The 57,671-nt window shown below is 41.2% G+C and carries 49 protein-coding genes and 2 tRNA genes (2 of these 51 cut by a window edge); 24 read left to right on the forward strand and 27 right to left on the reverse strand.

Translation table 11 applies throughout. The features are described 5' to 3' along the window. The 3 genes from MURRU_RS02255 to MURRU_RS02265 all read left to right on the forward strand — a co-directional run. Positions 1-356 carry the 3' portion of a DUF2267 domain-containing protein gene (locus MURRU_RS02255; RefSeq protein WP_014031796.1) on the forward strand. 100 nt of this gene lie to the left of the window's left edge, so the window shows 356 of its 456 coding nt (coding positions 101-456); the start codon falls outside the window, past its left edge; the stop codon is at positions 354-356. A gap of 188 nt (positions 357-544) precedes the next feature. Further along, positions 545-1,348 (forward strand): helix-turn-helix domain-containing protein, encoded by an 804-nt coding sequence (locus MURRU_RS02260; RefSeq protein WP_041801233.1) that lies wholly within the window; start codon positions 545-547, stop codon positions 1,346-1,348. A 90-nt stretch (positions 1,349-1,438) separates the two neighbouring features. Beyond that, positions 1,439-1,984, forward strand: coding sequence for a cupin domain-containing protein (locus tag MURRU_RS02265; RefSeq protein WP_014031798.1), 546 nt, complete (start codon positions 1,439-1,441; stop codon positions 1,982-1,984). Positions 1,985-2,422: 438 nt separating this feature from the next. On the opposite strand, the gene MURRU_RS02270 is transcribed toward MURRU_RS02265, so the two are convergent. The 11 genes from MURRU_RS02270 to MURRU_RS02320 form a co-directional block, all read right to left on the reverse strand. Beyond that, the gene (locus tag MURRU_RS02270; protein ID WP_014031799.1) at positions 2,423-2,866 is read right to left on the reverse strand and encodes a hypothetical protein; all 444 of its coding nucleotides are present in this window, start codon (positions 2,864-2,866) and stop codon (positions 2,423-2,425) included. Positions 2,867-2,905: 39 nt separating this feature from the next. Then, on the reverse strand, positions 2,906-4,681 hold the full coding sequence (locus MURRU_RS02275) for an Ig-like domain-containing protein (protein WP_014031800.1): 1,776 nt from the start codon (positions 4,679-4,681) through the stop codon (positions 2,906-2,908). 11 nt (positions 4,682-4,692) lie between these two features. Continuing rightward, complete coding sequence (locus tag MURRU_RS02280; protein WP_014031801.1) at positions 4,693-6,009, reverse strand: DUF4249 domain-containing protein; 1,317 nt, start codon at positions 6,007-6,009, stop codon at positions 4,693-4,695. Beyond that, positions 6,006-7,313, reverse strand: coding sequence for a DUF4249 domain-containing protein (locus tag MURRU_RS02285; RefSeq protein ID WP_014031802.1), 1,308 nt, complete (start codon positions 7,311-7,313; stop codon positions 6,006-6,008). The genes MURRU_RS02280 and MURRU_RS02285 overlap by 4 nt, the downstream gene beginning before the upstream one ends. Beyond that, positions 7,313-10,090 carry a TonB-dependent receptor gene (locus MURRU_RS02290; RefSeq protein WP_041801737.1) on the reverse strand — a complete coding sequence of 926 codons (2,778 nt, stop codon included), beginning with the start codon at positions 10,088-10,090 and terminating at the stop codon, positions 7,313-7,315. Before MURRU_RS02290 ends, MURRU_RS02285 begins: the two co-directional genes overlap by 1 nt. Before the next feature lie 322 nt (positions 10,091-10,412). Next, entirely contained in the window at positions 10,413-11,015 is a 603-nt protein-coding gene (locus MURRU_RS02295) for a hypothetical protein (RefSeq protein ID WP_014031804.1), read from the reverse strand. A 164-nt stretch (positions 11,016-11,179) separates the two neighbouring features. Further along, positions 11,180-11,455 carry an ATP-dependent Clp protease adaptor ClpS gene (locus MURRU_RS02300; protein WP_014031805.1) on the reverse strand — a complete coding sequence of 92 codons (276 nt, stop codon included), beginning with the start codon at positions 11,453-11,455 and terminating at the stop codon, positions 11,180-11,182. A 23-nt stretch (positions 11,456-11,478) separates the two neighbouring features. Then, complete coding sequence (prmA, locus tag MURRU_RS02305) at positions 11,479-12,312, reverse strand: 50S ribosomal protein L11 methyltransferase (RefSeq protein WP_014031806.1); 834 nt, start codon at positions 12,310-12,312, stop codon at positions 11,479-11,481. Between the two features lie 3 nt (positions 12,313-12,315). Continuing rightward, a complete protein-coding gene (tpiA, locus tag MURRU_RS02310) occupies positions 12,316-13,065 on the reverse strand; it encodes a triose-phosphate isomerase (protein WP_014031807.1) in 750 nt (249 codons plus the stop codon). A 185-nt stretch (positions 13,066-13,250) separates the two neighbouring features. Then, positions 13,251-14,390 (reverse strand): BT_3928 family protein, encoded by a 1,140-nt coding sequence (locus MURRU_RS02315; protein WP_014031808.1) that lies wholly within the window; start codon positions 14,388-14,390, stop codon positions 13,251-13,253. Between the two features lie 169 nt (positions 14,391-14,559). Then, a complete protein-coding gene (locus tag MURRU_RS02320) occupies positions 14,560-15,105 on the reverse strand; it encodes a DUF1599 domain-containing protein (RefSeq protein ID WP_014031809.1) in 546 nt (181 codons plus the stop codon). A gap of 95 nt (positions 15,106-15,200) precedes the next feature. On the opposite strand from MURRU_RS02320, the gene folP reads away from it, so the two are divergent. The 5 genes from folP to MURRU_RS02345 all read left to right on the forward strand — a co-directional run bounded on the left by folP (position 15,201) and on the right by MURRU_RS02345 (position 19,954). Next, positions 15,201-16,034, forward strand: a complete 834-nt coding sequence (folP, locus tag MURRU_RS02325) for a dihydropteroate synthase (protein ID WP_014031810.1) — start codon at positions 15,201-15,203, stop codon at positions 16,032-16,034. 44 nt (positions 16,035-16,078) lie between these two features. Next, positions 16,079-16,867 carry a diadenylate cyclase CdaA gene (gene cdaA, locus MURRU_RS02330; protein WP_014031811.1) on the forward strand — a complete coding sequence of 263 codons (789 nt, stop codon included), beginning with the start codon at positions 16,079-16,081 and terminating at the stop codon, positions 16,865-16,867. 404 nt (positions 16,868-17,271) lie between these two features. After that, positions 17,272-19,092, forward strand: a complete 1,821-nt coding sequence (locus MURRU_RS02335; RefSeq protein ID WP_148261466.1) for a hypothetical protein — start codon at positions 17,272-17,274, stop codon at positions 19,090-19,092. Between the two features lie 7 nt (positions 19,093-19,099). Continuing rightward, positions 19,100-19,531 (forward strand): hypothetical protein, encoded by a 432-nt coding sequence (locus MURRU_RS02340; protein ID WP_014031813.1) that lies wholly within the window; start codon positions 19,100-19,102, stop codon positions 19,529-19,531. 21 nt (positions 19,532-19,552) lie between these two features. Then, a complete protein-coding gene (locus MURRU_RS02345; protein WP_245545053.1) occupies positions 19,553-19,954 on the forward strand; it encodes a hypothetical protein in 402 nt (133 codons plus the stop codon). A 21-nt stretch (positions 19,955-19,975) separates the two neighbouring features. Here the strand turns inward: MURRU_RS02345 and MURRU_RS02350 are convergent, their stop codons facing one another. Both MURRU_RS02350 and truA read right to left on the reverse strand, forming a co-directional pair. Beyond that, entirely contained in the window at positions 19,976-21,748 is a 1,773-nt protein-coding gene (locus MURRU_RS02350; RefSeq protein WP_014031815.1) for an ABC transporter ATP-binding protein, read from the reverse strand. Next, positions 21,732-22,487, reverse strand: a complete 756-nt coding sequence (gene truA / locus MURRU_RS02355; RefSeq protein ID WP_041801239.1) for a tRNA pseudouridine(38-40) synthase TruA — start codon at positions 22,485-22,487, stop codon at positions 21,732-21,734. The genes MURRU_RS02350 and truA overlap by 17 nt, the downstream gene beginning before the upstream one ends. An 88-nt stretch (positions 22,488-22,575) precedes the next feature. Here truA and MURRU_RS02360 point away from each other — a divergent pair, with 88 nt between their 5' ends. Beyond that, the gene (locus MURRU_RS02360; protein WP_014031817.1) at positions 22,576-23,070 is read left to right on the forward strand and encodes a metallophosphoesterase family protein; all 495 of its coding nucleotides are present in this window, start codon (positions 22,576-22,578) and stop codon (positions 23,068-23,070) included. A 66-nt stretch (positions 23,071-23,136) separates the two neighbouring features. Here MURRU_RS02360 and MURRU_RS02365 read toward each other — a convergent pair whose 3' ends face one another. Then, on the reverse strand, positions 23,137-23,547 hold the full coding sequence (locus MURRU_RS02365) for a DUF4293 domain-containing protein (protein WP_014031818.1): 411 nt from the start codon (positions 23,545-23,547) through the stop codon (positions 23,137-23,139). 191 nt (positions 23,548-23,738) lie between these two features. Here MURRU_RS02365 and rho point away from each other — a divergent pair, with 191 nt between their 5' ends. From rho to MURRU_RS02385, 3 genes are all read left to right on the forward strand, one after another. Next, entirely contained in the window at positions 23,739-25,358 is a 1,620-nt protein-coding gene (gene rho, locus MURRU_RS02370) for a transcription termination factor Rho (protein ID WP_014031819.1), read from the forward strand. A gap of 130 nt (positions 25,359-25,488) precedes the next feature. Further along, the gene (locus MURRU_RS17275) at positions 25,489-26,130 is read left to right on the forward strand and encodes a hypothetical protein (protein WP_014031820.1); all 642 of its coding nucleotides are present in this window, start codon (positions 25,489-25,491) and stop codon (positions 26,128-26,130) included. Positions 26,131-26,919: 789 nt separating this feature from the next. Further along, positions 26,920-27,606: a hypothetical protein gene (locus tag MURRU_RS02385; RefSeq protein ID WP_014031822.1), complete on the forward strand. Its 687-nt coding sequence runs from the start codon at positions 26,920-26,922 to the stop codon at positions 27,604-27,606. A 62-nt stretch (positions 27,607-27,668) separates the two neighbouring features. Here the strand turns inward: MURRU_RS02385 and rpsT are convergent, their stop codons facing one another. The 4 genes from rpsT to proS all read right to left on the reverse strand — a co-directional run bounded on the left by rpsT (position 27,669) and on the right by proS (position 29,729). Continuing rightward, positions 27,669-27,920, reverse strand: coding sequence for a 30S ribosomal protein S20 (rpsT, locus tag MURRU_RS02390; protein WP_014031823.1), 252 nt, complete (start codon positions 27,918-27,920; stop codon positions 27,669-27,671). A 35-nt stretch (positions 27,921-27,955) separates the two neighbouring features. Then, positions 27,956-28,027, reverse strand: a tRNA-Glu gene (locus MURRU_RS02395). A gap of 74 nt (positions 28,028-28,101) precedes the next feature. After that, positions 28,102-28,173, reverse strand: a tRNA-Glu gene (locus tag MURRU_RS02400). Positions 28,174-28,253: 80 nt separating this feature from the next. Continuing rightward, entirely contained in the window at positions 28,254-29,729 is a 1,476-nt protein-coding gene (proS, locus tag MURRU_RS02405; protein ID WP_014031824.1) for a proline--tRNA ligase, read from the reverse strand. A gap of 94 nt (positions 29,730-29,823) precedes the next feature. Between proS and MURRU_RS17560 the strand changes: the two genes are divergently transcribed. Then, entirely contained in the window at positions 29,824-31,116 is a 1,293-nt protein-coding gene (locus tag MURRU_RS17560) for a hypothetical protein (RefSeq protein ID WP_014031825.1), read from the forward strand. Between the two features lie 36 nt (positions 31,117-31,152). Then, positions 31,153-32,655 (forward strand): OmpP1/FadL family transporter, encoded by a 1,503-nt coding sequence (locus MURRU_RS02420; protein WP_014031826.1) that lies wholly within the window; start codon positions 31,153-31,155, stop codon positions 32,653-32,655. A 51-nt stretch (positions 32,656-32,706) separates the two neighbouring features. Here MURRU_RS02420 and MURRU_RS02425 read toward each other — a convergent pair whose 3' ends face one another. Then, positions 32,707-34,146 (reverse strand): T9SS type B sorting domain-containing protein, encoded by a 1,440-nt coding sequence (locus MURRU_RS02425; RefSeq protein WP_014031827.1) that lies wholly within the window; start codon positions 34,144-34,146, stop codon positions 32,707-32,709. 114 nt (positions 34,147-34,260) lie between these two features. Beyond that, complete coding sequence (locus MURRU_RS02430; protein ID WP_014031828.1) at positions 34,261-36,063, reverse strand: T9SS type B sorting domain-containing protein; 1,803 nt, start codon at positions 36,061-36,063, stop codon at positions 34,261-34,263. 133 nt (positions 36,064-36,196) lie between these two features. On the opposite strand from MURRU_RS02430, the gene folE reads away from it, so the two are divergent. The 8 genes from folE to MURRU_RS02470 all read left to right on the forward strand — a co-directional run bounded on the left by folE (position 36,197) and on the right by MURRU_RS02470 (position 43,950). Beyond that, on the forward strand, positions 36,197-36,877 hold the full coding sequence (gene folE, locus MURRU_RS02435; protein WP_014031829.1) for a GTP cyclohydrolase I FolE: 681 nt from the start codon (positions 36,197-36,199) through the stop codon (positions 36,875-36,877). A 15-nt stretch (positions 36,878-36,892) separates the two neighbouring features. After that, positions 36,893-38,374: a cysteine--tRNA ligase gene (gene cysS, locus MURRU_RS02440; RefSeq protein WP_014031830.1), complete on the forward strand. Its 1,482-nt coding sequence runs from the start codon at positions 36,893-36,895 to the stop codon at positions 38,372-38,374. 53 nt (positions 38,375-38,427) lie between these two features. Next, positions 38,428-38,649: a membrane protein insertion efficiency factor YidD gene (gene yidD, locus MURRU_RS02445; RefSeq protein ID WP_014031831.1), complete on the forward strand. Its 222-nt coding sequence runs from the start codon at positions 38,428-38,430 to the stop codon at positions 38,647-38,649. A 67-nt stretch (positions 38,650-38,716) separates the two neighbouring features. Next, positions 38,717-39,679, forward strand: coding sequence for a prolipoprotein diacylglyceryl transferase (lgt, locus tag MURRU_RS02450; protein ID WP_014031832.1), 963 nt, complete (start codon positions 38,717-38,719; stop codon positions 39,677-39,679). Position 39,680: 1 nt separating this feature from the next. After that, complete coding sequence (locus MURRU_RS02455; protein ID WP_014031833.1) at positions 39,681-40,169, forward strand: DUF192 domain-containing protein; 489 nt, start codon at positions 39,681-39,683, stop codon at positions 40,167-40,169. Continuing rightward, positions 40,170-40,703 (forward strand): GNAT family N-acetyltransferase, encoded by a 534-nt coding sequence (locus tag MURRU_RS02460; RefSeq protein WP_014031834.1) that lies wholly within the window; start codon positions 40,170-40,172, stop codon positions 40,701-40,703. A gap of 31 nt (positions 40,704-40,734) precedes the next feature. After that, positions 40,735-41,985 carry an ATP-binding cassette domain-containing protein gene (locus MURRU_RS02465; protein ID WP_014031835.1) on the forward strand — a complete coding sequence of 417 codons (1,251 nt, stop codon included), beginning with the start codon at positions 40,735-40,737 and terminating at the stop codon, positions 41,983-41,985. A 501-nt stretch (positions 41,986-42,486) separates the two neighbouring features. Next, positions 42,487-43,950: a glycosyltransferase gene (locus MURRU_RS02470; protein ID WP_014031836.1), complete on the forward strand. Its 1,464-nt coding sequence runs from the start codon at positions 42,487-42,489 to the stop codon at positions 43,948-43,950. Between the two features lie 67 nt (positions 43,951-44,017). Here MURRU_RS02470 and secDF read toward each other — a convergent pair whose 3' ends face one another. Then, positions 44,018-46,984: a protein translocase subunit SecDF gene (gene secDF / locus MURRU_RS02475; protein WP_014031837.1), complete on the reverse strand. Its 2,967-nt coding sequence runs from the start codon at positions 46,982-46,984 to the stop codon at positions 44,018-44,020. A gap of 224 nt (positions 46,985-47,208) precedes the next feature. Then, the gene (locus tag MURRU_RS02480; RefSeq protein ID WP_014031838.1) at positions 47,209-48,135 is read right to left on the reverse strand and encodes a malate dehydrogenase; all 927 of its coding nucleotides are present in this window, start codon (positions 48,133-48,135) and stop codon (positions 47,209-47,211) included. A 246-nt stretch (positions 48,136-48,381) separates the two neighbouring features. Between MURRU_RS02480 and MURRU_RS02485 the strand changes: the two genes are divergently transcribed. Continuing rightward, positions 48,382-48,753 carry a hypothetical protein gene (locus tag MURRU_RS02485; protein ID WP_014031839.1) on the forward strand — a complete coding sequence of 124 codons (372 nt, stop codon included), beginning with the start codon at positions 48,382-48,384 and terminating at the stop codon, positions 48,751-48,753. 77 nt (positions 48,754-48,830) lie between these two features. Here MURRU_RS02485 and MURRU_RS02490 read toward each other — a convergent pair whose 3' ends face one another. From MURRU_RS02490 to asnB, 3 genes are all read right to left on the reverse strand, one after another. Then, positions 48,831-49,841 carry a DUF6588 family protein gene (locus tag MURRU_RS02490; RefSeq protein WP_014031840.1) on the reverse strand — a complete coding sequence of 337 codons (1,011 nt, stop codon included), beginning with the start codon at positions 49,839-49,841 and terminating at the stop codon, positions 48,831-48,833. Positions 49,842-49,913: 72 nt separating this feature from the next. Continuing rightward, positions 49,914-51,854 carry a DNA topoisomerase (ATP-hydrolyzing) subunit B gene (gyrB, locus tag MURRU_RS02495; RefSeq protein WP_014031841.1) on the reverse strand — a complete coding sequence of 647 codons (1,941 nt, stop codon included), beginning with the start codon at positions 51,852-51,854 and terminating at the stop codon, positions 49,914-49,916. 256 nt (positions 51,855-52,110) lie between these two features. Further along, a complete protein-coding gene (gene asnB, locus MURRU_RS02500) occupies positions 52,111-53,781 on the reverse strand; it encodes an asparagine synthase B (RefSeq protein ID WP_014031842.1) in 1,671 nt (556 codons plus the stop codon). Positions 53,782-54,020: 239 nt separating this feature from the next. Between asnB and MURRU_RS02505 the strand changes: the two genes are divergently transcribed. Beyond that, positions 54,021-54,554, forward strand: coding sequence for a DUF2911 domain-containing protein (locus MURRU_RS02505; RefSeq protein WP_014031843.1), 534 nt, complete (start codon positions 54,021-54,023; stop codon positions 54,552-54,554). Positions 54,555-54,643: 89 nt separating this feature from the next. Here the strand turns inward: MURRU_RS02505 and MURRU_RS02510 are convergent, their stop codons facing one another. Then, positions 54,644-56,263 (reverse strand): amidohydrolase, encoded by a 1,620-nt coding sequence (locus MURRU_RS02510; protein ID WP_014031844.1) that lies wholly within the window; start codon positions 56,261-56,263, stop codon positions 54,644-54,646. An 81-nt stretch (positions 56,264-56,344) separates the two neighbouring features. Beyond that, positions 56,345-57,671, reverse strand: the 3' portion of a protein-coding gene (locus MURRU_RS02515) for a TonB-dependent receptor (RefSeq protein ID WP_014031845.1). Its footprint extends 419 nt past the window's final position; only the last 1,327 of its 1,746 coding nucleotides appear in the window; the start codon falls outside the window, past its right edge — the gene reads right to left on this strand; the stop codon is at positions 56,345-56,347.

Consider the following 57,671-nt stretch of genomic DNA (forward strand, 5'->3'; position numbering starts at 1 on the left):
GAATCTTAACCTCCATATTGTATGCTTTAAGGGACATTATCTCACCAACAGAGTCCCTACAACTTATTGCACAACTGCCCATGTTCATAAAGGCACTATATGTTAATGGATGGGCCATTGGCAAAAAAAAGGACAGGGTCAAGAATTTGACGGATTTTATCGATCTTGTGAAAAAGCAAGATGGCTCTGCTGCTATCAACGACTTTGGCTATAATAATGATGCCGCAGAGGACTATATCCAAACAACTTTTCTGTTTTTAAAAAGGTATGTTTCCCAAGGCGAACTGGACGATATCAGGGATGTATTGCCGAAAGGCCTAAAAAATATTATTCCATCGCACATAATAAATGAATGATATTATTTCATTTACATACTATCCAACTAAATGGGCAAATGGATGAATCTTTGCTGATTCAATCAATAACACCCCTACTTTACTTTAACCCAAAAGTAAATCTTCTTTCGTTTTTTATGTAACTTCCTGTCTAAACAGAACAAAAAACCGAGCTTAATCGAGTGAGCACTACTTTGGGCGGCTTAAAAATGAATATAGACACCCTTAAAATATCACGCATTCTACACAAAACAACATCCAATCAAAACAGTGGTTGCTATGCTGTTTGTTGGGTTCAAAATGGTGCTGAGGCAATTGAAATAAACAAGACCTTATACAACAATGTATCGAACGCTGTTTTTTTCTTAAGCCCAGATCATGACTGGAAAATTTTAAAGAAGGGTACTACAACTTCATCGGGGTACGTGCTTTATATTCCCAAGGATGTTTTGAACCACCCCACTTTCAAAAATCTCCACATTACTGAAGTCCGTCTTTTAAACAGCCATGAAATACCGAAAATCAACCTTTCTCCAGGTATAGAAACACGCATAAAAGCTATCCTTGAAATGATGGACGAGTTGCTCAGCACTAACTTAAAACATCGGGAAGAAGCTATACTTTCCCTCTTAAATACCTTTTTTGTTTATTGTGACGGTAAGTGCAACATCAAGTCGGTGATCACGGACAACAATTCAAGGTCTGCATTGGTTTATAAGTTCAAAAAAAGTATTGACCAAAACATTACTGAACATCATGAAGTGCGCCACTACGCCAAAACGCTTAACATATCCGACAAACATTTAAATGAGTGCGTCAAGGAAGTTTTGGGCGTCAATGCCAAGCATCTTATAGATGAACAATTGGTCATGCGCGCCAGGCACAACCTGAAATTCTCGGATAAGACCATTAAAGAGATTGGCTACGAACTGGGCTTTTCCTCTCCGGACTATTTCAGCTATTTTTTTAAGAAGCATACTGGAACCGCCCCATCCCAGCTTCGAAAAAGCTGATATTCCGAAAATCAAAGGAATAGCCGTGTTTTTCACAATATTTCAATAGCTCCCTCCTTGTATTTTTATCAAAACAACAAACAAAATGTCATGGACAGAAAAAAATTCATTCAAACTTCTGGTTTGGGGCTTGGGCTTGCCTTAGTTCCTGGAATCGCCAACAGCAAACAACTATTCAACAAAGTAGCACCACCCAACAACCCAAGCCCAAAAATCATAAAGGACAGCGAAGGCGATGTTTTGAATGTTATTGGGGATATCCAGACCCATAAACTAGTCGGGGGCGACACCAATGGTCAAATTGTGGAATGGGTCGACAATGTAGATCCCGGAGTTGGTATCCCGCCTCACATTCACACAAAGGAAGATGAGGTTTTCAGGGTAATCAAAGGGCAAGTTGAAATAATGGTGGATGGCAAAACCATAGTTCTGGAAGCTGGTGATACCGCCTTTGCTCCCAAAAATATTCCACATTCTTGGAAGGTTGTTGGAACTGAAAAGGCAAAAATGATCACAAGTGCCTTTCCCGCAGGAATTGAAATCATGTTCAGGGAATTGGCCGATTTACCCCCTGGTCCGCCCGATTTTGAAAAAGTTGCCACAATATGTGGAAACCACGGTATCTCTTTTCTCTGAAAATTGTTTCCAATCGCAGGTTTGCTTGTTGGTAGCCCAAAAACCATATTTTAGGTAATCTCTTGGTTTTTGAATTTGTATAGAAGCAGAACAAGCTACGGATGTTGCCCAACACCAATGTGTTCCCTGCAATCTGGTTTGTAGTTAAAATATTTTTTGATAATGAAAGGAAATATGCCTTGCATTAAAATTATTAACTGGTCACTAAAGTAATTTAATAACCTGAGTTCGATTATTCGAAAGTTGTGATTCAAAATCGTCAGTTTGAGTGATTTTCGGTGGTTGAGCCCTTCGTCTATGCTCAGGATAAACTAAAGTCGAAACCAGAGAAAATTATATCGAAAACAACGATTTTGAACCCAAAAATGCCACTTCTCGATACGCTTCGCACTCGAAGTGACGGCATTTTCAACGTCAAAAATAATAATCAAACTCAGGTTAATACGTTAATGTGTTATATCTCTTGGCCTGAAGTTGAAGTATTCGTACAGACCACGTTGGCACCGGCACCAATCCGTCAATAAGTTGATCCGCCGATACATTTAATTTTTCCATGGCTACACTGCATATACTTACGCGTACCTTAAGTTTGTATTTCTGAAAAAAGGTTTCCAGTTCGGACCCCTTTACCAACTCGGCAACTACCTTGCCTTTAACAACGACTTCGTAATCGTTTATCTCTACCCCGCTTTCCACCAAAAAATCATACATGTTCAATGCTCCTTTAAAATGGCGTTCATCACTGACCCCTATAGCAAATTGCTTGGTGTTTTTTAAATCGTTGACCGTTTCGGTATCCAACCGAACTTGCGCAGTAGCATCAATACTTCCAAAAGTAATTAGGGTGATAAATATAATCAATGTGTGGAATGCTCTTTTCATGGTTCGTATGGTTTTAAAATCAACACTTTAAAGATACGACTATTGACTCGCTTCTTTTACAACAATGGTTTTATAGACGGTTATTGGTTTGCCATAAGTAGTAAATCCGTCCAAAACCACTTCAAACTCCCCTGTAAGGTCAGAGGTATAGAACTCAAACTGTAAATCGGACTCTCCTACCTCAACATGGGGCTCCCACAACAACACTCTTCTGTAATCGGGGATTTTCTCATTGCCCATTTCCTCCGTAGCGTAACGCTGCTTATAATAATTCTTTTTGAGTGCAGGTTTTTCAATAGGAACATTAATACCATGGACTGGAGTATAGTTTTCAAAAAAATCACCGTCTATGGTTTTTACCACCATCATGCCTTGGTAATCCCTGCCTGCCATTCTAAACTGATCTCGAACCAAACTAATGGATTGTATTTGTCCAGCATCAAAGTCCTTAACTTTTTCATGGTCTGGTACGTACACTCCATCAAACAGCACAATGGCAGGGAAATCGTTGGCCTTTTCGTTATAGGTTTCAAAGTCTTGGGCTATGCGAATGTAATCGCTTCCATCGGGGCTGTTTCTGTACCCAGCATAGTTGAGCACCTCCACCAGCGTCTCCTGAAAGGTGCGAAAGCGTGTAAACTCGTCTAATTTTATGGTCTCGGGCATACCGCCATCAAAAGGATCTATGGGGGTTCCCAGAAGAATGGAATCCGGTTTTACGGAGTAAAATTGATTCTCCAATTGATTGTGTATGCTACGTTGTTCGATAGCTTCGGAATATTTGGGTTTTATATGGAATTGATTAAATGTCAGTTGGGAAGCATCAAGGTTAGGAACCGTACCAAGAGAGACCTCAACATCTTCTTGAGCGTTTTCTGCAACTTGCACAATGGCCCTGCCCAGTTTGTAATTTTTTCTCAAATAGGTATAAAAGTTGCCGTGGCTATCCGTTATGGCAAATTTTAGCAGAAACTCCTCTCCGGGAACGGACACCACCATTTTGGCATCGGAAACTGGGCTTCCCTGTCCATCGGTCACTTTTCCATACAATAGCTCTCCCCGCTGTTCCGGCAGAAAAAGACTGTCGCCCACCGTTTTGTCCAATTCTCCATTTACATTAAAATATTTGTTGGCGTAGGAAATGGCATTTATAGAGGGAAACACCAACATTTCAGTTTTCTTTTGAACCTTTAGGGTGTAATTTCCGTGACCTAGCTGGGCCTTGTAGTTTTTAAGATTTACAACAACCTTTTCCCGAGTTCCGTAAATTTCTCGTTCCAATTTTATTTGCACCACTGATGAGTCCATAGGTTGACTCATTTTTTTGTCAATTATTGCCTTCTCTTCTGAATCATCAGACAATAATTGTGATTGATCTATTTGATAAGGGTTAATAATGACCAAATCATCCTTAAAAACTTGCTCCATACCGTTGTTTTTCATCCATTGGGTATAGCCGAGCAATTTGTAATTTCCTGAAGGCACATGGGTATTGACAAAGAAATCGCCTTGTGACTTACCTTTTTGAAGTCTAACCTTTTGTTCCAGCACATATTCCCCTTGTGGGTTCACCAAGGCAACGTAACCCACAAAACTTATATTGCTGGCGCGATTGTTCTGCGCATTGAAGCAATAAAAGGCATAGTGTAGGTACTCTCCCGTGAACACGATGGGACCGGTATGGTGCAAATACACCTTTTCTTGCGGTAGGCTTTTTAGGTTTTCCAATTCCTCTTCACTACTTATTACGTATTGAGCTTGAACGGGCAAGGACAACGTTGCGAGAACCATAAGTATTACCCATTGTTTTTTCATAAGCTAAGTTTTTAATCTATCCAAAAATCTGGTTTTACATTACTTCCCAAAAGAGTACAGTCTCCACAAATTCTTTGAACAAAAATGTAAGGCCCAGGACAAGATGCATAGGGTACCAAATTCTCATCGTAGCCCGAAAAATAACTAATGGTCCCTATGTTTACTCTTTCTATTATGGATTGTGGACAGGGATTGGAAACGGGTTCTTGAATACAATATGACGGATGGGATTCAGGAACGGATTGCAAGAAACAATCAAAAGGAAAGGCAGGTAGTTCTTCGTCGGGGAAAAAATCCTCAAAATTAAAGAACAGTCGCCTGTCCGACACCCCCACGGCCTCCACATACCCCAAAACATTTTCACTTGTTCCATCCTTTCTATGCACGTTTGCATAAAGCGCTCCAGGCTGTATCTGGGAAAATATATTATCCGATTGCGAAAAGCTTTTCAAAGTCTCAAAAAAAGAATACGCATCGGCAGATTGTACTTGTTGTTGCACCAGAATACTGTATCGTTCCGAAATAATAAAATTGTCCTTACCAATAAAACGTACCATGTGCTTGGAAACTTTGCTTTCGGGATTTCCCGCAGTACTCAATTGTTCAATAATAGTGGAAGAAACAGTATTATAACATACCCTATTCTCCACTTCTTTGGGTACAACCTCTAAATTGTATGTAGGTACAGGCAAAGCACAGGGGTCATAATCTGTTAACACAAAATCACTGCCCGCCCAAAAAGGAGAGACTATTTTATAAGTTTCTTCAAAAGTATATTTATAAAATTCCGTGTTTCCTTGCTGAGGGTCACTATCTACATAAATGGCCATTCCTTCCGCTCCGCTGTCGCTTATAGCTCTTTCAGCATACACATTGGTCAATTGCGAGGTTCCCTCTACAGTTAAAGGGTCAGAGGTATATCCCGTGCCATCACTGGTTGTAATATCCAAGGTATAACCAACGCCCATTTCCAACGCAAATTGTTGATTGGAGAGGTAGATACCATCATCACCTTCGGTAAAACCGTATTCGGTACCATTGTTGCCCAATACACGGACCGTGGCCCCGCCTTCCATATCCACCGAATCAATGGGGCGACTGCCCAAGGGAATGTAGGGATTGTAAACGGTATCGGTCTCGAGGTCCAAACGTAGGCTACTTCGGCTCAGATACACCTTTTGGATGATCATTTCATTTGTTAGGACAGCCTCTACCACTAAAGCAGCGGTTTGTTCCTCCTCGCCAAGCGTATCAAGTTCGAGTTCGTCCAAGCATGCGCCAAGACAGAACAATAACAATACTGGCCATATGTGTCTTGACAGTTTCATTCTTCCCAAAAATCTGGTTCTACATTACTTCCCAACAAGGTACAGTCTCCACATACTCGGGGTACAAAAACGTAAGGGCCAGGACATGATGCATTGGGCACCAAATTTTCGTCATAGGTACCAAAATAAGTGACCGTACCATTGTCCAATCTGCTCAACAAATCCTCTGGGCAGGAAGGGGGAGGTGGTTCATTATAAATTCTTGCCGTCATAGGATTACAGTTAAAGGGGAACTCTGGCAGTTCTTCTTCCGAAAAGAAATCATCAAAATTGAAGAACAGTCGTTGGTCTGACACACCCACTGCCTCCACATAACCCAAAACATTTTCACTTGTCCCATCCTTTCTATGCACATTAGCATAGATGGCACCAGGTTGTATCTGGGAAAATATATTATCCGATTGCGAAAAACTTTTCAAGGTCTCATAAAATGAATAGGCATCGGCCGACTGGACCTGTTGCTGCACCAGAATACTGTAGCGTTCCGAGATAATAAAATTATCTTTTCCAATAAACCGAACCATGTGTTTGGAAATTGACCTATCAAGACTACCTGCCGTACTGATTTGCTCTATGGTCGTGGATGGAACGGTATTGTAGCAGATCTGATTCTGCACTCCCCGTTCTACTATCTCCAGATTATATTCAGGGGGAAAGACGGAATTGTCATAACCAGTGAGCTCAAAATCCACGGGAAGCCAATTTGGCGCCACTATCTTATAAGTTTCCTCATAGGTATAGCGGTAAAACTGCGTATTTCCTTGCTGGGGTTGACTATCCACATAAATGGCCACTCCTTCCTCTCCGCTGTCGCTAACGGCTCTTTCAGCGTACACATTGGCAAGTTGCGACTTTCCTTGTACACTCAAAGGATCCGACACATATTCCTGGCCATTGCCGGTCTCGATTTCCAAAGTATAGCCCACTCCCATTTCCAAGGCAAAAGGTTGATTGGAAAGGTAGATGCCATCATCACCTTCGGTAAAACCGTATTCGGCACCATTGTCGCCCAATACACGGACCGTGGCACCGCCTTCCATATCCACGGAATCAATGGGTCGGCTACCCAAGGGAATGTATGGATTGTAAACAGTATCGGTTTCCAGGTCCAAACGAGGACTGCTCCTGCTCAAATATATCTTTTGAGTGATCATCTCATCGGTCAGTACCGCTTCCACAACCAAAGCAGTGGTTTGATCCTCTTCACCTAGTGTTTCAATATCGAGCTCGTCCAAGCATGCCCCAAGAGATGCCAGAAAGATGATTCCCAAAATAATTCGATATGAACCTTTTTGAAATTTCATCAAAACTTGAAATTATAGGTTATGGAAGGTATGGGCATTCCAAAAATGGAGCTTTGCAATGCTTTTACTTCACCATCATCCGTTACAAAAAAAACGGAGTACGGGTTGTTCCTGCCCAAAACGTTATACACTTGAATTGTGATAAAACTATGGGCCAATTTGTTCTTTTTATGATTCCCCTCAATATTGATTCCCAAATCCAAGCGATAAAAATCAGGTATCCGATATTTGTTACGATCACTAAAAGTGACATAATCGGCATTATTGAACCTAAAGGTTCCCGTAGGATATGTAATAGGTCTTCCCGTTTGATATACAAAGTTCATGGATACGCTGTAACGTCTCGTAAACTTGTAATTGGCAATTACACTTAAGTCGTGGGGCTTATCAAAATTGGATGGAAAAAACTCCCCATTGTTGATGCGTTCCTCACTAGTTTCACCATCAAACCTATATTTGGAGCGGGAATAGGTATAACCGAGCCATCCATTTAAACTTCCCCTTTTCTTTTTTAACAGAAACTCCACCCCATAGGCCTTGCCTTCACCCTGCAATACTTCCGTTTCTACATTTTCATTGAGCAAAAGGTCGGCCCCGGTCTTAAAATCGAGCACATCGTCCATACGTTTGTAATAGCCTTCCAAGCTCAACTCATACATGTTCTCATTGAAGTTTTTGAAAAATCCGAAGGTTGCCTGATATCCTTTTTGAGGTTTGATGTTCAAATCCGAAAGTTTCCAAGTATCAATTGGGGACACCGTTGTATTATTGGAAAGTGTATGTATAAATTGATACGAATTATTAAAGCTAGCTTTTACCGAAAAATCCGGGGTAAACAAGTATCTAGCAGAAACCCTTGCCTCCGGTCCGCCATACGTTTTTATAAATTCACCGCTATCATAGCTTATAGTGTCCTGTACAGTAGATTCGCTTCGTGGTGCTCCCTCTCCCTCTTGGTAGGTATTTTGTGTGGCCTCGCCCATGGCTGCATAAAAAGCGTATCGGGCTCCCACATTAAGCAACAGTTTATCGGATATTTTAAACTCGTCCCCAATAAACAAAGCTCCTTCCAATGCCCGTTCTCGATCTATAGTAATAGGCTCTACATTGGAATCATTGCCTTTAGGTTCAATGTTTCCGGGTTCCACCGAGTAATATTTACCCGATATGCCATAATCAAGTGTATGGGCTTCGTTCAAACGGGTGTTCAACCGATACCTGAGCTCTGATTCGTTAATGGTATAGTCCAGTTCAAAATTACTGTTGCCCTCATCATCATAATCAATTCCAAAATTATAGTTGCTGTTACTTGCCGTAAGCACTCCAGTGCTTTTCTCGCTCAGTTTATGTGCCCAGCGTACGGAGCCTAACCGATTACTATAATTGTAAAGCGAATCGGAAGTGATACTAAAGTTGTCCTTGCTGTAATAGGCTGTTCCACGGATTTCGCTGTTTTCACTAAATTTATGATGATATTTTATGATGCCATCAAAAAATGACGCCTCGCTATTGCTCAAGTCCTCATCATCCAAAGCTTTCAATATCCAATCGGCGTAGGCACCTCTACCTCCAATAACCAAGGAAGAAACCTCCTTTTTTAATGGAATTTCCAAAGCCAGATTTCCCGTAACCGGCCCTATGGAGCCCTCCCCAGAAATTTTTTCCGTATCCCCGTTTTTTGTTTCAATATCGAGCACCGAAGAAAGTCGCCCGCCAAATTCCACGGGCGGTGCCCCTTTGTAAATGTTCACTTTTTCCGTTGTGAACGGGTTCAATGCCTGAAAAATCCCAAAGAAGTGGGTTGGGTTGTAAATGACCGCATCGTCCAACAACACCAAGTTTTGGTCGGTTTTCCCGCCCCTTACATTGAGTCCCGAAGCCCCTTCACCGGCAGAGGAAATCCCGGGCAAGGCCTTGGCCACTTCCAATATATTCCGTTCCCCGAGCACCAAAGGGATATCCTTGGATTCCTCGGAGCTTATCTCTTCGCTACCGGAAACTGCTTCTTCAACATTGCTCACCGCATCTGCTTCGACCACAACTTCCTGCAACTGTTCCAAGCTTTCCTGTAATTGAAGGTTCATGGTTCCGTCGTTGTACATGATAACTTCGCGTTCAGAATCCCTTATTCCCATGGCACTGGTAGAAATAAGGTTATAACCAGCTGGCAACACCAACTCGTACTCCCCTTGCTCGTTTGTAACGGTTACACCACTCCTACCTTTCACTCTAATGGCCAAATCAGGTATAGGAGCACCTGTTTCGGCGTTGATTGCCCGCCCAGACAATCGGTAGGTTGGTCTTAAATGTTGTTCATTGGCTCTTCCTATTCGAACAACTGGAAGTTTTTCAGTGGTCTGGGATACTTCATCATTATAAAATGTGGGAGGAGGAACGTTTCTTTTACTTTGCACAACCGTTGTACTTCCCAAAGTGTCCTTTGTTTGATAAAAACTAGGGGGAAGTTCATCGTAGATAATCGTGTTCTGTAACAAAAACACCCTTTTTTCTTCCTCAAGAAGGTAAAAATTCAATTGAGTCTCGGATAGGACGACTTCCAAAATATTGGAAATAGTAGCCTCTTGAAAGTTTTGTTCCACCTTTAAATCTTCAATCCAGTCATCTAGGTAGAAAAATGAATAACCGGATTTGTCTTCCAATTCCTTAAAAAATTCAGAAGAAGTTTTAGATTCACCCGAAATTGTTATGGGCACATTTTGTGAGAAAGCAAATTGCACCACTAAAAGGATGGCGAATAAACTTCCTTTCTTTATCAAAAAAGAACGAGGTTCAGTAAAATAAGTCAATGGTTTGTTGAATTAGCTTGCCACAATTTAACAAAAAATTAATAAGGTGATGGCATTATCTCACTAAAAACCCATTAACTCTTAAAAAAATAGAAGTCTTCTAAATTCAGTAACTTGAAATTAACAGTTCATCAAAATTTTTGAGCCTAATTTAAATACCGAATAAAACAATTTTGCAAAAAATTCTATAGATCAAGGCTTTACGCAAAACTTACCCCTGTTTTTATCAAACAATCTCAATTCATGAATGGAAAAAGTATCACCTACGTTTGAACGCTGTCTCTTTTTCAACTTATTCCTGCAATGAATCCAACACACGTTGCGCGTTTTCCAATTCCCGTTGCATTTTCTCGTTCTCCAAAATGTACTGTTCTTGTAGCTGATTCATTTTTCGCTCAAACTCATCGGCAGGGACATATTCCGGCTCCAAGAAAGTTTCTTTAAAAATACTGACCAATGTAAACAAAAAGCTGATCGTCACCGCCACTATAAGTCCTACGAGCATCACTTTTTCCCGTTTCAAATCAGGAGTATTCTTCTTCAATAGTTCTCTTTCCTCCTTGGTCAATTTTGGCGTACCCGATAACTGCCCAAGAAACGTATCCCATTTCTCTTCTTCCTTAACATACAGGTTCATGAATCCACCTTCATCCAAAAAATCTTCGGTATTGGGCGTAGAGGCCAACATAAAAATATCCATTCCATTGCCACTCATTATATCCAGTAAATTAGGGTCGTAAGTTTGAATTTCCTGCACCAATTTTTGAGCATATTCCAGACTATAGTTAGGTCTTAAAAATTCATCATAAAGGGTTTGGACTTGGAAGTAATCGTTTCGCTCCAAAGCATATTCCAAAAAACGGTCTTTTAATTCAGCCTTAAAAAATTCACTCATTTTTCAGAATGGGTGGTTAGTGGGTTGGTTTTTGGTTGTTTAGGCTAAATGTAAAGAATTGGGACGGTAAGATATTCTAATTTAAGGTAAACAATACATGGACTTTAGTTTTGAAATATTGTTATATCGGTTTGAGATGGAGAACTTTTGCTGGAATTGGCAAGTTAAACAATTTCGGCACTTAGGCCCGCCTGCAACAGCTTGCTACATTTAGGCTTTAGGGCAGCATACTCTCCCGTTTTCACGGTACACTTCCCTTTGTAATGCACAATCAAGGAGCATTGTTCGGCCTGTTCGGGCGTATGCTCACAAACATTGATCAGTGTTTCAATAACGTAATCAAAGGTATTTACATCATCATTAAAAAGAACTATCTCGTGCTCATTTGTGGTCTCTTCATCCAGAAGGACATCTTCCAACTCTTTTTCTTTGGTTCCCATAATCTCTTGGAGTTTACGTCTTTCTAATTTACATATTTTGCTGCAACCCAGTTATTCTTCTCCAGATTTTTTTCAAATTCCAAACCGTAGGCGCCACATTTTGAAGAAATTGCATCCAAATCCTCCAAATAGAAGCCACTTAAAAATAAGAAACCTCCCTTTTTTAAGCAAGTTGTGTATATAGGAATATCTTCCAATAAAATATTCCGGTTGATGTTGGCCAGAATGACGTCATATTTTTTACCATCCAGCAAACTACTGTCTCCCTGAAAAACTTTTATATCTGCACAGTCATTCCGCTCTACATTTTCCTGGGTATTCAAAAAGCACCACTCATCAATATCAATGGCCTCCACATCGCCAGCTCCTTTCTTCTTGGCCAAAATGGCAAGGACACCTGTTCCGCATCCCATATCCAAGACCGATTTTCCTGAAAAATCCGTATCCAAAATATGTTGCAACATCATGTGTGTGGTTTCGTGGTGACCGGTTCCGAAGCTCATTTTCGGTTCTATGACGATACCATAATCAACCGCAACAGCCTCGTGAAAAGGTGCACGAACCAAACATTTTTCCCCCACTTTAATGGGATGGAAGTTTTTTTCCCATTCTGCGTTCCAATTCTGCTGTTCAATTTCCTTACTGGTCCAGCTTATCTCAAAATTTGGATTTTGGAATACAAATAAATCCTCCAATACATCATCACGCCATTCGGATTTTAGGATGTAGGCCAAAAGTCCTGTTTCGTTTTCCACAAAACTTTCGAACCCCAATTCCCCCAACTCCGCAATCAAAATATCTGTTGCGGGTTGGAGCGGGTCAATCTTAAAATCGTATTCGAGGTAGACCAAGGACATTACTTAAATCGCCTTGATGATATCCGTGAAATCGGTAGCCACCAAAGAAGCACCACCAATTAAACCACCATCCACATCCGGCTTTGAAAATATCTCGGCTGCATTGGCAGGCTTTACACTTCCTCCGTACAAAATGGAAACATCTTCGGCAATGGAAGCATTGAATCCTTCGGCAATTGTTTTTCTGATGAACGCATGCATTTCCTGAGCCTGCTCTGGACTTGCAGTTTCACCTGTGCCAATGGCCCAAACGGGCTCATAAGCAAGTACTATTTTGCTCCAAGCACTGGCATCCAAATCAAAAAGTGCATTTTTCAATTGGCTTTCCACAACAGCAAAGTGCTTATCGGATTTTCTGTCTTCCAACTCTTCTCCAAAACAGAAAATAATTTTTAAGCCTTTCTCAATGGCTGTTTTTACTTTTTTGGCCAACAAAGCATCATCTTCACCAAAGTAAGCACGTCTTTCGGAGTGACCAAGAATAACAACATCCACACCTAAACTAAGTAGCATATCTGCGGAAATTTCACCCGTATATGCGCCACTTTCGGCAAAATGCATGTTCTGCGCAGCCACTTGTATTTTGGAGTCTTGTAGTGCTTGCTTTGCCGCTTGAAGGTTCACAAAAGTGGGTGCTACAATTACGTCGGCATCGGTATCTGGTAGTTTGGCGGAAAGCTCGGCCAATAATTCCTCAGTTTCCTGAAGGTTTTTGTTCATCTTCCAGTTTCCTGCCACAATCTTTGTTCTCATGTTATTTGTTATTATGTTATACTGTTTGGTGTTTGGTGTTTGGTGTTTGGTGTTTGGTGTTTGGTGTTTGGTGTTTGGTGTTTGGTGTTTGGTGTTTGGTGTTTGGTGTTTGGTGTAAAATATTATTCTTTTACTCTATTGTTGAATTTTTGTCCTTTTGTTTTGGTGTTTCAATTTCTTTATGATTAGAAAGTAAGTTCATCAAAATCGTTGTAATGTACTTTTTGTTGAATGGTTCCCTTGCTGAGCATCAAAATAGCTGGATTGGAACGTACAATGGTCTTCAAGGTGGTCTCATCGGTAAAATAAAACTCAAAATCCAAATCGTAAGTATCGGTCAGCTTATTGGCCATATCGCTGCTCGAAGCTGACATCCCAATAACTTTGTATCCTTTTTGTTTTGCTCTATCGACTGTTTTCTTGAGCTCGGGATAAATTTCTTTTTGTGCTGCCTCAATTTCTTCATTGGTCGCACCTGTAGTCAAGCCTCCTGTTTTTCTTAAATCATAGGCTATCACCATCACCAGTTTATCTTCTTCCAACAGTTCCGATGCATAGTCCTGACCTTCTTGCTCAATGGTAAAATCATGGATGGGCGGCTCGTACCCTGCTTGAACTTCGGTGGTTTCCACATCAACGAATTCACCATCCACCGTTGGGTAATCCCCTTCAGTAACATAAATTCGCTCTTCTCCGTTTACCTTAAAACGCCAAGCGTACTCGTAAATAGGTTGCGGTGCATTATCGGGAACGGACATTCCTTCTTGGATGTTTGCCCCAATTTTATAAGGCCTAAAATCTACTGAAGGTAAATGGGCCAAAACATGGTTAGCAAACAAAATACAGGCCAAAAGTGCCACTCCGCCAACAATCCAATTGGTTTTGGGGTTGAACAAGGGTTTGATATATTTTCTACCAAAGAACAATATCAGAATAAACACCAAAAGAATCACATCCTTGGTGAACGATTCCCATGGTGTTAGTTTGATGGCATCCCCAAAACATCCACAATCGGTTACTTTATTAAAATAGGCCGAGTAAAAGGTGAGAAAGGTGAAGAAAACGATCATGAGCAAAAGACTCCACACCGTAAATTTTGGTTTAAACCCGATTAGGAGCAAAACTCCAAGAATCACCTCAACAATCACTACAAAAATGGAGATTCCCAATGCCAAGGGGGTTAAAAAAGGTAAGTCCAACACACCTGGGCTAAAGTATTCTTCCAACTTAAAGGAAAAACCCATGGGGTCGTTCAACTTTATCAGCCCGCTGATAATGAACAGCACACCTACTATAATTCTTGATATCCAAACTAAATATTTCATGTTTTTCAAAAAAATTTATACGGAACAAAATCTCAACACCGAAAATCCAAACTGCTTTTGTCTGACACGAATTTCACAAATTTGCACTTATGTGATATACTGGCCTACAACATTATTTTTCAATTCTATTTATTTTTTCTTCCAAAACCGAGCGTCACCAGAAAATTTATCATTTAGAATTTTCGCTCAAGTGTATGAGCGCAAAAACTGCATAATTGACTATATCCTGATAGTTGGCATCCACCCCTTCGCTTACCAAAGTTGTGCCTTGATTGTCCTCAATCTGTTTTACCCGCAACAATTTTTGCAAAATCAAATCAGTAAGTGAACTCACCCGCATATCGCGCCAAGCTTCACCATAATCGTGATTTTTGTCTTCCATCAATTTTTTGGTGATGGTGACTTCCTCATCATAAAGCGCAATGGCTTCGTCGGCGGTTAGGTCTGGCTGCTCCACTACCCCTTTTTTAATTTGGATCAACGCCATAATGGAATAATTGATGATTCCGATAAACTCGGAACGCTCATCCTCATCCACTTTTCTCACCTCGTTCTGTTGAAGGCTTCGAATGCGCTGGGCCTTTATAAAAATCTGGTCCGTTAATGATGGTAACCGTAGGATTCGCCAAGCTGTGCCGTAATCCTTGGCTTTTTTCAAAAACAATTCCCGGCAGGTTTGTATCACCTCATCGTATTGTTGGGAAGTATGCTGCATGTATTGTTGCTAATTTGCGTAAATTTCGTCCAACTTGTTTGTGCCAAAAAGCACTTTGCCAAAGATAATGAAACCCAACAAAGCAGATATTTTTTATGACCATAAACTGCAAAGGTGAACTTGTAGACCTAAAAAGGCCCAAAGTAATGGGCATCCTCAACCTTACTCCAGATTCTTTTTTTGATGGTGGAAAGTACAAGGATGAGGGTTCCATACTCAAGCAAGTGGAATTTATGCTCGACCATGGTGCCTCTTTTATTGATATGGGCGCCTATAGTTCCCGACCTGGTGCCGAACATGTTCCAGAGGATGAGGAATTGCGCAGAATGATTCCTGTTATCGAACTTATCCTGAAAAGGTTTCCGGACACCTTAATTTCTGTAGATACATTCAGAAGTAAAGTGGCTGCAGAAAGTATTGAGCATGGTGCTGCCATTATTAACGACATTGCCGCGGGAAATTTGGATGATGAAATGTTTGGAACCATTGCTAAATACCAAGTTCCGTATATTATGATGCACATGAAAGGCACCCCACAATCCATGCAAAAAGAAGCTGCCTACAATAACTTAATAAATGACCTCAGGCTTTATTTTTCAGAAAAAGTCCAGAAGGCCACCTCCCAAAAAATAAATGATATTATTATAGACCCAGGTTTTGGCTTTGCCAAAACAACGGAACAAAATTATACGCTTTTAAACCATTTGGATATGTTCCAAACCTTTGGTTTGCCTATTTTGATCGGGCTGAGCAGAAAATCAATGATCTACAAAGTTTTGAAATCATCTCCACAAGAGGCATTGAACGGTACTACGACCCTACACACCATCGCCCTTTTAAGGGGTGCAAATATTATTCGGGCCCACGATGTAAAAGAAGCTACAGAATGTGTTAAACTTGTGGAAGCCTTAAAAGAGAACGCGCTCTGATTTGAGGTTCTCCTATTTTTGCTAATTTTACAAAAACACTGCGGTTGGATTTTTTAAATTTTATCGAGTTCAAGATTACGGATATCATCGACATAGTCCTCGTGGCCGCACTCCTGTATTACATTTATAAATTGGTCAAGGGTACAGTGGCCATCAATATTTTTATTGGAATCGTGATTGTTTGGGCGCTATGGAAACTGACCGAATTGCTGCAAATGAAGATGATCAGCAGCATGGTCGGCGGCTTTATGAACATTGGTTTAATTGCCCTGATCATTGTATTTCAGCAAGAGATTCGAAAGTTTTTGCTGATGATCGGCTCTACCAACTTTGCCTCCAAACGCAATATTTTTAAATATTTTAAATTCCTAAAGCAAGAGGCCATTTCCACCAGCACCGACGTGGATGCCATAATTGGTGCCTGTGAACGCATGGGCAGCTCCAAAACGGGAGCACTGATTGTAATTGAACGCAATAATTCCATGGATTTTGTTAAATCTACGGGAGATTCCATGAACATAAAGGTGACCCAACCCATATTGGAAAGCATTTTCTTTAAAAACAGTCCGTTGCACGATGGAGCTATTGTGATTCAAGATAACTTTATTACCGCCACTAGGGTGATTTTACCTGTTTCCAACGACCGAAACATTCCCCTCCGTTTTGGATTGCGACATAGGGCAGCAGTTGGAATCACGGAAAAAACCGATGCGCTGTGCTTGGTAGTGAGCGAAGAAACAGGTTCCATATCCTACATTAAAAATGGAGAGTTTGTTCCGTTTAAAGGAAGAGAGGAATTGATACATCGTATTAAAAAGGATCTTGAACAATAAATCCAGATCAAGCCACCTCCTCGGCCAAGAACTGTGCAGTATACAAATCATTGTAGTAGTCTCCATTTTTTAGGAGCTCTGCATCCTTTCCTTACAATACCCAGTAACGCAAATCCTTCGGCTCCTGTCGTAACAGGGTCTATATCGGAAAGATAAAAACTTATATTTTGTAGCATCTTTTTCCTTCCCTTACTTCAAAATTGTTATCTGTCAACTGAAAAGGGGCTTTTATCAATTCATATAGGGTGTTCATCAATTCAAAGAAAATTGAACGATTTGTTTGTGTTAATATTGAGTTAACCCATAAAATCTTACCTGACATGAACAATCCATATTACAGATTTGCATACACAATTCTTTCATTATCTCTTTTTATGCTACAAAGTTGTCAAAAGGAGGATTATATGGCGGAAATTGATACGCAAAACCAAATTACCCAGACCGGGGAAAATTTTCATACTGGTCAATTACTTAAGAACCCCTACGAAATCCATACTTTTAGAAGGGCCTATCAGAAAGTGCTGGACAGTATGGAGTATGGGAGTTATGATACAGGGAAAGGATACAACAACCTTAAAAAAAAGAAAAAGGATACTAGTGATATACAGCCCAATTATCTGTATATTAAGTTCGGTCCCGAATCGGACGCACAGGAAAACAGATTAAGGAAACATCGCAAAATAATTTGCCTTGATTACCCTTTTGAATATGAGAATGGAGAGCTTTATCATAAAGAGAACCCGCTAGGGGAAGGAGAAAGATTGTCCTATTACACAAGCATCCCCATAGATGCCAAATATCCTAAAAACATACCCCATACCATACTCCAAGAAATGTATCTTCCAGAAAAAGATGAAACCTTAAATGACACCAAAACATCTGGCAAAAAGACCTTACGCGGTCTTGTTGATGATGAAGTGGATTTTATGAACCATGCTATAGAGCAAGCGTATGTCGATACCGATAATGAAGATTTGTTGCCAGAACCTCCTTTGGACAAAAACGGTTGTGAAACCTGCTTTTTGGGAATAAATTTAAGGGCTAAATGGCGACCCAGCGGCAATGTGAAAATTTTTGACGACAATATGGGGACATCCACGTATACGGTGAAAGAGTGCCAAACCTCCTATATCTACGATTATTCATCGTGCGACAATAACTTGAAAAGTAGTGTGGAGACAGGAAAGTTAATAATGCCGGAACAAAACCTTTGTCCCCAAAAAATTGAAACAAAAACTTGTAAGAATGTGACCAAAACCCGGAATGGAAGTTATGTGCCCATTAATGGTGCCAATATATTGATACGGGATACATGGACCTTGGATCGCGCTATAGCCGATGCTCAAGGAAATTTTAAACATAAAGAGGTTAGGGCAAAAGTGAGATATGTGATCAAATGGGATCGCTTTGAGTTTAGTATTCGGGACCATTCAGGTTTAACACAGGCAGAAGACAAAGGCCCAAAATTGTACAAACAACCTTGGAACCTTAAGATAAACGGAGGGAGAATGAAGTACAGGGGGCAAATATTCCAAGCGGCCATGCATTTTTACTATCATAACATAGGTGGGTTGACCAGGCCGCCGACAAACGGGTTTTGGAAAACCCAAATTAAAATCGCAGCTGTAGAGACCAGTCAAGGCCCCTCATCTACGAAAATGCAGGTGGGCCACGGTACCTTTGGCATAGTGCCCCACATAAAAATTAAAAAATATGGTGATGCTTCAGAACTTATATATGGCACTACCATTCACGAATTGGCCCATGCTGCCCATTGGCGTATTGATCCCATTTCTTGGGATGATTTAGTGGAACAAGGGTATATTTATAATGGTGGAAGCAACAATCCTGGCCCAGCAGGAGCTAGTGCACGCCGACTCATGGAAAGTTGGGCAACAGCAGTGGAAATTTATCTTACCAATATGCGGTACAGAAGATTGGGACCGAATAGTTATAAATACCAAGGCAAAAACTTACAAGACCAGAAAATTGAAGGTGGATACAAGTCTAAGTTTTATACCACAACATTTTTTGATATGTATGATCATTTTAATCAAAGGGATGAACATGGCATTAATGTTCCTATTGATAGGGTTTCCGGAGTGACATGGCCAAATATGGAAAAATCCTTAATAGGAACAACTAGATGGGAGGAATGTAGGGAAAAAAATGTCGCAATCTCTGGACAGTCCTATAAAATTCGAGAATTGTTTAATAATTGGTAAATTTCTAATGATGAATCTTAAAAAAATATTGTTATATCTAATTGTCCCATTTCTTATAATTTCTTGCTGGCCAAAGGATTTTGAAGAAACAGGTGTAATTGTGATAAACAACGGACTGGTCAATGATGTTCAAATGCGCTTTTTTAGAAATAGTATTCCCAGTGGGCCGGAAATAGTTTCTAAAACTGGAAAAGGGGAAATTTTTAGAGGGGAAGACACGTCCACTGTTGTAGTCATTAACCAAATTCTTCAGGCCGATTCCATTGTATTGATTTTTGACAATGAGCGTGCTGAAACACATTTTTTGCATACTGTGGTGCCTGTTGGTCACAGTTTATTTAATAATGATTCCTACAAACATGACGGTAACACAAGTACCTATACTATAGATGCCAAAAATTACAACAATGCGATTCCCTGCGATGGGCCTTGTAATTAACTTGTAAGAACGATATTGACCTTGATTACCGTACTGTTGGCAATGTCTTGCTGGCCCAGGGAAATGGAGGAAACTGGCATTATAATTATTAACAACGGATTGGATAATCAAGTACAAATGCGCTTTTTCACCAATGGTCTGCCGAGTGGACAAAAGATGGTTTCTAAAACAGGAAAAGGAGAGATTTTTAGGGGTGAGGATACTGCTAGGGTAGTCCTGACTCACCAAATACTCCAAGCCGACTCCATTGTCATGGTTTTTGACAATAAACGTCTTGAAACTCATTTCCTTTATACAGTGGAGCCAAAAGGCCACAGTTTGTTTAAAAGCGATTCATATACACATGATGGTAACACAAGTACCTATACTATAGACGCCAAAAATTATAACAATGCCATTCCTTGTGATGGGCCTTGCTATTGATGATTTATAAAAATAAGACAATCAAGCCACCTCCTCGGCCAAAAATTGTGCAGTGTACAAATCGTTGTAGTAACCACCTTTTTTAAGAAGTTCTTTATGGGTGCCGATTTCAACGATCTTACCGGCATCCATCACAATGATCTTGTCGGCTTTTTTGATGGTCGCCAAACGGTGTGCAATGATAATTGAGGTCCTCCCTTCGGTAATCTTATCGGTCGCCTGCTGTATCAGTTGCTCAGAGTACGTATCCACGGAGGATGTAGCCTCGTCCAGAATCAAAATACTTGGATTGCTTACATAGGCGCGTAAAAAGGCAATCAACTGGCGTTGACCACTGGAAAGCATGGTTCCCCGCTCTTTTACATTGTATTGGTAACCTCCTGGCAAACTCGAAATAAATTCGTGCACGCCAATTTGTTTGGCAGCTGCTTCAATCTGTTCGGTGGTAATGGATTCGTCACGAAGCGAAATGTTGTGTGCAATGGTATCTGCAAATAGGAAAACATCCTGCAACACAATAGCAATGTGGGAACGGAGTGATCTTAAGGTGTAGTCGTCCAAGCACACATCATCCACCAAAATTTTTCCGGAACTGATTTCATAGAATCGATTGAGCAGATTGATGATGGTAGATTTACCTGCTCCCGTTGCACCAACTATGGCCACTGTTTCCCCAGCTTTCACTTTGAATGAGATTCCGTGCAGTACTTCTTCATCGGGCACATAACCAAAACGGACATCTTTAAATTCAATATCGCCTTTTACGTCTTCTTTCTCAACGGTGCCATTATCATCAATATGGCTGTCGGTATCCAAAATTTTGAACACACGGTTAGCAGCTACCATCCCCATTTGTAGGGTGTTGAACTTATCCGCAATCTGACGAAGCGGACGGAACAACAGGTCCATCAAGAAAAAGAAGGCCACGATGGCCCCTTTGTTGTCCATCCCCACATTTTCTATATTCTGAATCACACCGAAATACACCACCAATCCAATACCAATGGAGTTGGAAATTTCCGCTATTGGGAAAAATATGGAGTTGTACCAAACCGTCTTCAACCATGCATTCTGATGCTTTTCGTTGATGACTCGGAACTTTTCTTTTTCAATTTCCTCACGGTTGAAGAGTTGCACAATCTTCATTCCCGCTATGCGCTCCTGCACAAAGGAATTGAGATTGGATACTTGGGCACGTACTTCAACAAAAGCTACCTTCATGGCTTGTTGAAAGAGACGGGTAGCAATCAAAATAATGGGCATAATGGCAAAAACAATCAATGCCAACTTCCAATTGATGACCACCATAATAATTGCTGCCGATAACATTTTAAGGGCATCGGCCACGATCATAAAAAATCCTTGACTGAAAATCTCCCCGATGCGCTGCATATCCGCCACCGCTCTCGTGACCAAAACTCCAATAGAGGAGTTGTCGAAATAGGTCATTTTAAAACTGGTCATCTTTTCAAAAAGGTTGATTCGAATATCGCGTATTACAGACTCTCCGAGTAAGTTCGCGTAATAGTTGAACAACAATTGCGTGGTTACCTGGCCCAACAAAAAGGCCAACATGTACAAGACGTTCTGAAGCAGCTGACCCGAGTCCTTATTTTCCAAAGATTCATTGATAATTGTTTTAACCAATAACGGAATCCCAATAGCGAAAGCTGCGGACAGGATGGCCACAATGGCCACCAACCAAAAAATGCCCCTGTAGGGTCTGGTTCGTGAAAAAACCCGTTTGAACAATCTAAAATCAAACGCTTTTCCTACATCATCCTTTTTGCTCATCAAAAATTTCTTTTGGATATAAAACCTTGGTCAAATATAATCCTTTTGCCGGGACGGAGACGCCTGCCTCTCCCCTATCTTTACTTGCAATAATTTGATGGATATCCTCGGCGGGCATTTTCCCCATGCCCACATCCAGTAAAGTTCCCACTACGGCGCGCACCATATTTCGTAAAAATCGGTCTGCGGTGATGGCGAACACCCACTTGTCATCATCAATTTTCCAGTGAGCTTCGCGAACATCACAATTGTACGTCTTCACATCGGTATTGGATTTAGAAAAACATTCAAAGTCGGTGTGTTCCAATAGAATCTTGGCGGCTTCGTTCATAGCACCCATATCCAAAGGATGTTTCACAAAATGGGCATGATCAAAAAGAAAAGGGTCTTTTTCCTGCACCAACCAATATTCGTATGTACGTTCCACGGCATCAAAACGGGCGTGGGCTTCATCAACAACTTGATGGACTCCCTGCACCGCTATATCATCTGGCAAAAAAGCATTCAACCGATATATTAAATCATCTGTATCGGAGATGGGCTCAAAATCAAAGTGACCAAACATCTGCCTTGCATGTACCCCGGCATCGGTTCTACCGGCTCCTACCACTTCTACCTTTTCACGTAAAAGTGTGGACAGGGCTTTTTCCAAAACTTCCTGCACGGTTATGGCGTTAGGTTGATTCTGCCATCCGTGGTATGCTTTTCCGAAATAAGAAAATTGGATAAAATATCTCAATGGGATCACTTACTTTTAGGTCGATAAAGATAATTCAATCCTTTCCAACACAAATTCAACCTTTAGGTTTTAGCATATTTTTAGCGAAATGACGAAAATTTTATTGCTTTCCGATACTCACGGACACATGGACAAAACCATTTTAAAATATGCGGCACAGGCCGATGAAATTTGGCACGCTGGTGATATCGGAAGTCTTACTGTAACCGACCAATTGGGAGCTTTAAAGCCTCTTCGGGGCGTTTATGGCAATATTGATGACTATGTGATTCAAAAAGAATTTCCAGAAAACAACCGGTTTATGTGCGAGGGAGTTGATGTTTGGATCACCCACATTGGGGGTTATCCCAATCGATACGATGTTCGGGTACGGGAAGAAATTAGAAATAATCCACCCAAACTTTTTATTTGTGGCCACTCCCATATTTTAAAAGTGATGAACGATAAAAAACTGGGGGTTTTGCACATGAATCCGGGTGCGTGCGGCAAATATGGATTCCACCAAGTGCGTACGATGTTGCGGTTTGTAATCGATGGAAATAAAATATCGGACTTGGAAGTGGTGGAACTTGGCAAACGATAGCCGCAAACATAAAAACCCCGGCCAAAGCCAGGGTTTTTTCGCACTAATACTACTAAGATGTTAGGTTCAACGTAAGCGATCAACAGATTTTACAAGATCTTCATCCTTTTTGATAGCCCTGTTGGCCAGGACCAGAAAAACGATAGAAAATACAGGAATCAGCATCCCAATACCCTTCTCAGAAACTACAGTCCCTCCGGATAAGCTTAGCGATCGATAAACGAAAAATCCTAGTAAAAAAAGGTTCAATATTATATTCAATCTGTTTACCACAAATTGATTTTGTCTTTTCTTGTACATTAAAATCGACACCACGGCCAATACCGTTACTACATAAAAAACAAGGCTTATCATTACTTCATCTTGGGCAAATACCTCTTTGCCCCCTACTTCGACCCATAGATTCAGAAAAAACGGAAGTACGCCCGAAATAAGGCCTACTATCAGTAAATAAAACGTTTGTATCCGTTGAATCATTGTGTAAATCAATTTCAAAAAGCAAAAATAGGCGTCTTTTTGAGAAATAAGGCGTTATTCTTGAAAAATTATTTGTAATATTGTCATGTTATTAGCAAGCACCTACCTCGGAATTCTTTTCTCCAGTAGCATCCAAAAATAACTTTACTTCATATTTAGAATCACACAAGTTTAACTTATTTCATTACTTAATGTTCGAGATTTCAGATCTAAAAGCTAAAAAGCTTCCTGAGTTGCAAGAAATTGCAAAGGGTCTTAATGTTCCCAAATTCAAATCATTGAAAAAATTGGACCTGGTTTACCAAATATTGGACGTTCAGGCTTCCAACCCAAAAGCTGTTGCAGAAACGGTTACATCAACCACAGACGAAAAGCCTGCCCCAGCACCAAAAAAACCAAGGGCTCCACGCCCCAAAGCCACGGAAGCAAAAAGTACAGAGGGTGACGCTCCTAAAAAAGCGCCTCAAAAAAGAGAGCCCAGAAGCAAAAAGGACGACTCCAAACCACAAGGAAAACCTCAAAAAAAGGACAACAAGCCGCAGGACAACAAGTCACAAGACAATAAGTCCCACAGCAGCTCCCAAAAGAATCAAAACACTAGGAGGAGCAACCAACATAACAAGCCCCACCACGACAAAAAGAACAGCAATTTTGACAAGGACTTGAGAAACAGGTACAAAGAACCTGAATATGAGTTCGATAGCATTATTGAGAGTGAAGGTGTGTTGGATATTATGCAGGATGGCTACGGATTCCTAAGGTCTTCCGATTACAACTATCTTTCTTCTCCCGACGATATTTACGTTTCCCAATCGCAAATACGATTGTTCGGACTTAAGTCCGGGGATACGATCTTGGGCAATATTCGCCCCCCAAAAGAAGGTGAAAAATATTTCCCGTTGATCAAAGTGAACAAAATAAATGGATTGGACCCACAAGTGGTTCGAGACAGGGTAGCTTTTGAACACCTTACCCCGTTGTTCCCTAAGGAAAAGTTCAAGTTAGCGGAAAAACAAAGTACCATTTCCACACGTATCATGGATTTGTTCTCCCCTATTGGGAAAGGACAAAGAGGAATGATTGTTTCCCAGCCCAAAACGGGTAAGACCATGTTGCTGAAGGATATTGCCAACGCCATTGCAGCTAACCACCCCGAAGTGTATCAAATCATCTTATTGATCGATGAACGCCCCGAAGAGGTTACCGACATGCAGCGTAACGTGCGTGGCGAAGTAGTTGCTTCTACTTTTGACAAAGAAGCCACCGAGCACGTAAGAGTTGCCAATATTGTATTGGAAAAAGCAAAACGATTAGTAGAATGTGGTCATGACGTAGTGATCCTTTTGGATTCCATTACACGTTTGGCCCGTGCCTATAATACCGTACAACCAGCATCTGGTAAAGTATTGAGTGGTGGTGTGGACGCGAATGCACTACATAAACCAAAACGTTTCTTTGGTGCGGCCCGTAACATTGAAAATGGTGGATCATTGTCCATTATTGCAACGGCCTTGACCGAAACCGGTTCCAAAATGGACGAGGTTATCTTTGAGGAATTCAAGGGTACAGGTAACATGGAGCTTCAATTGGACAGAAGAATCTCCAACAGAAGGATTTTCCCTGCCATCGACCTTATTTCTTCCTCTACACGAAGAGACGATCTGTTGTTGGACGAAAACACCATTCAACGTATGTGGATCATGCGCAAATATCTTGCAGATATGAACCCTATTGAAGCTATGGAGTTTATGGAACAACGCATAAAGCAAACCAAGAACAACGAGGAGTTTTTACTCACCATGAACGAGTAAAACCACAACACTCTATATCATAAGATTACAGGCCCTTCAATTTTTTTGAAGGGCTTTTTGTTTAGTCAATTTATAGAAAAGGCATATCTTTAGTCCGGTTTCCTCAAAACTCAACTTTAAACACTTAACTATGAAAAACAACCAAAAGGCCGTAATTGCATTTTTTGGGGCCACATTACTTTTACTTGGAGCTTGCCAGCAAGGACCCAAGAAAGATGAACCAACCGAACCAGAGCAAGTTTTACCACCCGAAGGCATTATTTCTTTAGAAGAATCCAAATCCCTTTACGATAATTACACCAAACACAGACTTGGCATGATTCAGGAATACGAAATGGAGCGATATCCTGATAGAAATCATATCCCCGCTCGCTTTACATCTTTTAGCTATGCAGACATAAAAGACTATATGGCCTACATAGAGCAAGAGGCCAAAGAAGCGGGTGTTAAGGTTGAATCACTTCGATTGTATTTTGCCAATTATCCGGATAAAGAAAGATTTCCCGACGGAAAAAAAGTTGTACATCCAAGGCAGAATTCTATTTTTTTAGTCCCCACCACAATTATTGATGGTAAAGAACTCGGATTCTATATTGGTGCAGACGGAAAGGCAAAACCAATAAAAGGTGTTGTGGGCAACTCGGAAACAGGTGAAAAAGATGGACCAAACACATCCCAAGCGGGTTTTGCCCCATCACTCTTTCAGGATGACATTAAGAGTTTGAACCTCAACCACGGAGGCTCAGGACCACCCCCTTATACCGACTTCTAAAAAAATATGTTTGAAGAGCTCTTTAAATATCTGACTGAACATTTTTATGTACCTCTATATCTGATAACTTGGGTAATATCAATATTTCGGTATCGCAGATATTTCGACACACCGCTGAAATATCTCCCAATGATAATCATTTATACTTTTTTCACAGAGCTCTTGGGCGTACTCATCAAATACAACAACAATTTTCAGTTTTTTTCTGATGGCAGATATGCTTGGCATAATGTTATAATTTATAATGTTTACCAGATTGTGTTTTTTATTTTCTTCTTCGAGGTGTATCGAAAAGTGGCCCGGAATAAATCAATCAAAAAACAGATTCGTTATTTAAGTATTATTTGTATGCTATCCTATATTGCCAATGCAATAATCTACAATCCGCTGCACAATCAAATGACCTATGCCCATATTATAGGATCATTTATGATGATATATATATTGGTATTATATTTTAGGGAAAAACACCTAGAGGAAATACCTCATCCCCTAAAACATAACTTATTGTTTTGGATAAGTTCTGGCCTGATGATTTTTTACTCAATTTTTCCAATAATATCAATTATCTATCTGCTTGACCTTAACATTGGAATTCAAATTTATTTTAGGCCATTGTTGCTTACAGCAATAATTTTGATGTACAGCCTTTTTATCCTAGGGTTACTTATAGGGAAACGAAAAGCATTCCGGTAGTCAAAGAATCAACCTCCGACCATGGAGGTTTTTTATTTGTTATTTTAGCCAACATTTAAAAATGTTGGAAATTAGACGGTTTCCCAATTAATAATGGAAGAGTTTTATACATTTATTACCGAACAATACATTCTTCCGTTCTACCTCCTTGTTTGGTTTGTGGCCATGGCACGTTACCACACTTATTTTGACACTCCCCTGAAATACTACCCAATCTATCTGATGTATACCTTCCTTACGGAGCTATTGGGATATTTTATCAAATATTTCGATGAATTTCAGATAATAAACATTGAAAAGTATAGTTGGTACAACGTCATTATATTCAACATCTATTCCGTGATTTCATTTTTGTTTTTCTATTATATCTACTGGAGAATGGTTCAAAACAAAAAACATAAAAAGTGGATAAAAATTGGGGCCTTGGCAAGTATTTCCAGTTATGTTATAAGTCTATTTTTTCAAAATCCGTTATACAGTAACCTTTACTATGCCGATATGATCGCTTCCTTTATTTTACTTTTTAATATCTGGCTTTATTTTAAAGAAAAAAGGAGCGAACCTACACTCTACCCTAACAAACACAATCTCATGTATTGGATGAGCATAGGATTGGTAATCTTTCATTTAGTTTTTCCTTTCTTATTTTGGGTTGGATATGAAGCCCCAAAAATTTGGGTAGATTATCACTTTCGGAGCATATTAAGAATATTGATCCTTTTTATGTACGGCACTTTTCTGTTGGGCGTACTTGTTCACAAAAGAAAGGCTTTCAGATAAAATTTGACATAAAAAAACGCCCCCAAATTGGAGGCGTTCTAAATATTGTAATCAAACTAAAATTACATTGCTGCAACTTGAGTCATCAATTTGCTCTTAAGGTTTGCGGCCTTGTTGTTATGGATGATGTTTTTCTTGGCCAATTTATCAATCATACCAACTACGGTAGGCAACAAAGCCTCAGCAGCTTTTTTGTCTTCCTCGCTACGCAACTTTTTAATGGCATTACGCACAGTTTTGTGCTGATACCTGTTACGCAAACGTACTGCTTCGTTTCTTCTGATCCTCTTTAATGCTGACTTATGGTTTGCCATTGCTTAAATTTAATTCTTTCTAAATCCTTTTTTTGTAGCCCGTAGGGGAATCGAACCCCTGTTACCAGGATGAAAACCTGGCGTCCTAACCCCTAGACGAACGGGCCATTATTTCAATTTCAAAATTTTAAGCTACAAAGTTAAAAAATAAGCAGCTTTTTTAGCTTAAAACTTTTCTTCGTAGCCCGTAGGGGAATCGAACCCCTGTTACCAGGATGAAAACCTGGCGTCCTAACCCCTAGACGAACGGGCCGTATGGTTGCATAATTGCGGATGCAAAAATACAACTATTTTTAAGTCTTGCAACAGTAATTATTATTTTTTGCTCCTTGCCTAGTAGGCCTTTGCAAACAACACCCGCTGAACAGATGGTTTTCCTGTTACAATACACTTGCCTTCCTCTTTTTTTGCATGCAATGGAATACAGCGAATCGTGGCCTTGGTCTCTTCTTTTATTCTATCTTCGGTCTCCGTTGTTCCATCCCAATGCGCGGAAACAAAACCTCCTTTTTCCTCAATAATTTTTTTGAACTCATCATAGGAATCCACCTTGGTGATATGGTTTTTTCTATAATCCAACGCCTTGTTAAATATATTCTCTTGAATTTCATCCATCAGAGAAACCACCTTGTCCACAACCTCATCGGCATTTACAATTTCCTTGGACAGGGTATCCCTGCGTGCCACTTCAAAAGTTCCATTTGCCAAATCGCGTTGCCCTACCGCCAAACGCACCGGCACACCTTTCAATTCATATTCATTGAACTTAAAGCCTGGCTTATGCGTGTCTCTGGTATCATATTTAACGGTAACCCCTTTATCGCGCAATTCCTTTACCAACGGATTCACTTTCTCAGAAATGGCATCCAATTGATCTAATCCTTTGTAAATAGGTACGATTACCACTTGGATCGGCGCCAATTTAGGAGGCAATACCAAACCATTGTCATCACTGTGGGTCATAACCAAAGCTCCCATCAACCTTGTGGAAACACCCCACGACGTAGCCCAAACATACTCTTGCCCACCTTCTTTGTTGGCAAACTTTACATCAAAAGCTTTTGCAAAATTCTGACCCAAAAAGTGAGAAGTACCCGCTTGCAAGGCCTTTCCATCTTGCATCAATGCCTCAATACAATAAGTTTCTTCGGCACCTGCAAATCGTTCACTCTCTGATTTTGTACCCTTGATCACGGGAACGCCCATGTATTTTTCGGCAAATTCGGCATATATATCCATCATGAGTTCCGCTTCTTCCAAAGCCTCTTCTTTTGTGGCATGTGCGGTATGGCCTTCTTGCCATAAAAACTCAGCAGTCCTCAGAAAAAGCCTTGTCCTCATTTCCCAACGCACCACATTGGCCCATTGGTTTATCTTTAAGGGAAGATCTCGGTAAGATTGAATCCATCGCCTGTATGTATCCCAAATAATGGTTTCGGATGTGGGGCGAACAATCAGCTCTTCTTCCAATTTTGCATCCTCATCCACCACAATACCACTTCCATCCTCAGCATTCTTCAATCGGTAATGGGTAACAACCGCACATTCCTTGGCAAAACCTTCTACGTGACTGGCCTCCTTACTCAAGTACGATTTTGGTATGAACAACGGAAAATAGGCATTCTCATGGCCTGTCTCCTTGAACATTTTGTCCAACTGCCCCTGCATTTTTTCCCAGATGGCATACCCGTAGGGTTTTATCACCATACACCCTCTAACTCCCGAGTTTTCAGCCAAATCTGACTTTACGACCAGTTCATTATACCATTTGGAGTAATCTTCCGCTCTACTCGTTAACTTTTTACCCATCTATTGTAGTTTGGCACAAAACTTGCGACTTTATTAATAAAATGATTGGGTAAAACTAATTATTTTTAGTATGTTCAACAATAAAAATTGCGCCATGTTAAAGACTTTACTCCATAAAAAATTACGAATCCCATCCATTTTGATGGTCAGTGCCCTCTTTATGGCCTCATGTGGTTCATATCAGCAAGCTTCTTATTACGATGATGGCATCTATTCCACCAACGACCGTGTTGTAGGAGTTGAAAAGAAAAATGCCGAAGCAGTAAGAATTGAAGAACAGGAGAACAACATTTACGGCGATTATTTTGGCGACAAGGCAAACGAATACGGTGAAATTTTGGACAGCGAAGTTTTTACTGATATTGATAATTATTCGAGCCAAGCCCAAAACGATACCATTCCTTACGGAGAACAAACCGATTACATTGCTTATAACAACAACTATAACGGAAACCCTGGTTGGGGCGACAATCCTACAAGCATTTCCATCAACGTTTACGACAACAGTTGGGGATGGGGCGGCTATTATGGTTGGAACGACCCATGGCTTTGGAACGGATGGGGATGGAATGCTGGCTGGGGAGGCCTTGGCTGGGGATGGAACAACCCATGGAGATATAACCGTTGGGGCTGGGCCGGATATTACGGCTGGGGATACCCCTACAACGGATGGGGCTGGGCTGGTGCTGGCTTCGGATGGGGTGGATATTATGGCTGGGGTGGCTACTATGGTGGTTACTGGAACCGCCCATATTACAACAGAGGGTACTATGGCAGAAACTACGCCTACATGTCAGGACGGAGAGGCTACACTTCCCGCATTCCTGGAACTACACTAACATCTAGGTCAAACGGATATTCCAGTAGGTTCAGAAACAACAGTGGACGTTCCAATGCAACCGTATCGCGAAGCAATAATTTGGCCAACAGAAGAAACTCCAGTAGCTACAGTAACAGATCCAACGTTAGAAGATCGGTAAGCGCAGACGCCGTTGCCAGAAATAGAGACTACAGAACAAGTAGAAGCACAAGGACTTCTCCAAATTACAATAGTAGTTCAAGAACCTACCGTTCTTACGGCACTTCGCCATCTACAAGAAGTAGTAGAAGTTATAATAGAAGTAGCTCTCCATCATCCAGAAGCTATTCACCAAGTAGAAGCAACTACAGACGCTCTTCCAGTGGATCTAGTTCTAGAAGTTACCGTAGTAGCGGTTCTTCAGGCAGCAGCAGGTCCAGTGGCACCTATCGAAGCTCAGGAAGCAGCTCTAGAAGCTCAGGTGTAAGTAGGTCTTCAGGAGCATCGCGCTCTTCAGGTGTTAGCAGATCTTCTGGAGGTTCATCCCGTTCTTCCGGAGGTAGAGGTGGTAGAGGCGGCAGACCGTAATCCACAAACTATTTTGATTAATCTAAATCATAAGAAATGAAAAGAATCTCAACTTTCATAATGGTATTGGCATGCACTTTCGCAAGTTCACAGACCATTGATGATGTATTGCGCTACAGCACAGAAAACATTCAAGGAACCGCAAGGTTTCAGGCCATGGGCGGTGCATTTGGAGCCTTGGGCGGTGATTTATCCGCACTAAATGTAAACCCAGCAGGTTCTGCCGTTTTCAATTTTAGTGAATTGTCCATAACGGGTTCCAACTATCATAGAAACAACGATGCCCTTTATGGCAACACCCTAAGCAACACTACTGCCAACTCTTTGGATTTTAACCAAGTGGGCGGGGTATTCGTATTCAATTCATCCACCGATAGCCCTTGGAAAAAAATTGCATTGGCCTTCAATTACGATATGGTGCAAAATTTTGACAATGAGTTTATCGCATCTGGTAATACTTCCGTGGGTATCGACAATTACTTCCTCAACTTTGCACAAGGAGAACCCCTGGGGCCGCTACGCACACAAGAGGGAGAATTTATTGAAGATGCTTATTTGGATATTGGGGCAAATCTCGGCTACTCGGCCCAACAGGCATTTCTTGGCTTCCAGGCAGGAATTATAGAACCTGTTGAAGATGACGATCAAAACACCAACTATTTTTCCAATGCACAATATAGCAATGTCAATCAACGATATTTACAGAATACATCTGGTTACAACAGCAAGTTCACTTTAAATTTCGCCAGCCAGTATAAAGAAGATTTGTATTTAGGTGCATCTGTAAATTTCCATAACGTGTTGTATGATAGAATTACGTATTTGGACGAGGAAGGATATGATGCGGAATCACCCGTCCAATACACCTCTTTCGACAATTTATTGCACACGGAAGGTTATGGTTTCTCCTTTAGTTTGGGTGCCATTGCCAAAGTAAACCAATCCATTCGAGTGGGTGGTAGCTACCAGTCACCTACTTGGTATACCCTAACGGATGATACTTCGCAGCGCATCAATTCCAATTTGGCGGTATCGGATATCGACTTCATCAACTTTGGTATTATAAACCTTTATGATGAATACAAGATAAAAACACCAGAAAAGTTTATTGGTAGCGTGGCATTGGTTTTTGGGCAAGACGGCCTCATCAGCTTGGATTACTCCTATCAAGATATGTCCAAAGCAGAGCTTAGGCCCACTTCCGACCCCAGTTTTGCCGCAGAGAATGATTTTATTGCAGGCACTTTGGGCGCAGTCAACTCCTATCGTTTAGGAGGGGAATATAGGATAGACCTAGTTAGTCTTAGGGCAGGTTACCGATTTGAAGAAAGTCCTTATGCCGACAGTGATTTTGTTGGTGACCTAAATGGTTTTTCCGCAGGTATTGGTTACAATTTTGGGGCAAGCCGCTTGGATTTGGCCTACAGTAGAACCGAGCAAGATGTGAATTCCTATTTCTTTGATGGAGGGATTGATAGTGCTGCCCTAATAAACAGAATAAACACCAATATCTCTCTAGGATATACTTTAAAATTCTAAAGCACAGAAAAAGAAAATATAATGCAAGGCTGGAAGAAATTCCGGCCTTTTTTATCGAACCAACGAAAAGTGCCGCCGAACAGATTTGGCTACTAAAATGCCCTCATCATCACGCTCATACTCCAAACGGAACCAATAGTCAGAGGAAGGCATATCCCTTCCATTATAGGTTCCATCCCACCCTACGTTCACATTTATTTGTTTTAAAAGCTTGCCATAGCGATCAAAAATGTAAACCACAGGGTTAGCTAATTCCTCTACCCCGTAAACGGTCCAATTGTCGTGAAATCCATCACTATTGGGCGTAAAGAATTTTGGATAACCTACTACTAAAAATTCTTCGGGCTCGGATGTTCCACAGCCATTCTTATCGTTGATCACTACAGTGTTTAACCCAGGAGGAACATCTCTAAAAATAGGGTCGTCCTGAAACTCTCCTCCATTAATGGCATATTCATAGTTGCCGTCCCCAACGGGAACAATCTCCACATTGTATGGGTCGGTCTGGTCACTGTGCACAAAATCGTCGATTACTCTAACTTCATCCAGTTCTGGAGTACCGTAAAAAGTAATTAATACATCATCATCCCAAGTTTCTCCCTCATTATTCGTAACAATAGCATAATATCGACCAGAGTTTGGACTAGAAACAACATATTCCGTTTGACCAGGACTTGTTGGCAAGACCTCTAAGTTACCGTTATCTTCCCGGTCTACAACCCAAGAAACATCAGCAATATTTGGCCCAAAAGGCGAGTTCAAAACTGACAAAGTGATATCCGGATCGCCTTCGCAAGCCACAATATCAAACCCTAAAAATTCATCCCGAAGGGTACAATCCAATGCACTATCTTGATCTTCATCTACCGAAGTTCCTGTAAAAGTCAAAACAAAAGACTCTGGCTCTTCATCAAAATTGGTATTGTAATTATTAATGTACAAATAGTAGATTTCCCCTTCCCTAACATTCAACCATTCATCATAAGTGTTCTGACTCCCCTTTACAAACGGTGCCCCTTCTCGCCCATCAACAGGGTTTACCCCTATTCCTGTAAAGCCCGTATCGTTGTACTCATAGTTGCATCGGATAGGCTGCGCGCTTCCGTCTCCGATAATGGTGCAGTAATTTTCGTTGGAGGTTTCGTCAAAAGGGCCGTATAGTGCAAAATCCCATTCTGCGGTAATAGTTCCTCCAGAATTTACGGGCAATGCTTCAATATCAAAACCAATTTGTCCATCGGTGCCTGCTCTAAATACATACCATTCTGTATTGTTCTCAATATTGGCCGAGCTCACACTTCCTTTTTCCAAACAGCCTGTTTGGGTAATTACCTCTGGATCAAAATCATCGATATCGCCACTGCCGTCTGTAGTTCCCATAATGGGCGCATCGGCACAAACGGGTATGGCTGTTCTACAATCTGGTGAGTTTTGGGCGCTAACTGCAATGGGAAAAAGCAAACAACAGATAGCACTAAATAGAGCTCTCATAGAATTTTGGGGCTATTGGTTATTCTACCTATAACCAGTATAACTCCTTATTTTGCTCTTTTAGTATGTTTTTGTCCAATAAAATTTGATGCTGATCAATAAACAACAAACTTGTTAACGTCGAAGAGAAAAATGACTTTGTAGATGCTTGGCATAAGTTCGGTTGCCATCATCATTAACATAAGATAGCTTAAACCAATAATCGGTGGATGGCAATGGCTTGCCCTGAAATCTTCCGTCCCAGCCCGCATCAAACTCGGTCATTTGCTTGATGAGCTTACCATAACGATCGTAAATGGTTACTATAGCCGAATTTAAGGTGGAAAGTCCTTCAATTTGCCAAGTTTCGTTCAGCACATCACCATTGGGAGAGAAAATAGCCAAATATCCCACTACAACAATATCCTCCTCTACCACACCACATCCGTAGGGGTCGCGCATACTCACGGTATGCACTCCGGGGGGAACACCTTCAAACACATTACTGCTCTGGTAATCGCTTCCATCTATACTGAATTCATACGCATCATTGTTTTCCGTATTGATGGTTACCGTATTGTTGACGCTCATATCGTCAATATCGATACTTGAAATCTGTGGCATAGTTGAAATTTCTACGGACACCGCCCTACTCGCTTCGCAAACTATTCCGTTGGATTGATTGGTAACAGTCAAAGTATATTCTCCTGCTTCCGAAACCATAATGGATGGTGTTTGCTCACCTGTACTCCACTGGTAGGCATAATTCAGATTGGGTTGGGTTTCCCCAATTTCCAAACTTCCAACGGCCTCGCAAATGACCGCTTCCTCATCAAAATTCAATACAGGTGTTTCTATGGCATTCAAAGTAAAGCTTTGGGTTGCATCATAACAATCAGGGTTTGCCAAGGAGGTAGCCCTCACATAAATTATTTCAGAACCTCCAGTTGGCACATACTGTTTTTCCAAAGGATTCACACCTGCTTCGGCATCGGTTTGTGAGCTATGGTAGCTGACCACAAAATCATTGGGGTTCATCCTGTTAAGCGCTTCCGAATTCTTGCTGTTCAAATCAAAAGACGTGTCCGCCTCGTAACAAAAAGTTTCATCCGTTAGCATTCCAGTAACGGGCACCTCATTAAAAACAACCTGCACATCACTCACAATACTTTCGCTAGAAGTTGCGACCACAACACGGTACTGACCAGAATTTTGAACATTATGCGTCGCCCCATTGGCTCCCGCGATTAATTGATAACCACCTCCTGAGTCCATATACCATTCGTAATTAATGGCCCCAGAGGTAAAGGCATCCAAAACCACATTGTCTCCCTCGCAAGCAGCAATGGGCGGTCCCAACAAATTGCTTACAATGGAACAATCCAATGCACTGTTCGGATAATCTAACCAGATATTTCCCGTAAACTGAATGGAAAAGCCCGAATTTATATTGCTAAAATTATTGATAAAGAGATAGTAGTCCTCTCCTGCTTCCACTTGAAGCCAATCCTCATAATGCACCGAATCCTCATCACCCGTAGGGTCTTCTCCTACTCCAACAAAGCTGGTATTTTCGCTATTATCAAAAAAATTACAACGGATAGGCTCCCCCAAATCACTACAATCGCTCGCACGGTAAAGGGCAAAATCCCAATCTTCGTTAGCGTTATGTCCTATATTAAAACCCAACTGACCAGATTCAGCGGTTCGAAAACGATACCAAGCCGAATTGGATTCAATCGCACCTGTAGTGGTCGGTTCCAAGCACCCACTAGATGCCGCACCATTAAAGTCATCAGTCCCAAAACCATTGGTTCCACCATTTATAGGTGTATTGCTGCATATAGGAACAGCACCAATACAATCTTGGGCCACCTGTGCTTGCACAGTTTGCCAAAATAATAGCAACAATAAGGTCTTAGCAAAAAGTTTAATCATAAAAGACTGTAGGTTTGGATATTATAAAAGTACCGTGGTGCTTGCCTTAACAATAATTTATGTTGTCAAAGCCCCCATACCAGATGTTAAATCGATCATTAATGTATATCTTTGCTCTCCTTAAGCAATAGCTATGAAACTAGAGCAGGCATTGGAAGAACAATATGAAGAAAGAGGAAACGACCACGTAGGTTCCTCATCGGACACACCTTTAAGAGAAGATGCTTTTGTATTGAGCGATGAAGAAAAAATCGAAAGAATACAAAAAAGCGTAAGGGAAATTATGCTTACCCTCGGCCTCGATTTGGATGACGACAGTTTAAAAGGTACACCCAAACGGGTGGCCAAAATGTACGTACAAGAAATTTTTGGCGGATTGCATCCTGATAGAAAACCAAAGTCGTCAACTTTTGACAATAAGTACAAGTACGGTGAAATGTTGGTGGAAAAAAACATTGTAGTTTACTCTACCTGCGAGCACCACTTGCTACCCATCGTTGGACGGGCGCATATCGCCTACATTTCCAACGGAACTGTGGTTGGCCTTTCCAAAATGAACCGTATTGTGGATTATTTTGCAAAGCGACCACAGGTACAGGAACGTATGAATATCCAAATTGTAAAGGAACTTCAAAAAGTATTGGAAACTAAGGATGTTGCCTGTGTTATCGATGCCAAACACCTTTGCGTAAATTCCAGGGGCATAAGGGATATTGATAGTAGTACCGTAACCGCTGAATATGGTGGGAAGTTTAAGGACGAAGCCACAAGAAGGGAATTTTTGGACTACATCAATCTCGATACCGAATTTTAAACACCAATCGTTTAAATGCAATTGTACAAAGACCAATCCTTACGAATCCATAATTCACTTACTGGAAAAAAAGACGTATTCAAACCTATAAACGAAGGCCATGTGGGCATGTACGTCTGCGGCCCCACCGTTTATAGCAATGTGCATTTAGGCAACTGCCGTACTTTTATGTCTTTCGACATGATTTTTCGTTACTTTAAGCACTTGGGGTACAAAGTGCGCTATGTTCGGAACATTACCGATGCAGGTCATTTGGAAAATGATGCAGATGAAGGTGAGGACAAAATAGCCAAAAAGGCCAAGTTGGAGCAAATTGAACCCATGGAAGTGGTACAACGCTACACCGTGGATTTCCATAATACCCTACAGCAATTCAACCTTTTGCCTCCAAGCATTGAACCCACGGCTACCGGCCATATCATAGAGCAAATAGAAATCATCAAGGAGATTCTTGAAAAAGGGTTCGCCTATGAGGCAAACGGTTCGGTTTATTTTGATGTGGTCAAGTTCAACCAAGATCACGATTACGGCAAGTTGAGCGGTAGAAAGTTGGAAGATATGATTACCAACACCCGCGAACTTACCGCACAGGATGAGAAAAGAAACCCACAGGATTTCGCCCTTTGGAAAAAAGCCGAACCACAACATATCATGAGGTGGCCATCTCCATGGGGAGACGGCTTCCCGGGATGGCATTTGGAATGTACGGCCATGAGCACCAAATATCTGGGTGAGACTTTCGACATTCATGGAGGAGGAATGGATCTTAAATTCCCACACCACGAGTGCGAAATAGCACAAGCAGAAGCCAGTACGGGAAAATCTCCCGTAAACTATTGGATGCATGCCAATATGTTGACCTTGAATGGTAGAAAAATGTCCAAATCCACAGACAATAATCTTTACCCTGCAGAGATTTTTAGTGGTGACAATAATATACTGAGCAAGCCATACTCACCTTCAGTAGTCCGCTTTTTTATGATGCAAGCCCACTATACCAGTATTTTGGACCTTAGTGATGAAGCCTTGCAAGCCTCCGAAAAAGGATACAACCGTTTAATGGATGCCCTGGATAGCATTGACAACCTCAAAACCGGTGACAAATCTGATTTTGATGTTGCTGCATGGAAGCAGAAATGCTACGATGCCATGAACGACGACTTCAACACACCCATTTTAATTGCCCAATTGTTCGAGGCCGTAAAGCACATCAACCAAATCAAAGAGGACAAAGAATCTATTTCTACGGAAGACAAGGATATTTTGGACAGCACACTTAAAGCCTTTGTTTACGATGTACTTGGCATTGAAAACCAATCTATAACCAAAGATGATTCCAACACTTTGAACGGGGTTATGGAATTATTGATCGATATTAGAAATGAGGCACGTGCCAAAAAGGATTTTGCCACTTCCGACAAAATCAGGGACCAATTGGTTGCCTTGGGCATTCAAATAAAAGATGGCAAGGACGGTACTACTTTTAGCGTAAATTAATACAATCGTTCCTATCAAGAAATTTCTCTTGTGGAACTTTAACGTACTGAAACATGAAAAAAATATTGATAGCACCATTTGTACTATTGGTCAAGTTTTATCAATATTTTATTTCCCCCATGTTCCCTTCTACATGCCGCTACTCCCCCACTTGCTCACAATACACCTTGGAAGCCTTAAAAAAACATGGACTGTTCAAGGGCGGGTGGCTTTCCATCAAACGGATAGCGAGTTGTAACCCTTGGGGTGGAAGCGGTTATGACCCCGTTCCCTGAAAATTGAACTTTAATTAACACCCTGCAACCGTTGAAAGTAGTTATATTAGTCCCAAAATTTATTTAAATGTACTTTCTAGGATTTGACTGGAACCCCGAAGGAACCCTTTTTAAACTGGGTTTTTTACAGATAAAATATTACAATCTACTATGGATTGCAGCCTTTGTCCTTGGCTGGTTCATTATGAAAAAAATCTTCCTGAACGAAAAGAAATCCATGGAAAAACTGGATTCTCTTTTCATTTATACCGTGGTTTCCATAATGTTGGGAGCACGTTTGGGACATGTATTTTTTTATGATTGGGACTATTACAAGGACCACTTGGCAGAAATTCTTTTGCCCATTCGCGAAAGTGCAGACAGCTCTCTCTTCGGCATCATCAATGGTTATGAGTTTACCGGATTTACCGGATTGGCCAGTCATGGAGCAACTATAGCTGCCATTATTGGCATTTGGTTGTACACCCGTAAATGGAAGGACATTAAAATGCTTTGGTTGTTGGACAGGTTGGTTGTCCCATCGGCCATTGGAGCCGCTTTTGTAAGATTCGGTAATTTCTTCAATTCCGAGATCAATGGAAAAGTAGTGGACAAATCTTATTTTTTGGCCACAAGGTTTATCCGAGATTCGGATGATATGCCAGCATATCAAGCTATGGCACTTACCAAGGAACAAACCCCGAATGCCGCTTACAAAGCCATTCAACATAACCCGAAATTCTCGGAGATTTTACAATCCATTCCCTATCGCCATCCTGCCCAATTGTACGAAGCGATTTGCTACATTTTCGTGTTTATAGCCTTATACCTTTTATATTGGAAAACAGATTGGAAGAATAAACCGGGCTTTCTCTTCGGTTTGTTCATGGTGCTATTGTTTGTAGTTCGATTCTTTGTGGAGTTCTACAAGAAAAGTCAAGGTGGTTTCGAAGATTCATTGGGAATGCTCTCCACAGGACAATGGCTCAGTATTCCAATGATATTTATTGGCATCTATTTTATGCTTAAACCGCCTCCTGTAGAACTTTAATATGATGTACAAATTTGAAAAAATAGTCCTCTTAGTTTTAGTCCTTGTTCTGGCATCATGCAAAACGGAGTCTAAACAAGCACTTAAAACAGAATCCATATCCTTTACCAAGGAAGGGAATCTCGCCGTCATATCAACAGAAATAGATTCCATAAAGGCAAATTTTGATATAGAGATAGCAGAAACGGACTATGAGACCAAAACAGGGCTCATGTACAGAAAATCCATGGAAAAGGAGCAAGGAATGCTGTTCATACAGCCTACCGAGTCCTTGCAATACTTTTATATGAAGAACACAGAAATCCCTTTGGATATTATCTACATTAGTCAGGCCCAAAAAATTGTCAGCTTTCAAAAAAACGCAAAACCTTTTGATGAAAACACCCTACCCTCCAATGCACCTGCAAAATATGTACTGGAAATAAATGCTGGGCTTTCGGACCAACTAGGGTTGCAAGTGGGTGACAGTATTAGCTTTTCACGTAATTAAATGCCCAAATATCTGTTAGAAAACCAAGCTTCGGAGCGATTGATCTTTCGAAAATTGACAGCATCGGATTTTGATGATTGGCTGCCCTTTTATCACAATCCAAAATCTACGCAATTTTGGGAAGGGCTCCCCACAGACCCCGTTAAAGCTTGTCGAGAACAGTTCAATCGGGTTTTTGAACGTTATGAGAACGATTTGGGCGGTATGAATGCCCTAATTTCAAAAGAATCGGGAGAATCGGGAGAATTGGTAGGGATCTGTGGCTTGCTTGTACAAACCGTGGATAATGTACAAGAATTGGAAATCGGTTATTCCATACTACCAAAGCATTGGTTGCAGGGCTACGCTATAGAAGCAGCCCAAAAATGTAAGAAGCATGCCTTTGACAATAGCTTTTCGGACTCTTTGATCTCCATTATTCATGTGGATAATGTACTATCCCAAAAAGTTGCCAAGAAAAATGGTATGTGCTTGGACAAAACCACGACCTACAAGGATAATCCAGTCCATATTTTTAGAGTGAATCGAGGATAATCGTATTTTTGGGACAATACCATTTTACCACATGAAGCTACCCAAAAGCTACGCCATCCTAACACAAAACAATTCCAATACGCAGCAATTGGTGCATAACCTGCTCCACAACCAACCTATTGATGGTTTGGAGGAACTACAGCCATTGAACGGGCTGCTTTTTTCACGGTCAGAAATCAATCGCTACATGGATGAAGAAGAACGCCATGATATCAAAATTTTGACCCAGAAAAGTGACCAAGCCTTAAAAACCATGAGCAGCGGCGAACAAAAAAAGGCCTTGCTCAATCATTTACTGCAACAAGATCCTGATTTTATGGTTTTGGTGAATCCTTTTGATAATTTGGATATGGCCACACAGACCAAGTTGAAAAAACAGCTTTTGGATATTGCTTCCAACAAAATCCTGGTTCAATTGGTGAGTCGATTGGATGATATATTGCCCAACACTTCCAACTTTTTTAAGCTTGACGGAGGTAATCTTCATCAATACGATTCGCCCGAAGCTTTTTGGAACGAAAACAAAAACGAACCCATCAGCTTTAGCGGTGCAATTCCACCACCCTTATCCCCGGTTAAAGTCGAGGGCACGGAATTGGTCAGTTTTAAAAAAGTATCCGTTAGTTTTGATGGGCGCCAAGTACTGGACCAAATCGATTGGACTATCCAAAAAGGCGAGTTTTGGCAATTGATCGGTCCTAATGGCAGCGGAAAATCCACCCTTCTATCCATGATTACAGGTGACAGCCATAAGGGCTACGGCCAAGATTTGACGATTTTCGGGCAAAAAAAAGGGAGTGGCGAAAGTGTTTGGGACCTTAAACAAAAAATCGGCTATTACACCCCTGCCATCACCAATACGTTTGGAGGCTATCACAGTCTGGAAAATATGATCATATCAGGCCTTCACGATTCCATTGGGCTCTACGTGCAACCTATGGATAGCGAAAAACATTTGGCCAACCAATGGTTAAACCTTTTAAACCTAAAGGGCAGAAAAGAAGACCACTTCCGAGATTTGACCACTGGGGAAAAGCGGTTGGTAATGGTCGCAAGAGCCATGGTAAAGCACCCTCCGCTTCTTATTCTGGATGAGCCTACGGCGGGTCTGGACGATGCCAGCGCCAATCTTTTTGTTGCCCTAGTGAATAAAATTGCCAAAGAAAGCGACACGGCCATCGTTTTTGTTTCACACAGAAAAGAACCTCAATTACATCCAGAATATATTTTTGAGCTCCTTCCTTCGGAAAAAGGCTCTACAGGTATCAAAATACAATCTTAAGCTGTTGTGCATTATGATTGAAATTCGTCAGTTCGAGTGATTTTTTGGTGGTTGAGCCCTTCGACTATGCTCAGGATAAACTAAAATCGAAACCAATAAAAAATTAATTGAATGTCCGCAATGTGTCATAATATTACCAACGTCACCCTGAACTTGATTCAGGGTCACATAAAGATGCTCATGTTCAGCAGGATGAGATGTTGAAACCTGCCTTTGCCAGCAGGCAGGCAAGTTCAACATGACGCCAAAAACATCATTATGACATTAAACGGACAATCAGTAAAAATTATACCTGCCAGCAGGTCGAGAATAAGAATTTCAAGTCAAAACCCGATTCTCGATACAAAATTCCTTTGGAATTTCGAATTGACGGCTTTTGGCATACGAAGCCTTTATAATACACAACGGGGCAATCTTAATGTATTTATAAACAACAACTTAGTTAACTCATCCGTTTTTTTGCTATCTTATTGGGAATTCAAACGTTAACTATTCCCTCACATGCAAAAAATCAATGTTAAGCCAGGTGCCAAACTTGCAGATTATAAGGCGTACGGATCCCTTTATTCCTCTGTTCTGGATTTTTTGGAACAGGCCAAAGAGCCTATCGAGTCACTTAAAGGATGTACCATTTGGATGATAAATTCCACTGCCATTGGTGGTGGTGTGGCCGAAATGCTCCCTAGTCAAATGCGAATATTACGAGAACTTGGAGTATCTATCGAGTGGCTGGTTATCGAAGCTGAAAAAGATGCATTTTTCGATTTGACCAAACGTATCCACAATGCTATTCATGGCAGTGGTAACGGAGTTTTCACTGAAGAAGACCGAAAAATTTATGAAGAAGTCAATCAAAACAATCTTCCCAAAGCTTTGGAACTTATCAACGATGGCGATATTGTTGTGGTACACGACCCGCAACCCATGCCATTGGCGGCCATGATCAAAAGGAAAAAGAACGTTTCCATTATTTGGCGGTGCCATATTGGTTTGGAAGAAGATACCGAGGTAACGGATGCCGTATGGAAATTTTTAGAGCCCTATACCAACGATTACGATCATTTTGTATTCAGTTTACCGTCTTATGCACCAAAGTCGTTACAAAAAAGAACATCCATTATCCCTCCAGCGATTGACCCATTGAGCCATAAGAATCGAGAGCTACAATTACATAAATGCATTGGTATTTTGTATCAATCGGGAATTTTGGATGACCACAAGGCCATTCTTTATCACCGTTACAAGCATTTGGTAAGAAAAGTAATGCCCGATGGTTCTTTTGATTTTTTAGATGCGGATGAAAATCTGGATTTAATCTACCGTCCGATTATTACTGAAATATCTCGATGGGACAGACTGAAAGGTTTTAAGGAATTGATGGAAGCCTTTATTAAAATGAAATTGGACAATCGTAAAAATGGCGACCCGAAGAGCCTTGAATACAAACGAATTGAAATGACCCTTTTGGTGATGGGTGGTCCCGACCCTGCTTTTGTATCTGATGACCCAGAGGGCAAGGAGGTTTTAAAGGAATTGACAGAGACTTATAAAACGATAGATAGAAACATGCAGAACGACATTGCTATTTTGCTGCTTCCTTTGGACAATCCAAAAGAAAATGCTTTGATCGTGAATGCGCTTCAACGAACCTCAAGTTTTATCGTCCAAAATTCCATCCAAGAAGGATTTGGACTTACCGCAACGGAGGCCATGTGGAAAAGGAAACCTGTTTTGGTATCCAATGCGGCCGGACTCAAATATCAGGTAGTTCACAACAAAACGGGGCAAATTAATCCAGACCCAACCGATATTGAAAGTTTATCCAAAACCTTGGCCTATATGCTCAACCATCCAAAAGAGCGTGACAAATGGGGTTTTAATGGGCAGCTAAGGGTCATTCAGAACTTTACCTTGTTCAGCCAACTGGTTTCATGGCTCAAAGTATTGTCAACTAACAAAGCATAGTTATAAATAAACAAAGGGCCTTTTAAAAGGCCCTTTGTTATAAAGTGTAATATAAAAAAACGAAAAACTATGCTCCTGTAGCAGCAGCAATTTTCTTCTTTAATGAATCGAACATTACCGGTGTTGCAATAAATACAGAGGAGTACGTACCTACAATTACACCTATAATCATCGCAAACATAAATCCTCTTAGGCTTTCACCTCCAAAGGTAAAGATAGCCAATAACACGATCAATGTCGTGAGCGAGGTGTTCAATGTTCGGCTCAACGTACTGTTTAAGGCATCGTTGATGTTTTCACCTCCCTTAAACCCTTTAAGAAGAGTGATTTCACGGATACGGTCGAATACTACCACCGTATCGTTCAGGGAATAACCGATTACCGTTAGAATGGCCGCAATAAAGGCTTGGTCGATTTCCATGTTGAAAGGCATAATGTCTCCTGTCAATGAGAAGATTCCCAACACGACCATAACATCGTGGAATACTGCTGCAACAGCACCCAATGAGAATTGCCATTTTCTAAATCGCAATAGGATGTATAGGAAAACGACCAACAATGACCCAACAATGGCCAAGAAGGCATTTTTCTTGATATCATCCGCGATGGTCGGTCCTACTTTAACGGATTGCAGGATACCTATTGATTTTTCGGATGCACCAACAGTAAAATCGTCAAAAGAAGTACCATCTGGCAAATATTTTTGTAGCGTGGTATAAAGCATATTTTGAATTTCGGTATCCACCTCAACTCCTTCTTCATCCACTTTGTAAGGTGTAGTTACCTTTATCTGGTTTGCATCGCCAAAAGTCTTCACATTGGTTCCACTACCAAAAACTGTATTTAGTTCAGAAGCAATTTCCGATGGGTTGACTGCTTTTTCAAAACGGATTTGATAAGAACGCCCTCCAATAAAATCAACCCCTTGATTCAGTCCATTTGTAAGCAATGAAAAGGTGCTCACGGCTAGTAAAATTGCGGAAACAATGTAGGCTATCTTACGCTTGGACAAGAAATTGATGTGCAAATTGGTAAACAGGTTCTTGGTAATTCCAGTACTGAAATCCAATCTGCGTCCTTTCTTGTTGGTGTAGGCATTGATCATCAAACGAGTGACGAAGATTGCCGTAAACAAAGAAGTAACGATACCAATCATTAATGTGGTGGCAAAACCTTTAATAGGCCCTGATCCAAATATAAATAAGATGATTGCAGTAAGTCCCGTGGTAATGTTGGCATCCAAAATGGAAGACAAAGCGTTTCCAAAACCGTCGGCAATGGCTTGGGCTTTTCCTTTCCCACGAGCCAATTCTTCTTTAATTCTTTCAAAAATAAGTACGTTGGCATCCACCGACATACCAATTGTCAACACGATACCAGCAATACCGGGCAACGTTAACACAGCTCCTAAGCTGGTCAATACACCAAAAATCAAGAGAATGTTGAACACCAATGCGATGTCTGCGAAAACCCCTGCTCTACCATAGTAGAAAATCATCCAAACAAGCACAAAAGCCATAGCAATCATAAAGGACATAAATCCACTATCAATAGCTTCTTGTCCCAATGATGGACCAACAACTTCAGATTGAATAATATCGGCTGAAGCAGGAAGTTTACCTGCACGCAATACGTTGGCAATATCTTTTGTTTCGTTTACGGTGAACGTACCTGTAATTTCGGAACGTCCTCCAGAAATAGGCCCGGAAGAAACTCCTGGCGCTGTGTACACCTTGTTATCCAAAACAATGGCAATACCTGTTTGGTTGTTGTAGGCATCTCCTGTCAGCTCTTCCCACTCTTTGGCACCACGGGTATTCATCGTCATGCTAACAGCAGGTTTGTTGAATTGGTCAAAGGTATCCTGTGCATCGGAAACTACATCTCCGCTTATTCTTGGAGTACCTTCCCTGTTGGATTTTAGAGCGTACAAATCAGCTACTTCGGAATCTTTTGCTGGACGCTCCCAAAGAAACCTGGTAAACTGGATGTCGTTAGGCAACAATCTTTTGATTTCTGCCATTCTCAAATAACCACCGATTTCGGCAGTATCGGAAACCATGGCACGTGCAATAGCATGACTGCCTGGATTGGCCGGAATCAATTTGCCTAATAATGGGTTGGTCTCTTGGGTCATATCCAAGGAGTCTTGGGATACATCCGAAAGCAAGGAATCAATTTCAGATTCCGGTTTTGCCACCTCTTCTTCCTTTGCCTCCGGTTCCAAAATATCTTTCAAACGCTCGTTGGCATTTACTAAAAAGTTTCCGATACTTTGGTTGCTCTGCGGGTAGGTTTCCCAGAATTCCAATTGTGCTGTACTGGACAACAATTCTTGGGCACGGGCAATATCCTTGGCGCCCGGAAGTTCTACCAAAATTCTTCCTGAGTTTCCTTCTCTTTGAATGTTGGGCTGGGTTACCCCAAATCCATCGATACGTTCACGTAGTACCTCAAATGCAGAAACTATGGATTCGTCAATTTTTCTTCTGATGATGGGTTTTACCTCATCATCCGTCATTTGAAAATTGACTTCATCGCTAAGACCTTTATTGGCAAATATATCGGGTGATGCCAATTTGGTATCTCCTTTGATTTTGTCAAAAGCCTCAAAAAACAACTCCAAATAAGTGTCATCACTATTGGTTGATGCTTCATCGGCATCGGCCAATGCTTTGTTGAAAACCGGGTTTTTAGTATTGTTGGCCAATCCTTTCAAAATATCCTTTACGGAAATCTGCAAGGTTACATTGATACCTCCTTTAAGGTCCAATCCCTTGTTCAACTCTTTTGCCTTGGCATCCTCATAGCTCGTATAGCCCAAAACAGTGTTGTCACTGATGGAATCCAAATACGATGCCTCTAAAGCTTCACGCTTTGCAACATAATCTTCCTCAGCTTCCGAAATTTGGCTAACTGCGTATGCTTCAGCATCCTTCTCCAACTTACTTGTAATGAAAGTATAGGATAACTGATAGATGCTCACCAAGCCAAAAAGGATCGCGAAAAGCCTTATAAGTCCTTTATTCTGCATTGATTGTTAATTTTTTAGAAGTTTTCTTAAACAGCGTGCAAATATATCATTTCCGATAAGATTTGACAATAGAAATTGATGTAATTGCAATTCTGCTTGACGGTTATGCCCTAAAAATAAAATTGTCATTCCGGACAAACCCAAAAATTTCCACCTAAATTGATGGCAATCTCTTGAAAGGTCTCGCCCGAAATGACAATTTAATTCGTTATTGCTGGAGTATTTTAAACGTCAAGCAATCCGTTGGTTTTCTTAACACCTTCGGCACTTTCCTGCATTTTGGCTTTTTCAGCATCGGACAATTTGATTTCAACAATCTTCTCGATTCCGTTTTTGCCCAAGATCACTGGCACTCCGATACAAATATCGTCCAAATCATACTCGCCTTCCAAAAGGGTGGAACATGGGAACATCTTCTTTTGGTCGCAAGCAATGGCCTGAACCAATCCAGATACAGCAGCTCCTGGGGCGTACCATGCGCTGGTCCCCAACAAACCTGTTAAAGTAGCTCCACCTACCTTGGTTTCTTCTACTACCCACTCCATTTTATCTTCTGACAAAAATTCGGAAACTTTTACACTGTTTCTAGTTGCATGTCCAATCAAAGGAACCATTCCCTTATCACTGTGCCCACCGATTACCATACCGTCAACGTCAGATATTGGCGCTTCCAAGGCTTGGGCCAATCTATACTTAAAACGGGCACTGTCCAATGCCCCGCCCATACCAATAATTCTGTTCTTTGGCAGGCCCGTGGCCTTGTGCACCAAATAGGTCATGGTGTCCATTGGGTTACTTACCACAATAATAGTTACATCTGGAGATTGTTCAATAAGGCTTGTTGCCACGGTTTTTACAATGCCAGCATTGATTCCAATCAATTCTTCACGGGTCATACCAGGCTTACGTGGAATACCAGAGGTAATCACGGCAATATCACTACCTGCAGTTTTGCTATAATCGCTGGTGCTTCCTGTAATCTTGGTATCAAAACCGTTAAGGGAGGCCGTTTGCATTAAATCCATGGCCTTACCTTCGGCGTATCCTTCTTTGATATCCAATAAAACTACTTCTGATGCAAAATTTTTCATTGCTATGTACTCAGCACAGCTTGCTCCAACTGCGCCTGCTCCAACTACGGTAACTTTCATTTGTATAGATTTAAATTTTAGTCTTCAAAAATAAGGCATTTGGCTCAGAAAAATGCTGACTTTTACCAGTTTTAGCCACTCCAAGCATCCAAAATGCACAAAGTTGATGTTCACTTAAAAATGAACTGAAAGATAATCTCACCACTAAGGAGAAAAGCAAAAGCAAATATTTTATCTTTTTTATGCAATAGTTTCCTACAAACTTACGTTCTAATAGTCCCAATTTTAATTTAACCTACTTGACCCATGAAAAAACTCTTTTCATTGTTGTCCATTGTCGGCATAATTGCGATAAGCAACTGTACCAGTGTACCAGAGAACCACGACCCTATTTTGGGCATCTGGGCAAAAACAGAATTATCCACCATTGAAGGCAAAAGCGCCGGTACCGTTCGTGAACAATGGATTTTCAACGATGTATACCTAGGTAGGTATCAAAGATATTCCGACTCCAAATTAATTTTTTACACTGATTTTAAATGGTCCCAAGAAAAAGGAACCTATTCCATTATATATGGCGACCCCCAAGTGACCGATATTACGGTAAGCTTGGAAAAAGCCAAAGAACCTGAAGTATTGACCTTGGACAATGGCTCGGTCTTCGCCACCAGGGAATAACGTGAAGACTACATATATGAGAATAGGAGGCCCCGAAACGGGGCCTTCTTTATTGGTTGGTTGATTTGGTCTTTTTTCTACCTGAATCCAAAGTTAACACCAAAGGTGAAAGTACTGAACTCAGAAATATTGTATTCTGCGTTGAGCCTAAAGAAGCCCAGTTTTAACTTTGTACCCAAGTTGGCCGAAACTCCACTTGCTTTCTTGGAAACGGAGAACGGATCTTCAACGGTTTCCGAAAAGAAAGGTCCGTTGGCTTCATAAGTACCGAGCAAGTCAATGTCCGATTTACCTGTAATGTATCCCAATCCCCCATAAAAGTTGATCACGGGTATATTTTTAGTGGAAACAACAGCACTAAAATTCCATGTTTTGAAAGATGCATCAATACGTTGGTTCTCGCCTTCGATAAAATCAGAATCCGTAAAATCGTATTCACCGTTCAAGTTGGTATATCCGATTACTGCCGAAATGGCCACGGGCAACATCTTGTCTGCTGGCAACATTTTGGTAAAGTCATATTGCAATCCCGCACCGAAAAGCCCAATTTTGGCATCGTCATCAAATTTGATTTTGGGCAAAAAACGTGCTTTCACTTCCAAACCTTTAATCAATCCCACGCTCCCTTGAAGGTATCCTGATGGGATAAAATTCAGATTCTCTGCAGAAAGACCCGTAGGAAGTTCAAACTCTTGACGGAACAAACTGCTTTCATCATCTACAAAAACTTCGACCCCTTCAATATCACCCAGACCAGTGGCTACCATTCTCGCCTGACCGGGGTTATTTACAAAGTCTAAGTTTTCATAATCAGCAGGGTCTAACAAGAATGCCTTTTTATCGTCTTTATTTTTGAATCCGGTCATGTTTCCGATTATGGAAATTTCAAATCCCCCCAAAGGTTTGGCTTCGGCGGTATTGTACCATCCATTGGAAATACTATAGATGGATGCTTCTGACACAGGGGCCAGATATGCATTGGAAAATCGTTCGGCATCTGCCACACCCGAGACAAAAATATCGTTCAAGTCCTGGGCTTTTCCCATGGTTACAGAAACTAGCGCTAGTACTAAAATTATTCTTTTCATGATGTTGAAGTTTTACCAAAACTAAAAAACTCGCCTTTGAGGGGCGAGTTTTTGTTGTGAAATAGCTATTATCTATACATCTATATTGGCATAGACGGCATTTTTCTCTATAAATTCACGTCTAGGAGGCACTTCATCCCCCATCAACATGGAAAATATTCGATCTGATTCCGTTGCATTATCAATGTTTACTTGACGTAATGTCCTAAATTCTGGATTCATGGTGGTATCCCAAAGCTGCTCGGCATTCATTTCCCCAAGACCTTTGTATCGCTGGATACTTGCGCCGCCGTTCATTTCTGCATTGATTGCTTCACGCTCCTTTTCGTTCCAAGCATAACGCTTTTTGGAACCTTTTTTCAACAAGTACAATGGAGGCGTGGCGATATAAACATGACCACCTTCTATCAATTCTCGCATGTAACGGAAGAAGAAGGTCAAAATCAGAGTTTCAATGTGGCTACCATCAACATCCGCATCACACATAATCACTACTTTATGGTAACGTAGTTTTTCAAGGTTAAGTGCCTTACTATCCTCTTCGGTTCCAATAGTTACCCCAAGAGCTGTATAGATGTTCTTGATTTCTTCGTTTTCGAAAACCTTGTGCTGCATGGCTTTTTCCACGTTAAGGATTTTACCTCGCAAAGGAAGAATGGCCTGAAAGTGCCTATTTCTACCTTGTTTGGCGGTTCCTCCCGCTGAATCCCCCTCAACCAAAAATACTTCACATAGTGTAGGGTCTTGCTCGGAACAATCGGATAGTTTCCCGGGCAATCCACCCACGCTCATTGGGTTCTTACGCTGAACCATTTCACGGGCTTTTGCAGCGGCATGCCTAGCTTGCGCAGCAAGTTTTACCTTCTCCACAATTTGCTTGGCATCATCTGGGTGTTCCTCCAAGTAAATGGTCAACATTTCGGATACGGCCTGACTCACCGCACTGGTCACCTCTCGGTTACCCAATTTGGTTTTGGTCTGACCTTCGAATTGTGGCTCCGCAACTTTTACAGAAACGATTGCTGTCAATCCTTCACGAAAATCATCTCCTGATATTTCAAATTTCAGCTTATCCAACATACCGGAATTATCGGCATACTTCTTCAAAGTGGATGTTAATCCTCGCCTAAAACCGGATAAGTGGGTACCCCCTTCGTGGGTGTTAATATTGTTTACATAGGAATGAAGGTTTTCGGTATAGCCCGTATTGTAGACCATGGCCACTTCCACAGGGATACCGTTCTTTTCTCCTTCCATGGAGATTACATTCTGAATCAGCGGCTCACGCGTACCGTCCAAAAACTTGATAAATTCCTTTAGACCTTCTTCAGAATAGAATGTCTCGGCTATATATTCCCCTTTTTCGTCCTTGTTTCGTTTATCGGTAATTGTTATGGTAACTCCTTTGTTCAAGTAGGAAAGCTCACGCATCCTATTGCAAAGGGTTTCATAACTATATTCTGTGGTCTGGGTAAAAATGGAATTGTCCGGGACAAAAGTGACTATGGTACCTGTTTCATCACTTTCGCCAACACTTTTTACAGGATAGAGGGTCTTACCTCTCTCATATTCCTGTTCCCAAATTTTTCCATCTCTATAAACCGTGGCTTTTAAATGTACTGAAAGAGCATTGACCACGGATACTCCAACACCGTGGAGCCCACCGGAAACTTTATAGGAATCCTTATCGAACTTACCGCCGGCACCAATCTTGGTCATTACAACCTCAAGGGCAGAAACCCCTTCTTTCTTGTGAAGGTCTACAGGGATACCCCTACCATTGTCCTGCGTGGTAATTGAGTTGTCTTCATTGATGATCACGTCTATCCGATCGCAATGACCGGCCATGGCCTCATCAATAGAGTTATCCACTACTTCGTACACCAAGTGGTGCAATCCTCTGACCCCTACATCTCCAATATACATGGAAGGTCTCATACGTACGTGCTCCATTCCCTCAAGGGCTTGGATACTATCCGCCGAGTATTGTTTCTTGTTAGCTTCTTCGCTCATATATTTTTAAGTATTTGCCTCAATTTTTCAAATCCTACAAATATAATCAATACCCCATGCAAATGGCCTCTAAGAGCCTGTTGAACAGCTTAAGTTATCAACAAATCCTGTGGAAAACGACCTATTTTTAAAAGCATACAAGCACGCCATGCCAAACAACTAAAAAGCCCCTTGGATAAGGGGCTTTTCGGACTAATTAAAAAATGAAACAAGTTAGCTTTACTGCTTCATATCGTTTGGTTGGTTTAAACGGGGGTTATTTCACATACGCATCGGTATGAACCTTAGCCACGGCTCTTCCCGATGGGTCGTTCATGTTCTTGAACGCCTCGTCCCACTCCAAGGCAATCTTGGTACTACAGGCTACTGAAGGTTCTTGCGGAACGCTCAATGCTGCTGCATCTGACGGGAAATGACTTTCAAAAATGGAACGATAATAATATTCTTCTTTCGATGTCGGTGTTTGGATAGGGAACTTGAAATGGGCATTTTCCAACTGCTCATCGGTAATCTCTTCTTCTACCAAAGCTTTCAAAGTATCTATCCAGCTGTATCCAACACCATCTGAAAATTGTTCTTTCTGTCTCCAAGCTACACTTTCGGGCAGATAATCCTCAAAAGCTTTGCGCACCACCCATTTCTCCATACGCTCTCCGTTGATCATTTTATCTTTTGGGTTAATGCTCATTGCTACATCCATAAATTCCTTGTCCAAAAAAGGTACTCGTCCTTCTATACCCCATGCTGCCAACGATTTATTGGCCCTAAGGCAATCGTACATGTGGAGTTTATCCAGCTTTCTTACGGTCTCCTCATGAAAATCCTTTGGGCTTGGTGCCTTGTGAAAATACAGGTATCCTCCAAAAAGTTCATCTGCCCCTTCACCGGAAAGCACCATCTTTATTCCCATGGATTTAATCACCCTTGCCATTAAATACATTGGAGTTGAAGCTCTTATGGTTGTAATATCGTAAGTTTCTAAATTATATGCAACATCTTTTATCGCATCCAACCCTTCTTGAATGGTAAATTTTATTTCGTGGTGCACGGTGCCGATATGATCCGCTACCTTTTGAGCGGCTGCCAAGTCAGGTGAACCCTCCAATCCTACGGAGAAAGAGTGCAACTGTGGCCACCAAGCGTCGGCGGTATCACCGGACTCTATTCTTTTTTGAGAATATTTTTTTGCAATGGCCGATGTTACGGAAGAATCCAATCCTCCGGATAACAACACACCGTAAGGCACATCGGACATTAACTGACGGTGCACGGCTGCTTCCAAAGCATCTTTGATTTTTACTATACTGGTTTCGTTCTCCTTAACGGCATCATACTCCATCCAGTCCCGCTTGTACCATTTTACAAACTCCCCATCGGAGCTGTGCATGTAGTGTCCGGGAGGAAACAATTGAATTTTTGAACAAGTCCCTTCCAAAGCTTTCAGTTCCGAAGCCACATAAAAAGTTCCGTTTTTATCCCAACCAATGTACAATGGAATGATGCCCATGTGGTCACGAGCAATGAAATATTCATCTTTTTCTGAATCATAAATGGCAAAACCAAAGATTCCGTTCATTTCATCCACAAAATCAGGGCCCTTTTCTTGGTAAAGTGCCAAAATAACTTCACAGTCGGATTGGGTCTTGAAATCGTATTTCCCATCAAACTGTTTTCTTAACTCTTGATGATTGTATATTTCACCATTGGCGGCCAGAACCAATTTCCCGTCCGCACTCAACAATGGTTGCTTTCCCGAAGCAGGATCTACAATGGCCAACCTCTCATGGGCCAAAATAGCTTTGTCATCGGAGTAGATACCACTCCAATCTGGCCCACGGTGCCTTACTTTCTTCGACATCTCCAACAATTGGGGCCTTAATGCTTCTGTACTTTCTTTTACATCAAATGCGCAAACAATACCACACATAAAATTAATTTTAGTAACAATTTTAAAACAAAAGTAGCTTTAAATATTAAAAAACAAAAGCATTAATGTAATTTAGATAACATTTATTAACTTTAATAAGTAAAAAACAATTTAATTGTAATTTACATTAAACTTTATTGTTTAAACCCGAACGCTTTGTAAGGCTTATTTAAATTTCTCGTCTGTATATTGGAACAACATTTAATTAACTAGTTTTGAAAAGAACTTAAATCACAATCATGAAGAAATTAACATTACTACTTTTAGTGCTTTGTACCAGTTTGGTATTTACTACAGATGCCACTGCTCAGAAATTTAGCGGACTTGACAAAAGTCCAGCTGACATTGCCTACTACCCTGCCAGTTCCAGGGAAGCTAATAAAGCTGCACGTGTTATATACAGCCGTCCACAGTTAAAGGGACGTAGCTTGGCTGAACTTGCTCCCGTTGGGAAGGTATGGAGAACCGGTGCAAACGAAGCAACAGAAATTACGTTTTACAAGGACGCCAGTGTTGGTGGAAAAACTATCAAAGCTGGATCCTACGCTCTATTTACCATTCCTGGTGAAGATGAGTGGACCGTTATCTTGAACAGCAACTTGCACCAATGGGGCGCATATTCGTACGATAGCGACAGCGATGTAGTTCGTACAACTGCAACAGCCTCTACCGATAACGAAGAGTTGGAAGCTTTTGGTATTGCTTTTGATGATGATGGTAATATGGTTATGGGTTGGGGAACTACAAGGGTTACCTTGCCTATCAGCTACTAGAAAGTATAGATTTTAAAAAAAGAAAAGCCCCGAAATGGGGCTTTTTTTATTGCTCTTTAACCGCATAATGTTTTAATGACAAAGTAGTATTATTTTTTCCGAACGCCACCCAAGAAAACCTGTTCAGCAGTTACATTCGGTATTTCTTCTGATGTAATCGTCATAATATCATCGCTCAATATCACAAAGTCAGCAAACTTACCTGGTTCAATGCTCCCTTTCTCTTCCTCTTCAAAATTGGAGTACGCTGCCCAAATGGTCATACCCTTCAAGGTTTCTTCCCTGCTCAAGGCATTCTCTATTTGAAAACCGCCTTCGGGATATTGCTCTACATCTTGACGGGCCACAGCTGCGTAAAAGGTTAAAAACGGGTTTACCTGCTCCACAGGAAAATCAGTACCTAAAGCCACCAATCCCGCTTTGTCCAGCAAATCCTTAAAAGCATAAGCTCCCTTTACCCGCTCGGCACCCAACCTATCGGCCGCCCAATACATGTCGCTTGTGGCGTGGGTGGGCTGTACGGATGGAATGATGCCATTTTTAAAATAATCGAAATCGGATTGTGAGATTACTTGCGCGTGCTCCACCTTCCATCTGCGGTCCGTTTTGCCTTCCAAGGCTTTTTCATACGCCCGAAGCACAACAATATTGGCAGAATCGCCAATGGCGTGGGTATTCATTTGGTAGTCGGTCTCAGCAATTCGCTGCGCCAAGGCTTCAATTTGGTCCACAGGGGTTACCATGGCACCAAAATGTCCGGGCTTATCGGAATAGGGTGCTCTCAACGCCGCCCCTCTTGACCCCAAAGCGCCATCGCCATAAACTTTTACAGAACGAACGTTCAATCCCGCTGTTTTGATGATGCCTTTTTCCAAAAAGTAATCCAGATTCTCGGGGTAGTTGGAAACCATGGCATATACCCGAATAGATAACTCGCCGGCCTGCTGTAGGCTATCAATCAGTTCAATGATATCTCTGGACAAACCGGCATCGTTTACCGTGGTCAATCCATAATCCAAAGAAATCTTCTCTGCATCTTTAAGTGCTTGTATTTTTTGCTCCAAACTGACTGGTGGCATCACCTTGTTGATCAAACCCATGGGGTTATCGACCAAAACCCCGGTAAGCTCGCCCTCTTCTTTTACGATTTCACCACCCTCGGTTTCGGTATCAGCAGTAATACCCGCCAAATCCAATGCTTTTTGGTTCACGAGATAAGCATGGCCATCTATTCGTTCCAATGCAATGGGGGTATCTGGAAACAACTCATCCAGTTTATCCTTGGTCGGGAACTCCTTGACCTCCCAATCGTTCTGATCCCATCCCCTACCTAGAATAAAGTTTGATGGGCGCTCTTCTTGAAACGCCACTACCCTGTCCACTACTTCATCAAAACTTTGGGTGCCCACCAAATCCACTACCTGCTGATTCTGTCCCAACCCATAAAAGTGACAATGGGCATCAATGAGGCCCGGAACAATTGTCTTGCCCTCGGCATCCAATTGCTTTTGGGCGGTATATTTTTTGGAGATTTCTTCCGTATCGCCAACAGCAACAAATTTTCCATCTTTGATGGCTATACTGGATACTTTGGAAAAAGCATCGTCTACCGTGTATATGTTCGCATTATAGACAATAAGGTCAGCCTCTTCTTTAGTGGTACAAGAAAAAACTAAAGCGAGGCTGATAAGAAAAAAGAACTTTTTCATTTTTGATGGTTTCTACCAAAAATAGAAAATACAGGGATAATGCTATCGTGTTTACCTGAATAAAATTTGTCCGAACACTGTTTAAAAATCAAACTTGTATGATACACCAGCCAATGCTTGGAAACCTTGCACTCTAAAATTGGCCCAACGCTGATAATTGTTGTTCGCTATGTTGGAGGCTTTCACAAAAATGGACAATTGCTCGTTAAATCGATACCCTACATGGGCATTGGCATCAAAAAAGCCCTCTAAGGTGACTTGTTGGAATTGTAGTTCCGAATCAATGGTAGTAATTTGAGACAACAAATCATCCCGTTCTCCTACATAAAATAGGTTGGCACCCATATACCATTGATCGCTTATTTGATAGTCCATAAACAACGAACCTTTGATTGATGGCAAGTTCCATGCTGGGTTATCCGTTTCTGTATCATAATCGTAGAATTCTGCATTCACGCCCAAAGAAAAGTTGCGGTTCACATCTACATTAATTTCACCGAAAACGCCCAAGGTTTTTACATCATCATAAAAAACCTGGAAGGAATTGCCGTAATAATAACTCTTTTCATCGTCCCAAAAATTATTGGTTGGGTTGTGAATAAATAACGGCTTTCTGTTTTCTGCCATGTACGACCCTTTGATATTGTAGCCCACATTGGATGTCAACTGCCCCTTGAGCCCTAAATATCCTTCATACTGTTGATCAGTCGGAATAATATCCAAGGTTGGTGACACATAAGGATTCTCGTCCACAAAATCATGATAGGAATTTTGCTTCAAATCACCTTCGATTCCACCGTAGGCAATCACATTTTCGTCCATAACACGGTATGAAGCAGTCACAGCAGGATAAATATAAAAGTTGTTCTCACTATTTTCGATATCCAATCCGTAAACGATGTTGGCTCCCAAGTTCAAGGTTAGGTCATCACGCAAGATCAACAAGCTTGGTGTTACCCCTGCCTGTAGATTGCTGTAATTTTTTTCGCCTGGGTTATCCAGTTCGGAAATGGTTCCATTTTTAAAATTGCCACCTACATAATCCACTTTGACAGAAATCGTAATCAATTCCTCCGTAATGGGAAGTTCAAATGTTGGGTTGATCACTGCTCGGTTCTCTGCGGACTCGGTAGCGTCCCAAAATCGTCTCAACAACACATTTCCGCTCTTAAAATAAGAATCTTCCATGTTGAAGTGTGCCTTGGCCTCCGCATTGAAATAATTTTGCTGCTCGTCCATGGCATTGACCTCATCCTCACTGAACAAATCACTCTGAATTCCATACCAATTGTAAAGCTGATGTTGTAGCCCAATTGCTGCTCCCCAATCCATATAACGGTCCTTTTTGGTATAGGAGGCATTCAATTTGGTGTCATAAAAATCAGTTTCCAAGGGTGTAGAGTCCAAA

The organism is Allomuricauda ruestringensis DSM 13258, assembly GCF_000224085.1.
GTDB classification, from domain to species: domain Bacteria; phylum Bacteroidota; class Bacteroidia; order Flavobacteriales; family Flavobacteriaceae; genus Flagellimonas; species Flagellimonas ruestringensis.

Coding starts and splice junctions, on each gene's coding strand:
- MURRU_RS17560 (WP_014031825.1), top strand. CDS start 29,824: ATGTTAAAGACTTTACTCCATAAAAAATTACGAATCCCATCCATTTTG.
- MURRU_RS02350 (WP_014031815.1), bottom strand. CDS start 21,748: ATGAGCAAAAAGGATGATGTAGGAAAAGCGTTTGATTTTAGATTGTTC.
- MURRU_RS02470 (WP_014031836.1), top strand. CDS start 42,487: ATGCAAAAAATCAATGTTAAGCCAGGTGCCAAACTTGCAGATTATAAG.
- MURRU_RS02455 (WP_014031833.1), top strand. CDS start 39,681: ATGATGTACAAATTTGAAAAAATAGTCCTCTTAGTTTTAGTCCTTGTT.
- MURRU_RS02280 (WP_014031801.1), bottom strand. CDS start 6,009: ATGAAACTGTCAAGACACATATGGCCAGTATTGTTATTGTTCTGTCTT.
- MURRU_RS02265 (WP_014031798.1), top strand. CDS start 1,439: ATGGACAGAAAAAAATTCATTCAAACTTCTGGTTTGGGGCTTGGGCTT.
- MURRU_RS02420 (WP_014031826.1), top strand. CDS start 31,153: ATGAAAAGAATCTCAACTTTCATAATGGTATTGGCATGCACTTTCGCA.
- MURRU_RS02295 (WP_014031804.1), bottom strand. CDS start 11,015: ATGAGTGAATTTTTTAAGGCTGAATTAAAAGACCGTTTTTTGGAATAT.
- gyrB (WP_014031841.1), bottom strand. CDS start 51,854: ATGAGCGAAGAAGCTAACAAGAAACAATACTCGGCGGATAGTATCCAA.
- MURRU_RS02485 (WP_014031839.1), top strand. CDS start 48,382: ATGAAAAAACTCTTTTCATTGTTGTCCATTGTCGGCATAATTGCGATA.
- yidD (WP_014031831.1), top strand. CDS start 38,428: ATGAAAAAAATATTGATAGCACCATTTGTACTATTGGTCAAGTTTTAT.
- MURRU_RS02260 (WP_041801233.1), top strand. CDS start 545: ATGAATATAGACACCCTTAAAATATCACGCATTCTACACAAAACAACA.
- MURRU_RS02385 (WP_014031822.1), top strand. CDS start 26,920: ATGGAAGAGTTTTATACATTTATTACCGAACAATACATTCTTCCGTTC.
- MURRU_RS02480 (WP_014031838.1), bottom strand. CDS start 48,135: ATGAAAGTTACCGTAGTTGGAGCAGGCGCAGTTGGAGCAAGCTGTGCT.
- folE (WP_014031829.1), top strand. CDS start 36,197: ATGAAACTAGAGCAGGCATTGGAAGAACAATATGAAGAAAGAGGAAAC.
- MURRU_RS02430 (WP_014031828.1), bottom strand. CDS start 36,063: ATGATTAAACTTTTTGCTAAGACCTTATTGTTGCTATTATTTTGGCAA.
- MURRU_RS02510 (WP_014031844.1), bottom strand. CDS start 56,263: ATGAAAAAGTTCTTTTTTCTTATCAGCCTCGCTTTAGTTTTTTCTTGT.
- MURRU_RS02320 (WP_014031809.1), bottom strand. CDS start 15,105: ATGCAGCATACTTCCCAACAATACGATGAGGTGATACAAACCTGCCGG.
- lgt (WP_014031832.1), top strand. CDS start 38,717: ATGTACTTTCTAGGATTTGACTGGAACCCCGAAGGAACCCTTTTTAAA.
- MURRU_RS02460 (WP_014031834.1), top strand. CDS start 40,170: ATGCCCAAATATCTGTTAGAAAACCAAGCTTCGGAGCGATTGATCTTT.
- MURRU_RS02340 (WP_014031813.1), top strand. CDS start 19,100: ATGATGAATCTTAAAAAAATATTGTTATATCTAATTGTCCCATTTCTT.
- MURRU_RS02465 (WP_014031835.1), top strand. CDS start 40,735: ATGAAGCTACCCAAAAGCTACGCCATCCTAACACAAAACAATTCCAAT.
- MURRU_RS02285 (WP_014031802.1), bottom strand. CDS start 7,313: ATGAAATTTCAAAAAGGTTCATATCGAATTATTTTGGGAATCATCTTT.
- prmA (WP_014031806.1), bottom strand. CDS start 12,312: ATGTCCTTGGTCTACCTCGAATACGATTTTAAGATTGACCCGCTCCAA.
- proS (WP_014031824.1), bottom strand. CDS start 29,729: ATGGGTAAAAAGTTAACGAGTAGAGCGGAAGATTACTCCAAATGGTAT.
- folP (WP_014031810.1), top strand. CDS start 15,201: ATGACCATAAACTGCAAAGGTGAACTTGTAGACCTAAAAAGGCCCAAA.
- MURRU_RS02360 (WP_014031817.1), top strand. CDS start 22,576: ATGACGAAAATTTTATTGCTTTCCGATACTCACGGACACATGGACAAA.
- MURRU_RS02365 (WP_014031818.1), bottom strand. CDS start 23,547: ATGATTCAACGGATACAAACGTTTTATTTACTGATAGTAGGCCTTATT.
- MURRU_RS02335 (WP_148261466.1), top strand. CDS start 17,272: ATGGCGGAAATTGATACGCAAAACCAAATTACCCAGACCGGGGAAAAT.
- rpsT (WP_014031823.1), bottom strand. CDS start 27,920: ATGGCAAACCATAAGTCAGCATTAAAGAGGATCAGAAGAAACGAAGCA.
- MURRU_RS02315 (WP_014031808.1), bottom strand. CDS start 14,390: ATGAAATATTTAGTTTGGATATCAAGAATTATAGTAGGTGTGCTGTTC.
- tpiA (WP_014031807.1), bottom strand. CDS start 13,065: ATGAGAACAAAGATTGTGGCAGGAAACTGGAAGATGAACAAAAACCTT.
- MURRU_RS17275 (WP_014031820.1), top strand. CDS start 25,489: ATGAAAAACAACCAAAAGGCCGTAATTGCATTTTTTGGGGCCACATTA.
- asnB (WP_014031842.1), bottom strand. CDS start 53,781: ATGTGTGGTATTGTTTGCGCATTTGATGTAAAAGAAAGTACAGAAGCA.
- MURRU_RS02490 (WP_014031840.1), bottom strand. CDS start 49,841: ATGAAAAGAATAATTTTAGTACTAGCGCTAGTTTCTGTAACCATGGGA.
- secDF (WP_014031837.1), bottom strand. CDS start 46,984: ATGCAGAATAAAGGACTTATAAGGCTTTTCGCGATCCTTTTTGGCTTG.
- cysS (WP_014031830.1), top strand. CDS start 36,893: ATGCAATTGTACAAAGACCAATCCTTACGAATCCATAATTCACTTACT.
- rho (WP_014031819.1), top strand. CDS start 23,739: ATGTTCGAGATTTCAGATCTAAAAGCTAAAAAGCTTCCTGAGTTGCAA.
- MURRU_RS02300 (WP_014031805.1), bottom strand. CDS start 11,455: ATGGGAACCAAAGAAAAAGAGTTGGAAGATGTCCTTCTGGATGAAGAG.
- MURRU_RS02275 (WP_014031800.1), bottom strand. CDS start 4,681: ATGAAAAAACAATGGGTAATACTTATGGTTCTCGCAACGTTGTCCTTG.
- MURRU_RS02505 (WP_014031843.1), top strand. CDS start 54,021: ATGAAGAAATTAACATTACTACTTTTAGTGCTTTGTACCAGTTTGGTA.
- MURRU_RS02270 (WP_014031799.1), bottom strand. CDS start 2,866: ATGAAAAGAGCATTCCACACATTGATTATATTTATCACCCTAATTACT.
- MURRU_RS02425 (WP_014031827.1), bottom strand. CDS start 34,146: ATGAGAGCTCTATTTAGTGCTATCTGTTGTTTGCTTTTTCCCATTGCA.